56 protein-coding genes and 1 pseudogene (2 of these 57 cut by a window edge) are annotated in these 57347 nt (G+C 67.2%); 37 read left to right on the top strand and 20 right to left on the bottom strand.

The features are described 5' to 3' along the window. From VZC37_RS20730 to VZC37_RS20705, 6 genes are all read left to right on the top strand, one after another. Positions 1-422 carry the 3' portion of a hypothetical protein gene (locus VZC37_RS20730; protein WP_330435295.1) on the top strand. It extends 343 nt beyond the left edge of the window, so the window shows 422 of its 765 coding nt (coding positions 344-765); the start codon falls outside the window, past its left edge; the stop codon is at positions 420-422. 35 nt (positions 423-457) lie between these two features. Then, positions 458-871 (top strand): hypothetical protein, encoded by a 414-nt coding sequence (locus tag VZC37_RS20725; protein WP_330435294.1) that lies wholly within the window; start codon positions 458-460, stop codon positions 869-871. A 115-nt stretch (positions 872-986) separates the two neighbouring features. Continuing rightward, the gene (locus tag VZC37_RS20720) at positions 987-2213 is read left to right on the top strand and encodes a phosphorothioated DNA-binding restriction endonuclease family protein (protein WP_330435293.1); all 1227 of its coding nucleotides are present in this window, start codon (positions 987-989) and stop codon (positions 2211-2213) included. 69 nt (positions 2214-2282) lie between these two features. Next, on the top strand, positions 2283-2774 hold the full coding sequence (locus tag VZC37_RS20715) for a hypothetical protein (RefSeq protein ID WP_330435290.1): 492 nt from the start codon (positions 2283-2285) through the stop codon (positions 2772-2774). An 85-nt stretch (positions 2775-2859) separates the two neighbouring features. Next, a complete protein-coding gene (locus VZC37_RS20710) occupies positions 2860-3561 on the top strand; it encodes a hypothetical protein (RefSeq protein WP_330435288.1) in 702 nt (233 codons plus the stop codon). A gap of 65 nt (positions 3562-3626) precedes the next feature. Then, positions 3627-5126, top strand: a complete 1500-nt coding sequence (locus VZC37_RS20705; RefSeq protein ID WP_431309463.1) for an IS1634 family transposase — start codon at positions 3627-3629, stop codon at positions 5124-5126. A 978-nt stretch (positions 5127-6104) separates the two neighbouring features. Here the strand turns inward: VZC37_RS20705 and VZC37_RS20700 are convergent. After that, positions 6105-7193 carry an HNH endonuclease gene (locus VZC37_RS20700; RefSeq protein WP_330435286.1) on the bottom strand — a complete coding sequence of 363 codons (1089 nt, stop codon included), beginning with the start codon at positions 7191-7193 and terminating at the stop codon, positions 6105-6107. Between the two features lie 104 nt (positions 7194-7297). Between VZC37_RS20700 and VZC37_RS20695 the strand changes: the two genes are divergently transcribed. Then, positions 7298-8365 carry a hypothetical protein gene (locus VZC37_RS20695; RefSeq protein WP_330435284.1) on the top strand — a complete coding sequence of 356 codons (1068 nt, stop codon included), beginning with the start codon at positions 7298-7300 and terminating at the stop codon, positions 8363-8365. Between the two features lie 292 nt (positions 8366-8657). Here the strand turns inward: VZC37_RS20695 and VZC37_RS20690 are convergent, their stop codons facing one another. The 3 genes and pseudogenes from VZC37_RS20690 to VZC37_RS20680 form a co-directional block, all read right to left on the bottom strand. Continuing rightward, positions 8658-8804, bottom strand: a complete 147-nt coding sequence (locus tag VZC37_RS20690) for a hypothetical protein (protein WP_330435282.1) — start codon at positions 8802-8804, stop codon at positions 8658-8660. A 134-nt stretch (positions 8805-8938) separates the two neighbouring features. Beyond that, the gene (locus VZC37_RS20685) at positions 8939-10636 is read right to left on the bottom strand and encodes a recombinase family protein (protein WP_330435280.1); all 1698 of its coding nucleotides are present in this window, start codon (positions 10634-10636) and stop codon (positions 8939-8941) included. Between the two features lie 20 nt (positions 10637-10656). Next, positions 10657-10752, bottom strand: a pseudogene (locus VZC37_RS20680) (HhH-GPD-type base excision DNA repair protein); the annotation flags it as partial. 127 nt (positions 10753-10879) lie between these two features. Between VZC37_RS20680 and VZC37_RS20675 the strand changes: the two are divergent. Beyond that, positions 10880-11329 (top strand): hypothetical protein, encoded by a 450-nt coding sequence (locus VZC37_RS20675; protein ID WP_330435552.1) that lies wholly within the window; start codon positions 10880-10882, stop codon positions 11327-11329. 152 nt (positions 11330-11481) lie between these two features. Further along, a complete protein-coding gene (locus VZC37_RS20670; protein WP_330435278.1) occupies positions 11482-12999 on the top strand; it encodes a sugar porter family MFS transporter in 1518 nt (505 codons plus the stop codon). A gap of 28 nt (positions 13000-13027) precedes the next feature. On the opposite strand, the gene VZC37_RS20665 is transcribed toward VZC37_RS20670, so the two are convergent. The 4 genes from VZC37_RS20665 to VZC37_RS20650 all read right to left on the bottom strand — a co-directional run bounded on the left by VZC37_RS20665 (position 13028) and on the right by VZC37_RS20650 (position 16856). Beyond that, entirely contained in the window at positions 13028-13705 is a 678-nt protein-coding gene (locus tag VZC37_RS20665) for a lysoplasmalogenase (protein ID WP_330435550.1), read from the bottom strand. Positions 13706-13719: 14 nt separating this feature from the next. Continuing rightward, positions 13720-14910 (bottom strand): alpha/beta hydrolase family protein, encoded by a 1191-nt coding sequence (locus VZC37_RS20660; protein ID WP_330435276.1) that lies wholly within the window; start codon positions 14908-14910, stop codon positions 13720-13722. 27 nt (positions 14911-14937) lie between these two features. Further along, on the bottom strand, positions 14938-15774 hold the full coding sequence (locus VZC37_RS20655) for a hypothetical protein (protein ID WP_330435274.1): 837 nt from the start codon (positions 15772-15774) through the stop codon (positions 14938-14940). A 230-nt stretch (positions 15775-16004) separates the two neighbouring features. Then, positions 16005-16856, bottom strand: a complete 852-nt coding sequence (locus VZC37_RS20650) for an Rv1157c family protein (RefSeq protein WP_330435272.1) — start codon at positions 16854-16856, stop codon at positions 16005-16007. A 233-nt stretch (positions 16857-17089) separates the two neighbouring features. Here VZC37_RS20650 and VZC37_RS20645 point away from each other — a divergent pair, with 233 nt between their 5' ends. From VZC37_RS20645 to VZC37_RS20630, 4 genes are read left to right on the top strand one after another with little or no spacing between them, the layout of a single operon-like run. Further along, positions 17090-18166 carry a thiamine ABC transporter substrate-binding protein gene (locus VZC37_RS20645; RefSeq protein ID WP_431309462.1) on the top strand — a complete coding sequence of 359 codons (1077 nt, stop codon included), beginning with the start codon at positions 17090-17092 and terminating at the stop codon, positions 18164-18166. Continuing rightward, positions 18130-19767, top strand: coding sequence for an ABC transporter permease (locus VZC37_RS20640; protein ID WP_330435271.1), 1638 nt, complete (start codon positions 18130-18132; stop codon positions 19765-19767). Before VZC37_RS20645 ends, VZC37_RS20640 begins: the two co-directional genes overlap by 37 nt. A 47-nt stretch (positions 19768-19814) precedes the next feature. Further along, positions 19815-20828, top strand: a complete 1014-nt coding sequence (locus VZC37_RS20635; RefSeq protein ID WP_330435270.1) for an ABC transporter ATP-binding protein — start codon at positions 19815-19817, stop codon at positions 20826-20828. Then, positions 20825-21244 carry a (deoxy)nucleoside triphosphate pyrophosphohydrolase gene (locus VZC37_RS20630; protein ID WP_330435268.1) on the top strand — a complete coding sequence of 140 codons (420 nt, stop codon included), beginning with the start codon at positions 20825-20827 and terminating at the stop codon, positions 21242-21244. The genes VZC37_RS20635 and VZC37_RS20630 overlap by 4 nt, the downstream gene beginning before the upstream one ends. On the opposite strand, the gene VZC37_RS20625 is transcribed toward VZC37_RS20630, so the two are convergent. Beyond that, positions 21222-21398: a hypothetical protein gene (locus tag VZC37_RS20625; RefSeq protein ID WP_330435266.1), complete on the bottom strand. Its 177-nt coding sequence runs from the start codon at positions 21396-21398 to the stop codon at positions 21222-21224. The two genes, VZC37_RS20630 and VZC37_RS20625, sit on opposite strands and share 23 nt — an antisense overlap. 139 nt (positions 21399-21537) lie before the next feature. Between VZC37_RS20625 and typA the strand changes: the two genes are divergently transcribed. From typA to cofG, 7 genes are all read left to right on the top strand, one after another. Continuing rightward, complete coding sequence (gene typA, locus VZC37_RS20620; protein WP_330435265.1) at positions 21538-23448, top strand: translational GTPase TypA; 1911 nt, start codon at positions 21538-21540, stop codon at positions 23446-23448. Positions 23449-23636: 188 nt separating this feature from the next. Further along, positions 23637-25460, top strand: coding sequence for an ABC transporter family substrate-binding protein (locus tag VZC37_RS20615; protein WP_330435547.1), 1824 nt, complete (start codon positions 23637-23639; stop codon positions 25458-25460). Continuing rightward, entirely contained in the window at positions 25457-26347 is an 891-nt protein-coding gene (mshB, locus tag VZC37_RS20610; protein ID WP_330435264.1) for an N-acetyl-1-D-myo-inositol-2-amino-2-deoxy-alpha-D-glucopyranoside deacetylase, read from the top strand. The genes VZC37_RS20615 and mshB overlap by 4 nt, the downstream gene beginning before the upstream one ends. Then, positions 26347-26736, top strand: coding sequence for a facilitated glucose transporter (locus VZC37_RS20605; protein WP_330435262.1), 390 nt, complete (start codon positions 26347-26349; stop codon positions 26734-26736). The genes mshB and VZC37_RS20605 overlap by 1 nt, the downstream gene beginning before the upstream one ends. A gap of 209 nt (positions 26737-26945) precedes the next feature. Then, positions 26946-28070 carry an FO synthase gene (locus VZC37_RS20600; RefSeq protein WP_330435260.1) on the top strand — a complete coding sequence of 375 codons (1125 nt, stop codon included), beginning with the start codon at positions 26946-26948 and terminating at the stop codon, positions 28068-28070. Continuing rightward, entirely contained in the window at positions 28067-29572 is a 1506-nt protein-coding gene (locus VZC37_RS20595) for a flavin-containing monooxygenase (RefSeq protein WP_330435258.1), read from the top strand. The genes VZC37_RS20600 and VZC37_RS20595 overlap by 4 nt, the downstream gene beginning before the upstream one ends. A gap of 29 nt (positions 29573-29601) precedes the next feature. Further along, a complete protein-coding gene (gene cofG, locus VZC37_RS20590; protein ID WP_330435545.1) occupies positions 29602-30828 on the top strand; it encodes a 7,8-didemethyl-8-hydroxy-5-deazariboflavin synthase CofG in 1227 nt (408 codons plus the stop codon). A gap of 255 nt (positions 30829-31083) precedes the next feature. On the opposite strand, the gene VZC37_RS20585 is transcribed toward cofG, so the two are convergent. Both VZC37_RS20585 and VZC37_RS20580 read right to left on the bottom strand, forming a co-directional pair. After that, positions 31084-31452, bottom strand: coding sequence for a rhodanese-like domain-containing protein (locus VZC37_RS20585; RefSeq protein WP_330435257.1), 369 nt, complete (start codon positions 31450-31452; stop codon positions 31084-31086). A 5-nt stretch (positions 31453-31457) separates the two neighbouring features. Continuing rightward, the gene (locus VZC37_RS20580; RefSeq protein WP_431309461.1) at positions 31458-32051 is read right to left on the bottom strand and encodes a cupin domain-containing protein; all 594 of its coding nucleotides are present in this window, start codon (positions 32049-32051) and stop codon (positions 31458-31460) included. Positions 32052-32345: 294 nt separating this feature from the next. Between VZC37_RS20580 and fdxA the strand changes: the two genes are divergently transcribed. After that, the gene (gene fdxA / locus VZC37_RS20575; RefSeq protein WP_330435256.1) at positions 32346-32675 is read left to right on the top strand and encodes a ferredoxin; all 330 of its coding nucleotides are present in this window, start codon (positions 32346-32348) and stop codon (positions 32673-32675) included. 9 nt (positions 32676-32684) lie between these two features. After that, positions 32685-33806, top strand: a complete 1122-nt coding sequence (gene dapC / locus VZC37_RS20570; protein ID WP_330435254.1) for a succinyldiaminopimelate transaminase — start codon at positions 32685-32687, stop codon at positions 33804-33806. Positions 33807-33933: 127 nt separating this feature from the next. On the opposite strand, the gene dapD is transcribed toward dapC, so the two are convergent. Both dapD and VZC37_RS20560 read right to left on the bottom strand, forming a co-directional pair. Further along, positions 33934-34902: a 2,3,4,5-tetrahydropyridine-2,6-dicarboxylate N-succinyltransferase gene (gene dapD / locus VZC37_RS20565; RefSeq protein ID WP_330435253.1), complete on the bottom strand. Its 969-nt coding sequence runs from the start codon at positions 34900-34902 to the stop codon at positions 33934-33936. Positions 34903-34960: 58 nt separating this feature from the next. After that, entirely contained in the window at positions 34961-35383 is a 423-nt protein-coding gene (locus VZC37_RS20560; RefSeq protein ID WP_330435251.1) for a VOC family protein, read from the bottom strand. Positions 35384-35503: 120 nt separating this feature from the next. Between VZC37_RS20560 and dapE the strand changes: the two genes are divergently transcribed. From dapE to VZC37_RS20515, 9 genes are all read left to right on the top strand, one after another. Continuing rightward, positions 35504-36601, top strand: a complete 1098-nt coding sequence (gene dapE, locus VZC37_RS20555) for a succinyl-diaminopimelate desuccinylase (RefSeq protein ID WP_330435540.1) — start codon at positions 35504-35506, stop codon at positions 36599-36601. Positions 36602-36618: 17 nt separating this feature from the next. Beyond that, positions 36619-37443, top strand: coding sequence for an LOG family protein (locus VZC37_RS20550; protein WP_330435249.1), 825 nt, complete (start codon positions 36619-36621; stop codon positions 37441-37443). Then, positions 37440-37976: an LOG family protein gene (locus tag VZC37_RS20545; protein ID WP_330435247.1), complete on the top strand. Its 537-nt coding sequence runs from the start codon at positions 37440-37442 to the stop codon at positions 37974-37976. Before VZC37_RS20550 ends, VZC37_RS20545 begins: the two co-directional genes overlap by 4 nt. 81 nt (positions 37977-38057) lie before the next feature. Then, entirely contained in the window at positions 38058-39854 is a 1797-nt protein-coding gene (locus VZC37_RS20540; protein ID WP_330435245.1) for a long-chain-acyl-CoA synthetase, read from the top strand. A gap of 50 nt (positions 39855-39904) precedes the next feature. Further along, complete coding sequence (gene folP / locus VZC37_RS20535; protein WP_330435244.1) at positions 39905-40768, top strand: dihydropteroate synthase; 864 nt, start codon at positions 39905-39907, stop codon at positions 40766-40768. Then, a complete protein-coding gene (locus VZC37_RS20530; RefSeq protein WP_330435241.1) occupies positions 40765-41832 on the top strand; it encodes a glucosyl-3-phosphoglycerate synthase in 1068 nt (355 codons plus the stop codon). The genes folP and VZC37_RS20530 overlap by 4 nt, the downstream gene beginning before the upstream one ends. Before the next feature lie 106 nt (positions 41833-41938). Next, positions 41939-42274 carry a DivIVA domain-containing protein gene (locus VZC37_RS20525; RefSeq protein ID WP_330435240.1) on the top strand — a complete coding sequence of 112 codons (336 nt, stop codon included), beginning with the start codon at positions 41939-41941 and terminating at the stop codon, positions 42272-42274. Between the two features lie 148 nt (positions 42275-42422). Continuing rightward, the gene (locus VZC37_RS20520; protein ID WP_004019232.1) at positions 42423-42590 is read left to right on the top strand and encodes a DUF3117 domain-containing protein; all 168 of its coding nucleotides are present in this window, start codon (positions 42423-42425) and stop codon (positions 42588-42590) included. A gap of 47 nt (positions 42591-42637) precedes the next feature. Continuing rightward, a complete protein-coding gene (locus VZC37_RS20515; protein ID WP_431309470.1) occupies positions 42638-43540 on the top strand; it encodes a methyltransferase domain-containing protein in 903 nt (300 codons plus the stop codon). Here the strand turns inward: VZC37_RS20515 and glgA are convergent. Continuing rightward, positions 43527-44693: a glycogen synthase gene (glgA, locus tag VZC37_RS20510; RefSeq protein ID WP_330435201.1), complete on the bottom strand. Its 1167-nt coding sequence runs from the start codon at positions 44691-44693 to the stop codon at positions 43527-43529. The genes VZC37_RS20515 and glgA overlap by 14 nt on opposite strands. A 112-nt stretch (positions 44694-44805) precedes the next feature. On the opposite strand from glgA, the gene glgC reads away from it, so the two are divergent. Beyond that, entirely contained in the window at positions 44806-46020 is a 1215-nt protein-coding gene (gene glgC, locus VZC37_RS20505; protein WP_330435200.1) for a glucose-1-phosphate adenylyltransferase, read from the top strand. Between the two features lie 19 nt (positions 46021-46039). On the opposite strand, the gene VZC37_RS20500 is transcribed toward glgC, so the two are convergent. From VZC37_RS20500 to cofD, 3 genes are read right to left on the bottom strand one after another with little or no spacing between them, the layout of a single operon-like run. Beyond that, entirely contained in the window at positions 46040-46621 is a 582-nt protein-coding gene (locus VZC37_RS20500; RefSeq protein WP_330435199.1) for an NUDIX domain-containing protein, read from the bottom strand. After that, positions 46618-47970 (bottom strand): coenzyme F420-0:L-glutamate ligase, encoded by a 1353-nt coding sequence (locus VZC37_RS20495; protein WP_330435197.1) that lies wholly within the window; start codon positions 47968-47970, stop codon positions 46618-46620. Before VZC37_RS20495 ends, VZC37_RS20500 begins: the two co-directional genes overlap by 4 nt. Further along, a complete protein-coding gene (gene cofD / locus VZC37_RS20490) occupies positions 47967-49046 on the bottom strand; it encodes a 2-phospho-L-lactate transferase (RefSeq protein ID WP_330435196.1) in 1080 nt (359 codons plus the stop codon). Before cofD ends, VZC37_RS20495 begins: the two co-directional genes overlap by 4 nt. A gap of 637 nt (positions 49047-49683) precedes the next feature. Here cofD and VZC37_RS20485 point away from each other — a divergent pair. Beyond that, complete coding sequence (locus VZC37_RS20485; protein WP_330435534.1) at positions 49684-49998, top strand: WhiB family transcriptional regulator; 315 nt, start codon at positions 49684-49686, stop codon at positions 49996-49998. A gap of 15 nt (positions 49999-50013) precedes the next feature. On the opposite strand, the gene VZC37_RS20480 is transcribed toward VZC37_RS20485, so the two are convergent. Then, a complete protein-coding gene (locus VZC37_RS20480) occupies positions 50014-50601 on the bottom strand; it encodes a metallopeptidase family protein (RefSeq protein WP_330435194.1) in 588 nt (195 codons plus the stop codon). A 110-nt stretch (positions 50602-50711) separates the two neighbouring features. Here VZC37_RS20480 and VZC37_RS20475 point away from each other — a divergent pair, with 110 nt between their 5' ends. From VZC37_RS20475 to manA, 3 genes are all read left to right on the top strand, one after another. Next, complete coding sequence (locus tag VZC37_RS20475) at positions 50712-51188, top strand: DUF3499 domain-containing protein (RefSeq protein ID WP_330435192.1); 477 nt, start codon at positions 50712-50714, stop codon at positions 51186-51188. Between the two features lie 100 nt (positions 51189-51288). Further along, positions 51289-52404, top strand: a complete 1116-nt coding sequence (locus tag VZC37_RS20470) for a hypothetical protein (RefSeq protein WP_330435191.1) — start codon at positions 51289-51291, stop codon at positions 52402-52404. Between the two features lie 4 nt (positions 52405-52408). Then, the gene (gene manA / locus VZC37_RS20465) at positions 52409-53662 is read left to right on the top strand and encodes a mannose-6-phosphate isomerase, class I (protein ID WP_330435188.1); all 1254 of its coding nucleotides are present in this window, start codon (positions 52409-52411) and stop codon (positions 53660-53662) included. 25 nt (positions 53663-53687) lie between these two features. Here the strand turns inward: manA and eccE are convergent, their stop codons facing one another. Continuing rightward, positions 53688-55445 (bottom strand): type VII secretion protein EccE, encoded by a 1758-nt coding sequence (gene eccE, locus VZC37_RS20460; protein ID WP_330435187.1) that lies wholly within the window; start codon positions 55443-55445, stop codon positions 53688-53690. Positions 55446-55595: 150 nt separating this feature from the next. Here eccE and eccB point away from each other — a divergent pair, with 150 nt between their 5' ends. Then, positions 55596-57089, top strand: coding sequence for a type VII secretion protein EccB (gene eccB, locus VZC37_RS20455; protein WP_330435185.1), 1494 nt, complete (start codon positions 55596-55598; stop codon positions 57087-57089). Between the two features lie 9 nt (positions 57090-57098). Here the strand turns inward: eccB and hpxO are convergent, their stop codons facing one another. Then, positions 57099-57347, bottom strand: partial view of an FAD-dependent urate hydroxylase HpxO gene (hpxO, locus tag VZC37_RS20450; RefSeq protein ID WP_330435183.1) — the 3' portion only. Its footprint extends 912 nt past the window's final position; the window shows 249 of its 1161 coding nt (coding positions 913-1161); the start codon falls outside the window, past its right edge; it ends in the stop codon at positions 57099-57101.

The following is a 57347-nucleotide window of genomic DNA, read 5'->3' as shown; positions in this document are numbered from 1 at the left end:
AGTTCGACAAGCACGCAGCGGCGTACATCGACGCCGTGGCCGTCCTCCCGGACACCGTCAACGCCGAATCGCTCGTACAGGCGGGAGCCGAGGCGGTGACCGCGTATGCGACTGCACAAGCAGAGGCTGCCTGGCTTAATCAGGTCTCATCGTGGGTCGCAGGGACCAGAAGCCTCCCGGGCTTCGCCGGCCAAGATGTCGATGTGGCGCTTCGTATTCTGCGCCCAACGAATGCGCTGCAGCTCGAGAAGCTTGACGCCGCCCTGCACCCGAACGCAAATCAGACGCTGGGCGCGCTCAACAGAGTGTTCTACACCGCAGCACGGGAGGGGATCGAGTTCGGAATCAACTCCCTGCGCGAGTGCGCCGAGATTCGGCGGGATCTCGCGATCACGCCCCAGTCCGTCATCTTGGCTCGCTGAACAGCGAACCAGAACTCGACACAAGGAGAACAAGTTTGACAATCCGCAAGAAGCCAAGTGCCGCTGAAATGCTTCAACGACAGATCAAGTCGACGAGGCGTCAGCCTCCCACCCCCATCGAGGGCGACTTCGCGCAGGCGATCGGAGCCCGCCTCGAGGAGCGCGAGATCACGAAGGTTGCTGGCCTTCCTGCCACCGAGGAGCCGGAACCACGGTGGTACGACTTGGCGATCGAAGTCCAACGCCGCCACCAGGAGTTCGTCGGGGAACGTGAGGCTAAGCAACAGGCCGAACATCAGGCAGCACAGTCGACACCGGACTTGATTCGCTCAACGCTCGCTGGCACCGTCAAACCGTCTGCAGCGTCAGCGATGCCGCTCAACGGAAGCCGCGTTCTCCGAGCCGCACTCGCCGGTGGACAAGGAACGATCAACACTACGAGCCGCTGACATCGCGGCGACGGGGCTTGATGCCAAGTGGCGTCGAGGGGCTGGTTCTGATTCTGGGCCAGCCCCTCGGGTCATAAGCGGCGTGGCCTCGCCGAGCGCTCCCTAGAATGCAGAAATGGCGATTCCCGACATTGAGCCCGCGCATATCCTGAGCGCCATCGAACTCCTCGACGACCCCGATGAGGGCCCGCGACTCCTCAAGTCGCTGCATTTCAACGAAGCGCAGAGATTCAGACTGTTGTGTCGCGGAGTGTTCTACCCATCGAAGGCGGTCGTGGGTATCGCTCACCAGTTCGTCCCCGGTGGTGGCTACCTGGATAGCTCGCAAGTTATCGGTGGCGTCGGTAACCCGACCACCGCTGCATCCGTCCTCGAAGATCGAGGCTTCTTTGTCGATTACGGCGAACTGTGGGCATTGCAGGAACTGCAGGTGGACAGGACCCACGGACGCCCCGCCCCCTATCAGGAAGTTGTCCTGCTGTGGGCAATCTCGCGCGCTCGGGCTGGCAAACCACGGATAATGCCATTCAGCGCCGTTCGAACCGAACTGGCGCAGCTCCTGCGGCCTTTCGCGATCGGAAAGACACCGCCTGATCCAGTCATGCCCTGGATAGCGCTTAGGGGACCTCTGTGGGAGCTCGACGCCCGAGACGAGCCAGTCAGCGAATCGGCTGTTAGGAGTCGCGACATTTCCGCCGGCTTGACGGAGTCTGTGTACGGCAGGGTTCGGCAAGGAGACTGGAGCGACGAGTTCGTTGGTGGCGCCGTGGATGTGGTGACGAAGCGGATCGGAACCGAACCGGCATACCTTTCCCTGCTCGAACGGCTGGGGTTGGCTCGTTCTGGCTCCCTCGCAGGAGTCGGCGAACCGCCAGAAGTGGGCGACGCAATCGCAGCCGTCGAGGAGGTGAGCAACCCGCGACGGAAGGGCGGCCGCCGCTTCAGTGCGGCGGAGAACAAAGCAATCGAAGTTCACGCCGTCAACTTGACCCGGTCCTACTTCGAGGAGCAGTTAGGTTATGCGACAGAAGATGTCGGAGCTACCGAGTCGTACGATGTGCTTGCCACCAACGGGCAGGAGACCGTCAAGGTTGAGGTCAAGGGCACAACTACAGACGGTGCAGCGATCCTGCTAACGAAGAATGAAGTGGATCTCCATGTCAGTGGGCATCCAAGTAACGCGCTAGCCATAGTCCGGAACATTTTGCTCGACCGAAGCGGCGGGCAGCCGGTCGCGGCTGGCGGCACTCTTGAGTTGACCAAGCCCTGGAAGATCGACACCTCTAGGCTGCAACCCATCGCATATCGCTATCCCACGGGCGGTGAGTCGGATGGTATGTAGGCCGCGCGACAGTGCTTCGGTAAGGAATATCGACTGTGGGACATTGCAACACACCCACGCGAGGTCACAATGACGACCGGCTGGGTGGCTGTACTCGCGCCCCTGTTGGGTGTCGTCTTAGGTGTCGTGATCACGGCGTTGTTTACCAGTCGCCGCGAAGACAAGCGGTGGCACCGAGAACTGGACGCACGGAGGCGCGAGGAACTAAAGAGTGCGGTCTTCGAATACGTGCTGTCGGTGACGACGCTGCGGTTCGCTGAGTTCGATCGAGCCGCGAGGCGACTCAGCGGGAAGGAGACGAGCGAGGAGCGCGACGACGTCAGGCAAAACACCTATCGGCTGCGCGCGCAAAGCATAAGTAGGGCACATCTCCTCGCGCTACTGGCTGATCACAAAGACGACGAATTGCTGACATCCCGTCCGCCAGCAGTCATCGAACTGTGCCGACTAATATCGGCTGGAACCAACTCCCCTGGCGCAGTAGAAGCGCGCGACGAGGATGTCCAGGCCGCGTTGCAACTGTTGATCGATGACGCCCGCGAAAGGTTTGTACGGCGATGAGTCCGCCGCTTCCGCCAACTAATGCTCTTGACCCAGCTGGTGATCAAGCAGTCGCCACGCTCTCAGAGCGAACGGTAAACCCAAAGTGAGCGAACTTCCTATAGTCAATCAGATTTGTATCGGACTCGCCCAGGACACCGCAGGGCGACGTAGTGTGCGCCTGTATGGGGGCGGGCTTACTCAGCCTGCGTCCGACGCGCGATCGCTGGACGATCTCGTCAGTCAAGAGATCCCGGTGGGGTCTGCCAGCAAGAAGCGCCCAATCAAATTCGCAACGGGATCACCGCAGCTGAGGTCCGGGGTATGGCGGGTGTGGTCGCCGAAAGAGACGGGCGACGTATACGTCATGCCGCTTTCGACGGAGAGCTTCGCAAAGATCAGCTTGCACGAAACCGGCGACTGGCGGCTCCAAATTCTCTCCGAGCAATCCGATCATCCGCAGCTTCACTTTGTCAGCCGGCCTGACAGTACGAGCCGCATTCTCGACCAATGGCAGAGGCCACCGGAATTCGTAGACGGATGGACTGATGCGATGACAGTATTGATTCCAAACGAGGATGTCACAGCTGTGCCGCTCGACACCGTCCGACCGACGGATGTGCCGCGGTGGATGTCTAGGCCGCCGAGCCGGCACTGCTCGCGTTATCGCATATTCCTCGTGAAGGATGACGCCGCAACGCTGTGCGTCGATTGGTCTGACAATTGGTCCCGCTATCGCCTGACACTTATTGGCGCCTACCCTGACTTTTATCACCGCGAAGGCCTCGGGTGGACGTTGAGCTTGTGACCTGCGGCGATGGGTGGGTTCGGTGGTGGATTTGCGCACTAACTCGGGGTTCGTAGGCTGCTGATGTGGCGTATGTGCGGACGGTGAAGACGGCGTCGGGTGCTACGGCGGTGCAGATCGTGCACTCGTCGCGGCGGGGGTCGCGCGATATCGAGCATCTCGGGTCTGCACATGACTCCGCGGCGGTGGCTGCGTTGAAAGCCGTGGCCGCACAACGCATCGCCGGCGGGCAGGAAGAGCTCGACCTGGGTATGGGCGTGGCTGCTGGTTCTGGTCCGCTGCCGATCACGTCCTCGCGGATGAGTCATCTGTGCGACGCGGTGATCGGGGTCTACGACGAGTTGGGGTTCGCGACCGCGGCCGACGGTGATCAGGTGTTTCGCGATCTCGTCTTGGCCCGCATCATCGAACCGACCAGCAAACTCGACTCGCTGCGGGTGCTCGGCGAGGCCGGCATCGACCCGATGTCGTACCCGACGCTGAATCGGCGTCTACCGGTTTACGCCGAGCCCGACTGGCGTCGACGGCTGGCCGCGGCGTGTGCGGCCCATGCGCGGCTGGGACCGGCAAGCCTGCTGCTCTACGACGTGACCACCCTGTATTTCGAGACCGACAAGGCCGACGGGTTCCGCGAACCCGGCTTCTCCAAGGAACGTCGCCTGGAACCGCAGATCACCGTCGGCCTGCTCACCGACGCCTCCGGGTTTCCGCTGCAGATCGAGGCGTTCGAGGGAAACAAAGCCGAGACAGCGACGATGATGCCCACGCTGCGTGCCTTCATGGCCGCCCACCAGCTTGATGACATCACCGTGGTCGCTGATGCCGGGATGATCTCGGCAGCGAACAAACAGGCCATCGAAGCGGCCGGTCTGTCGTTCATCCTGGGCGAGAAGATCCCCACCGTGCCCTATCTGATTGACAAGTGGCACAACGACAATCCCGATCAGACCCCTCCGGATGGCCTGATCCTGACCCAGCCGTTTCCGGCGAATGCCAAGACCAGCTTCCGCCGCAGCCAGGTCGTCTACTACGCCTACAGTGCCGATCGCGCCCGCCGCAGCCTGCGTGGCATCAACGAGCAAGTCGCCAAAGCCGAGAAGGTCGTGGCCGGCACTCTGTCGGTCAAGCGCAACCGGTTTGTCACCCTCAAGGGTGCCGACAAGAGCGTCAACCGCGAACTCGAAGCCAAGGCGCGTCGGCTGGCCGGATGGAAGGCCTACGCCACCAATATCACTGCTCCGACACCGGAATTCGTGATCGGCTCCTACCACCAGCTGTGGCGGATCGAGAAAAGCTTCCGCATGTCGAAAAGCGATCTTGCCGCACGCCCGATCTTCCACCGCACCCGCGACTCCATCGACGCGCACCTGACCATCGTGTTCGCCGCGCTCGCGGTCACCCGGGTCATCGAAGAACGCTCAGGCTGGTCGATCAAGAAGTTCGTCACCACCGCCCGCCGCTACCGCACCATCGAAATCCAAGCCGGCGAGCACACCATCACCGCCGCCGACCCACTACCTGACGACCTGCACGAAGTCCTCACCGCAATCCGGGGACCGCACTAAATTGATAAAACTCAGGTCACAGCTGTGCCGCTCGACACCGTCCGACCGACGGATGTGCCGCGGTGGATGTCTAGGCCGCCGAGCCGGCACTGCTCGCGTTATCGCATATTCCTCGTGAAGGATGACGCCGCAACGCTGTGCGTCGATTGGTCTGACAATTGGTCCCGCTATCGCCTGACACTTATTGGCGCCTACCGAACCCTCGTGGGGGAGACGGTGATCGTAACCCATGATCACATGCGACTAAGCGATCAGAACTATGAGCGCCTCCGTCGGTACCGGCAGGACGCCGCCCTTAGTATCCCGGCAGACTTCGTCGTTGAGCCGCGCACAGGCCCCCGTCACATAGCCCGCTACACCGAGGGCCCCGATGAGCATCGGATCTTTATCGACCTAGCATCGGGTGTCGTTGTCCCACCTTTGATGCCATTCGACATTATCCCTTAGAGCTGGCAGGCGGCGTCGCATAGTTCGTGTTGTGCAAACAAGCTGCTCACTACGCATCCGGTAGCAGATCCCCTAGTATGCGCCCACTCCAAGAGTGCTGGCGCTCCCAGTAGCTCCGGGTATTCAGGAGCACATCCACGGGGTTGCTGTACGGATATGTGAGTATCTCACCAGACATCGGGAGCCAACGGTCACCGCCGAGTGTGAGCACAGACATCGGGGGAGGGAGTACTACGCCCTCGGGCGGTTCGACTGGCTCGAGAAGCGGCATCACCGGGGACCTCACAGCAGCCAGACCGAGCCGACGAGGACTGCGGCCAGAGCGAGAACGTCGGTCGTCATGACATATTAGACGCATCGAGGAGCTGTTCGGTTCCACAAGCGCGTCCCTACCCCAGGGGGGGAGCCCCTACGCCCCCCTCATTGACCGGGGTGTTATGCGGTTGAGGCATCGTGTACGGGTTTCCAAGTCGATCAGTTGCGAGCGGAAATCGCGAACTCGAGTACGCTCCCCACCCAGATAAGCGCAATCTAATCGGAGAGTTCATCGTCGGCCTCGTCGAGCTGGGTGAGAGCGAAGTAGGACTCCTCCTTCCAGCCGGGATCGTCGCACCAGGCGTCTTCATTTGAAACGACGATGTGAACACTGCCCGGGTCGACGCTGTCGTCGTCCGGCGCGAAGTACAGCGAAAATGTGCCTACAGCCTCGGCGTCAACCTGTACCCACGCCGTCCCCGAATCAGTATTGGCATGAATGGCGGCGTCCGAAGACCCGTCGGCCTCAAACCGCCCGCTGGCTCGGAATTCCTCTGCGGATTCGTACACCAATTCAGTGACTTCGACTGCAACCCGCCCACTCGGGTCTGCAATGTCGGGGGCGGTCTCGCCTCCATCGAAGAGATGTCGCGACATACTGGAAATGAGCCGAGCATTGATTGCAGCCACGATAGAACGGATAGGGTATCGGAGGGCCTCATCGAAATCGCAGCCGTAAACATCTTCGAGAATTACCCGTGCCCGGCGTCCCGTTTCGTCCAAAGTGACAACAATGCGTTGCAACTCGTCGCGATACGGATCACTGTATGGGTAATCCGAAGGCGTCTCTAAGATCTCGGGTGCGATAATTCGCAACCTGTTGACCATAAGGGCGCCAAACTCAGTCATCGTTTCCTTTGCCCTCGGATCGTTCAATTCGGCAACCGCTACGGTTGCGAGGGCCTTCGCGAGAGCGTGTCTGTCTTCGAAGGCGTGGAACAGCTTCGTAACTCTAGGCTCTAAGTCGCGGGCTGTTTGAAGAAGTCGGGTGAACCTCATGCTGCCCGCAAATGACCGGTCGCTCTTGTCGCTATTGCAACCTCGGCAAATGGGGGCAAGATTATGCGGAGCATCGATGTCGAAACCGAGCGCGACTAGCTCAGGGGGTAGGCATTCACCCAGTAACTCGTCTAATCGCTGGGAGTCAAACCGCAAATAGCGGGGGAGTAGGTGATCTATCTCCATCACTGCGACGTCGAACCATCGTCGGCAGAAGTAGCAACGGCGATCCCACGCGTCGAAAAGCGCGGCACGCAGTATCCCGTTCCTCGCAGTGTTCGAGCTGTAACGCGCCGGCGCCACCATCGTGCTAACGATACAGGGGCAAACGGATGAGGACCGTACGGGCGTGTGACTCCAGCAAGCGAGTTGTGTCCTAGTCTGTCGACGCTAGCTGCAATGATGGATGGGTGACAGACGAGACGGCGGACTTCGATCCGCGGAAGCAGTGGACCTTCGGATACGAGACGTTCGGCAACGATGATCTACCCGCCCACCTGCTCCGAGTGTCCACTCACCACGCGCATGCGGCCCTCAACAAGGCGGAGTCGAAAGAGCCGACCACCTGGCTGGAGTCGGCAATTCACGCGGGCGCTGCCGTCGAGCTGCTGGCAAAGTATCATCTCGCTGTAGTGAATCCAGTCCTTATCGTCGATATGAAAACCACGCAGAACCATGGGTTGTTGCATGTTCTCGGGGAGAGAATCGGAAAGCCGGCCGACCCTCAGGAACGGCGGCGAGTCAAGACCAGGGGGCCTGAGGACTGTCTCAATCTGGTGTCGTTGATCTCTGGAACACCGCTCCCGCGGAACGCTCTAAACGTAGTTCTCGATGCGAGAAACTCAGCAGTACACATGGGGCTACTCGATAAACTCGAGCTGCAGAGGTCGCTAACCGCGATGGTTCGCGTGGTAGATGCGCTAATCTCCGTTGCCAATGTTCCCCGCAGCAAGTACTGGGGATCTCAGCTTGCACTGATAAACAGGATCTCGAGTCGAGAGCAGCTTGCAAAGTCCCTAACGAAGAAGCTGGAGGATGCGCGAGTGCGCGCGAAGGCTCTTGTCGTATCGGACTCTGCGCTTGTGGCGGAAGACCTGATGCAGACCAGCGAGACACCGTCCCTATTCGATGTCGAGGAGTATCCCGAAGGCACATCATACTGGTATTCCGAAAAATGCCCGGTGTGCAAGCGTGCTGGCCGTGTGTTTTGCTCTCGTTGGGTCAATGGACCTGAAGAAACTCTCGACGGGGTTTCGTACGTCGAGGAGATGGCAAGTAGTGAGCTGTTCCGATGCGGCACATGCCGGTTGGAACTCGGAGATCGAGAGATGTTGGAGCTAGGGATCGGTGACACAAGGTCCATTGGATATCGCCAAGCGACCGAGGATGAGATCTCCTCGTACCAGGAACACCTTGAGGCACTCGCCTACCAGCATCAGGTGGATCTGACGCGGCAAAGAGCGGATTGGGGGCGTTAGGCTCGGGGCGCCCTCCCACCTGGTGTGGCTTGGCGGGAACGGCGCGGGTGGACCCTTCAGCGGCGTGCCGATCGGCAACTGCCGAGGTCTCTGATCGCCCGAACCGCTGCGGTTGCGTGAGGTTTCCTTGTAGTGACTTGCGGTCTGTGTGGCTCGTGGGCCTCGAGGGAACGGTTCGCTGTCGGTGGCGCGCCACCGGATAGGCGGCCGGTAGTAAATTTCGCTGCGCGGGCAAACCCTTTAGCACTAAGTGACTCGATCCCGGCCACTTTCGATTCCCGCCGGGCCCGGCCTATCTCAAACCCAGCGGCCTGCTGTCGTCGCGATACTGCTCGATCTTCTTGATCAGCTCGTCCGGCTTGTGCTTCCTCAGGTAGTGCCAGGCTTTGCGGCTCATCCATGGTGGCTTGTCTTGGAACTTGTACGGGAAGTCTGACATGGGCCCATCGTACTCCGCATCCGCTGCGAGCGGAAGCTAATCAATGGCCAAATGTGCACGCACACAACGACTTTAACTTGACATCCCCCGAAGGTCCGACGGATCGCCCCTCGCCTCGATACCGGTCTTGAGCGTCAGGTTGGCCTGACGAACCTCACCCGCACAGGCTCTTGACTGAGATCAGGCACCGGCAGATCCTCGAGCGCGAAGTCAGCAGGCAGCGTGCGGTCTGGAGCGATCATCATCGACATCGTCCGCAGCCCGTCCTCGCCTCGGTTGGGCTTGGGGGAGAGGACGAACCTCGCCCCGTGGTCAATCAGGAGCTGGCGACGATCAGCGGTCGCCCAGATCTCTCGATACGTCTGGTCGGTCTCCTCGGTGACCCACCCCGACGCACGCGACGGGGTCGCCGCGAGCTGGTCACGCTTGGCTGTCTGAGCCTCCAACCGAGCGAGCCACTGCGCCTCGTCCTCGGGTGTGGTCAACAGACCCGCGTCCGATTCCATCCGCAGACGCTTGATCGTCTGCTCCACCTGCTCCAGCTCGGCTGAGTGATCCTCGCCCTGTACGAACACCCGCCGGGTCACCTTGGTATCCCCGTACTTGTCGAGAAACATCCGCTCGAGCGTGGCGTCCGCGTCGTCGGCCTTGATCATGGTGCCGTTGCAGTTGAGCGGTGTACGTCCGCACCGGTAGAACCTGCCCTCGTAGACCGAGCCGTCTGCTCGGGTCTTGCGGGATCTCTGCTGAGCCAACGAGGCTCCGCACGGTCCCTCGCCGCACGCGGCACACCCTTGGCAACCGCAGATCCCAACACCGAGCATCGGATTCGTCGTCGTGCTCGGTGTCCGCTGACCGATCTTGCGGAGCTGAGCCGCATCCTGAATCTGCTTCCACGTGTCCGGGTCGAACGTTGGGGGAGCGAGTCGGATCGGCTCGCCCTCGTCGTCGAGGACCATCCTCGCCTGCTTGTTCCGACCGGTCATCTTGAACCCCTGCGTACGCGGGGAGGTCAGCCCATCGATCACGGTGTTGACCGTCCACGGTCGACCCGCCGCAGGCTTGCCCTTGGCCACCCGCGACCGGTCCATGTTCGTGAGAGCCGCAGTGTTACGGCACTCGCAGCCTGCGACATGCTTGCGCCCGCACCGGGGATCGTCAAAAGGATCGTTGAGCCACGCCGCGATCCGGATGAACGACCAGCCCTCGAGCAACCTCGAGGCCATCGACTGCAACAGCGCCTTACCGACCTCGTCGGTCGCCAGACCCTTGCCCTTGCCGCTGGGATGATCGACCACCTTGAAACCGAGCGGAGGCACACCCGACGCCCACCGATCCATCTGGCGCAGCGCCCGATGCGAGTCCTGCGCTCGGGTCTTGAACCGGTTCAGCTCGAGCTGAGCGAAGAACGAACCGAGGTAGACGAACAGCTCGGCCATCATCGCGTCGATGCCCTTGTCGACTCCGGGTCGGTAGTCGAGTGTCAGGCCGTCGTCGGCGAACGCCACGACCTTGCCTCGCTCCTCGGCCCACTGAGCGAAGTCGACACAGTGCCGAGTCGACCGAAACGCCCGGTCCATCTTCGACCAGACGATCACGTCCCACTTGGTGGCTCCCTCCTCGGTGAGCCACGGCCCGAGGTCCGGACGCTCGTCGGGACGCTTCTCAGCCGAGACCCCGAGATCCTCGAACGATCCGACGATCTCGTACCCCTTGGCCTCCGCCCATTTGGTAGCGGTCTCGATCTGTGCGAGATGCGAGACCTTCTGCGGGCCTTGAACTACGGAGACTCGAGCGCCCACCAGCGCCCGGAGCCGTTTTGGTGTTGTCATGGTTTACAGCGTATGTTCACTTGCTGGTCAAGCAACATCCCCGTGAGCAATGCGAAGGCGTCGCTGGACAACAGGGCATCGGCGGCCGGGTCCTGGGCAATCTGCAGATTCGCCATGGGCTCATAGTAGTGACCCCTAGACTCAGGGCCCATGGGGATCGAGCGACGGGGCAGTGGACGCAGGGGCAGTGGACGCCGGGGCCGTGCGACCCGATTCGGTGGCGCTGTCGTCGCCGCCGTGGCGATGGTCGCCGGCGGCCTGACCGCCGGCGCAGGCGTGACGTCGGCGATTCCGGAGTACACCGAACCCAACCTCGTGAAAACCCTGCGGTGCGACAGTGCCAACCCGTTGCCGGGACCGCGGATCCCGATCTGGGTCGACGTGTTCAACGAGATCCCCTTCCCGGCCGACGGGCTTCCGGGCCCGGCGATCTCCTTGATCGCCTCGAACCGCGCGCAACCGGGAATCCTGGACTACACCATCGAGACCCGGGTGAACTGGCGCAACCTGGCCACCGGACGGACCGGAACCGTGAACGTGCCCACCCGGGCGCGGACCGTGACCTGGCAGGTCGACCTGCACCCCGGACCGGGGCCCGTCGCCTTCACGATCCACCAGAAGATCGGCGTGATGGCGTTCGTCCCGATGGTCAACGCCAGGACATCGTCGTGCGGGGGCCGCGCGACCGCCTGACCGGACCGCCACCCGAGCGGGGCCGCACACCAGAACACTGTCGTTTCGATATCGAAAGCACGGGAATACCCGGTGCGACGCACAACGGCTAGTAGCGTGGCGCAACATACGCCCCAGCGGTACGGCGGAACACGACGGTGAGGACACGGCAGATGGCGCAGTCGCACAATCCCGAGGCAGCCGAGCAACACACAGCGAAGGTCATCGGTGTCACCGTGGCCGCCGCGGTCGGCGGGTTCCTCTTCGGTTTCGACAGTTCCGTCGTCAACGGTGCCGTCGAATCCATCGAGGACACTTTCGAACTGCAAGAGCTGATGACCGGGTTCGCCGTCGCGATCGCCCTCCTCGGGTGCGCCCTCGGCGCCTGGTTCGCCGGGCGTCTGGCCGACGTGTGGGGCCGTAAACGTGTGATGCTGCTCGGTTCGGCCCTGTTCATCATCAACTCGATCGGCACCGCATACACCCAGACGGTGCCGGATCTCCTGTTGTGGCGGGTGCTGGGCGGCATCGGCATCGGGATCGCATCGGTGATCGCCCCGGCCTACATCGCCGAGATCGCGCCCGCCCGGTATCGAGGTGCGCTGGGTTCGCTGCAGCAGTTGGCCATCACGATGGGCATCTTCTCCGCGCTGCTGTCGGACACACTCCTGCAGGACGCCGCCGGGGGACCGGAGAACGACCTGTGGTGGGGCCTGGAGGCATGGCGGTGGATGTTCCTGGTGGGCGTGGTACCGGCAGCGGTCTACGGGGTCCTGGCACTGCTGATCCCGGAGTCACCGCGCTATCTGGTCGGTCGCAACCGTGACGAAGAGGCGGCCCGGATCCTGCAGGACGTCACGGGCGAACCGAATCCGCTCGACCGGGTCAAAGAGATCCGGATCACGGTCAAGCGCGAGGCGCGCACCTCACTGAAGGACATCCGGGGGCCGTCGTTCGGTTTGCATCCCCTTGTGTGGGTGGGTATCTGGCTCGCCGTCTTCCAGCAGTTCGTCGGCATCAACGCCATCTTCTACTACTCGACGACGCTGTGGCAGTCGGTCGGCTTCAGCACCGATCAGGCGTTCGCGACCTCGGTCATCACCGCGGCGATCAACGTCGGGATGACGTTCGTGGCAATCCTTTTCGTCGATCGAATAGGACGCCGCAAACTCTTGCTGAGTGGTTCGATCGGGATGTTCGTCGGTCTGGTGATGGCGTGTGTCGCGTTCACGCAGTCGGCGTACCTGCAGTCCGGAATGGTCGGCGACGTGGAATGCACGCCGGGCAACACCACTGCAGATTGTCTGGCGTTGCCCGATCCCTGGGGTCCGATCGCCCTGGTGGGCGCCAATCTCTTCGTGATCTTCTTCGCCGCCACCTGGGGCCCGGTCATGTGGGTGATGCTGGGGGAGATGTTCCCCAACCGGATTCGCGGTGTCGCGCTCGGCGTGTGCACCGCCGCGAACTGGCTGGCCAACTTCACGATCTCGATGCTGTTCCCGGAGGCCAGTGAGACCCTCGGCCTGGGATGGGTCTACGGGTTCTTCGCGATATGCGCGGCCGCGTCGTTCTTCTTCGTGCGATCCAAGGTCGAAGAGACCAAGGGAATGGAACTCGAGGAGATGGATGCCGCCGCCGAGTCCCGCCTGACCCGGCTCGAGGCGATGCGCTCGGCAAAGGGCGAGCGGTGATCCGACGGTCGTGCTCGGATCTGGTGTCTCAGTCGTCCCCGAGGCCGGTGACCAGGAGCCACTGCGCAGCGAAATAGCTTGCCAGTACCCACGCCTCACCCGCGACGGCCAGGCGGCGGTCCCGGACGAGGTGGCGACGGTTGATGATGGCCAGATCGGACGTCAGAAAGAACAGACCGCCGGCGCGCATCTGCGGCTGGGGCCGGTCGATGCCACCGGCCGTGGCCGACATCAACGCCAGCGTGTTGCCGTAGCCGCCGAGGACGGGCAGCAGTCGCGGACGGTGCGCCGCCAACACCGTCGCAGATTCCGCGAGAACGGCTGTCCGCACCAGCATTCCGGCGGCAGAGGGCCGGGCACCACGTCGGAGCATCGCACCGGTCAGGCACAGCTGGGCGCCCGCGAAGAACGAGGCCCCGATCCGCAGGTGGCGATCGGACTTCTCCGGCTCCTCGGCGAACTCCTCGAGCAGCATCGCTCGATCGCCGGCGATCGAGAACACCACCGCGCCGGCCAGCAGCGCATTGTCGGCGACCGACCTCCGGCGGGCGCCGAGTACGGTACGAACCCCCAACAGCGCGAGGGGGAGTGGTTTGGTGATCGCGGCCAGGCGGCGCCGGTGCGCCGCTCCCGCGACCGTCGCCAACGCGGCCGATGCCGCATAGGCCACCGGGCCCGTGGCATGTCGTACCCACGAGTCGCGCATGAGGGTCTGCCGGTTCACCGGCCCGCCAGGCGGGAGACGAACCAGCGCATGTCGTTGTCGGACAGGGCCTCCGACTGCTGCTGGTTGATTGCGAGGTATGTGCGTGCGGTGACCTGGCGGTCGGCGTTCTGCGCGTCGTTGAGGTACCGCAGCGACAGGGGGACGACGACGTTCTGGTCGAACAGGCTCTGAGTCATCATCACCGGTCGGGTGAACCCCTTGATGGGAATCGTGTGGGTACGGGAGACGACGTCGAGGAGCTGACCGTTGCCCGACAGTGGCTGGCGGAAAAGCGATCCGAGGGTCGTACCACCGAACTCGCGGGTCAGGTCGTCGGCGCACACCTGGGTGGCGCGCTCGAGCCACCTGACGCCTGCATCGGTCAGGAACGGATCGAGATCCACCGTCGTGCGGGCGTTGCGAATGGCGCTGAGGGTGAACAGCACATCGGATTCGACGCCATCGGGCATCGCGCCGGTATCGGGTCCGAGGCCACCGATCAGCGTGTCGAACTCGACCGGGATCGACGAGACCGCCGACCCGCGGTAATCGAGCTTCGCTCCCTGCACGCGGGTACCGGTACGAGCGAGTTCGATTGCGGCCGTGGCTCCCTGGCCCTCACCGACCACGACCCACCGGCGACCGAGATCTTCGGCGACGTCGCGGCTTGCCCGCACGGCGTCGACGATGTTGCGGGTCGTCGTGTCGGTGTCGAAATACTCCGGCGTACCCTGCGTGCCCAAGCCCGCGTAGTCCGGCGTGACCACGGCATACCCGCGGTCGAGCCACCGGGCGATCTCGTCGCGATCGCCCTTCGTCGGTTCCGTGGACGGCGCACATCGGTCGGCGATGCCCCGGCTCCCGTGCGCCCAGACCAGGATCGGCCAGCCGCTCCTGGGGGCCTGCCCCGAGGGAACCTGGACCGCCGCGGTGGACAGGCGTGGCTCGCGATCGGTGCCCGAGCTCCAGTAGGTGAACGCCGCGCCGGAACCGGCCTTCGAGGTCAACCGGTTCGGTGGCAGGGCACGGTTGGCGAAGACCGAACCGGCCGGGCCCGCGGCGGGGGTGGAGCCGGGAGCGACGGGTGCGGCAGTCGCGACGGTGGTCGCCGTGCCGGTCATCAGCAGTACTGCTGCAGCCGCGGGGACCGCGGCTCGGAGGGCGAGACGGCGTGCCGGCATCCGGCGCGAATGGTGGCTGGACATCTTCTGTTCTCTTCGTCAGGAGGCTCGTCAGGCCTCGACCATGCCCACCGCGGGCAGGAAATAGCACATGCGGCCGTCATTGCGCGCCGTGCCGTATACCGCCGACAGGATGGTGCCGTCGCCGGTTTGCACCGGGGCGAGGCGCACGCCTGACAGCAGTGGCATGATCCGGAGCATCGGTGCGTCGCCGACCGGTTCGAGGTCGGCGAATCCGCCCTGCAGCGTGCCGACGTTGAACCATGCCACCTGCATCTCGCTGTCGGTGACCTCGCCGGTGGCGGCCGGCACAAAGGCGTAGGCGGTCTCGCCATCGTCGACGAGATTGAGCTTCGGTACCTCGATGCCGAGCAGTTCCTGCAGCGGCGCGAGCGGCTCGGACGCCAACGGCCACGGACCGGCGACCGCACCTGCACCCGCGGTCACCAGCCCGAGCGGATTGTCGGCGGTCGGCTCGGTACAGAACGGTGAGACTGCGGGAGTGAGGGGCTGGATGCCGAGAGCCCGCAGCAACGCCAGGGGATCGGTCTCAGCCACGGGCACCGATGCCTCATCCGCGGCCAGTTGTTCGGTCGAGAGCTGGCCCACGCTCGTCATGATCGCCGTGGCCGCATCGAGTGCCATGCGATCCACGCCGGCGTCCTTGAGCAGTCGTACCGCGGCCGCGAGCTCACTGTCGAACGGAATGGCCGGCAGTGTCAGCGTGTTCGGCTCCACGACCGGCGCGGCCGTGGCCGGTCCGACGGACAGCGGGGCACACACCCCGGCGGCCGCGGCGACGGCGACAGCCGCGGTACCGGCCCGAAGACCTTTTGAGCGACGGGGACGACGTGCCCGCGCGATGCCCAGCATGATCCTTTTCTCCATTCGACGACCGGCACCACCGACATGTCGGTGGTGTTGCTTCGCGGTGTTACTTCTGTGACAGATGGTGCTCAAGTTAAAAGAGAGCACGAGCGGTCACTGTCGTGCAAGTCGCGAGTCCGAGATGTGACATCGCCGCGATCCGCGAGCGACCGACGGTGTCGCGGACCGAGAACGACGACACCCCCGGGCGATTCGCCCGGGGGTGTCGTGAACGTTCGATCAGCCGGCTGTCACACGATGGCGAGGCCGATGGTCGGCACGATGGTGCAGCTGTTGACCCGACCGTCGCTCCTGGTGGTCACGTCACCGTAGATCGTCGAGACCACGCGTCCGCGTCCGGTTTTCGCGATCGTGGTGAATGTTCCCGGGCCGTCTGCGACGTTGATCTTGGGATTTCGCTTGAGCTGGTTCTGTCCGGTGCGGCCGTTGTCGATGTTCAGCCACGACACCCAGAGCTTGCGGTTCGGGTTGTTGATCGCCGGACCGGTGCCGAGGCTGGTGTAGACGTAGCCGGCCTCGCCGCGCTTCGGGCCCGGTGCCGGAGCGTCCTGCGGCCCCGCCGTCACCAATGCCCGCCCCAGCGAATTCCCGCCGTCGGGACTTCCGTTGCCCTCCATGCAGCCAAAACCGAGGGTGGGGTAGAGGAATTCCTGGATCTTCGGGGCGTTCGGGCCCTGGGGGATCTCCGGCTCGCCGGGCTCACGCTCGGCTGCGAGTCGACGTTCGGCCGCCACTCGTCCCGGTTCGCCGAGGAAGTCGATCACCTCGTCCCAGATCTTCTTCACCTCGGGCGGCAGCCCGGGCGCGGCCGAGAGGGTCCTGGCCTGATCGAGCAGCTGTGGGCTGATCTTTCCGTCCGGCCCCTTCGTCGCGACCGCGCCGATGATGGCCGGCGCGAACGCGCCCAGCGAGTCGAGGACACGCTGATCGACCTTCGGGTGCACGGCTGCCGGAGCGGCGTCGGCGACGGCGGGCATGGCCAGCGCGGTGGCCGCGGCGATGCTCACCGCAGCGATGGCCGCACGGCGCGCGGGGCGGCGGATGCGGCGGGAGCGCAGGCTCTGGAGTGCAGGCAAACGCACTGTTTCCGGTCCAATCGGTCGTCGGTGTGCGCCGGTGTCGCCGCACACGCGCGGTCACTGAGTCCGACGCCGGATGGCGTCGCGCGTCATTCTATGCACCCGCGCAACGCGAGCGCCGTCCAGGGAGCCTAACGCACTCCGTGTTACGGATGGGATTGTTGATGCAATTGTTACTGATGTGATTAGCAGGTCGACTGGTCGTGTAGTCGTGGCGTAACTGGTTAGATCGAGCCGTGGTGACACTCAGCGAGAGGAATGGCCGATACGTCCGGTTCCGTGCGCGTCGCCGACGCGCCGGCGGGAAAGCTGTTGCGCTGGTCGCACTGCTGGCCGGGACCACGGTGCTGGCGGGATGCGGGGACGACCCGGAGCCGGGCGCCGAGGTCACCTTGTTGACGCATGACTCGTTCACCCTCCCGGACTCGGTGTTCGACACCTTTCGCGAGGAGACGGGGTTGACGCTCGAGGTCGTCAGGTCCGGCGACGCCGGGCAGTTGGCGTCCACCGTGTCGTTGACGCCCGGTTCTCCCAAGGCCGACGCGGTTTTCGGCATCGACAACACCTTCGCCTCCCGGCCGATCGAGGCCGGCGCGCTCGAGCCCTATCAGTCTCCGCTCGCCGCGAACGGTGCGGCCGAGTACGCGCTGCCGGGGTCGAACAACGAGTTGACGGCCGTCGACCGCGGCGACGTCTGCCTCAATGTCGACGACGACTGGTACGCCTCCCGGGGGGAGGAGCCGCCGACGAGCCTGCGGGATCTCCGCGATCCGAAATACGCATCGCAGACCGCTTTGCTCGACCCGGGGACCTCGTCTCCCGGTTTGGCGTTTCTGCTGACCACCATCGGGGTGTTCGACCAGGGGTGGCAGGACTATTGGAGAACCGTGATCGACGGCGGTGCCACCGTCGTTTCGGGCTGGGAGATCGCCTACAACCAGCTGTTCTCGGCCGGAGAGGGTCGCGGGGACAAGCCGATCGTGTTGTCGTATGCCTCCTCACCCGCCGCGACACCGGGGACATCGGCTCTGCTCGACAGCTGTTGGCGCCAGGTCGAATACGTCGGGATCCTCAAGGGCACCGACAATCTCACCGGCGCCCGCAGGCTCGTCGACTTCATGCTCTCGCCGACGGTGCAGGCCGCGTTGCCATCGTCGATGTATGTGTATCCGGTACAGCAGGGCACGCCGCTACCCGACGGGTGGCAACAGCGGGCACCGGTGCCGGCCTGGACGGTGAGCCTGCCACCGGATTTCGTCGCCGAGAACCGTGAGGCGTGGCTGCAAGAGTGGCGCGACGCGGTCGGACGGTGATCGCCGGGCGCCTCGGCGCGCTGGCCTTGCGGGTGATCCCCGCCGCGTTCATCCTCGTCTTCTTCCTGTGGCCGCTCGGCGCGCTGCTCCGGAGGGCGGTCGAGGTCCGTTCCGATGAGGGCATCGGTGAACTGCTGCGGCGCACGAACGCGCTGGACCTGCTGGGCTTCACCGTCTTCCAGGCGGCGGTGTCGACGCTGCTGGCGATGCTGGTGGCGGCGCCGATGGTCTGGTTGATCGCGCGCGTGGACATCCCGGGGTCGTTGCTGCTGACCGTGATCGTCACGGTGCCGTTCGTGTTGCCGACCGTCGTGGTCGGGGTCGCCTTCCGCGCGTTGCTGGACGGGCCGTTGTCGATGTTGGGCAACGCATCCGGGCTGTGGCCGATTCTGCTCGCACACGCGTTTCTCAACGTGGCGGTCATCGCCAGGGTGGTCGGCGCCGCCTGGCGCTCGCTGGATCCGCGCCTCGCCGAGGCCGCCCAGACCCTCGGCGCCGGTCGGATACGCGCCTTCGTCGACATCACGGTGCCCCGGCTCCTACCCGCCGTCGGTGCGGCGGCGGCGCTGGTGTTCCTGTTCTGCTCCACCAGTTTCGGGGTCATCATCATCCTCGGCAACGGAGAGATCCGGACGCTGGAGACCGAGATCTACACACAGGCGATCGGCTACTTCCGGATACCGGAGGCGGTTGCGCTTTCGGTGCTGCAGATCGTCGTGGTGGTCGCGGCATTGTTGCTGACCCGCCTGTTCTCCGACCCCGGCGAGTCCGCGGCACCCTCGGCCGTCGACACGAGATTCCGGCCGCACGGACGGCAATGGTTGCCGGTGTCCGCAGCCCTCGCATGGGTGGCTGCAGTCTTGGTCGGTCCGATCGCGGTGCTGGTCCTGCGGTCGGTTCGGCCGGGCGCCGACGGTGAGTGGACGCTCGACGGATACCGATCACTGGGCGAGTCCGTGAACGGCGTGACCCCGCTGGAGTCGTTGCGCTACTCCCTGGGCACCGCCGCCCTCGCGATGGCGATCGCACTGGTCATCGGTCTCCTGGCGGCGGTCGCCATGCACCGTGCGACCGGTTTCTGGGCTGCCGCGGGCAATGTCGTCACCACGATTCCGCTCGGGATCAGCGCGGTGACACTCGGATTCGGCTACCTCATCGTGTTGTCCACGCTGCCGCCGCAACTCGCCACCTCGTCGCTGGTCATTCCGTGCGTCCAGGCACTGATCGCGATCCCGGTCGTCGTGCGGATCGCAGTTCCGGCGCTCACGTCCGTATCGGCACGACTCCGGCAGGCGGCCGCGACGCTGGGGGCGGGACCGATGCGTGTGTTCCTCACGATAGATCTGCCGCTCATCGGGCGGACTCTATGCGCTGCAGGAGGCTTCGCGTTCGTGATGGCGTTGGGCGAATTCGGTGCGACCAGCTTCCTGGCGCGCGCCGACACCACGACGCTGCCGGTCCTGATCGGTTCCGCACTGAACCGCCCCGGGGCCGAGAACCTGGCGACCGCGATGGCCGCGTCCGTGGTGCTGGTCGCCGTGACCACACTCGCCGTCGCGGTGGTCGAGGTCTTCCGTCCACGTACGGGAGCGCTGATCTGAGATGGCCACGACCGCAACGACGCTCACCGCGACACCGAGGCGCTGACATGTTGGAGATCGATGGACTCGGCGTCCGCTACGGGGCGACATCGGTGATCGAGGACCTCACCTGGACGGTCGGGACGTCCGGGTCGGTGCTGACCGCACTGTTGGGCCCGTCCGGGTGCGGGAAGTCGACACTGATCCGCGCGGTCGCCGGACTGGAGCCGATCAGCGGAGGCCGAATCCGTTTCGACGGCACCGACCTGGCCGGTGTGCCCGCGCACCGCCGCGACTTCGGTGTCGTATTCCAGGACGGCCAGCTGTTCGGGGGCCGCACCGTGTCGTCGAACATCGCCTACGGGCTGAAGATGCGCCGCTGGTCCCGGCCCGCCATCCGTGAACGGGTCGACGAGATGCTCGAACTGGTCCGACTTCCCGGATACGCGGAGCGGCGTGTGGAGGAGTTGTCCGGCGGCGAGGCGCAACGCGTGGCGTTGGCGCGGGCGCTGGCCCCGCGGCCCCGGCTGCTGTTGCTCGACGAACCCCTCGCAGCGCTCGATCGGCTCCTGCGTGAACGTCTGGCCTTCGAGATCACCGAGATCGTCCGGGCGGCCGACACCCCGACGATCATGGTGACCCACGACCACACGGAGGCGGCCCTGATGGCCGACACCATCTCGGTGATGCGGGCGGGGGCGCTGGTGCAAACCGAAGCGCCCGAACTACTCTGGCTGTGCCCGGCCGATGAATGGACCGCCCGGTTCCTCGGCGTCACGACGGTCCTCGATGCCGAGGTGGCCGACGGCCGAGCGGTCACCACGCTGGGTGAGACCACCGTCGAGGCGCCCGACGGCCACGTCCGGCTCGGATTGCGCCCCGAATCGGTGCGGGCGACGCGGGCAGGTGACCAGTCGTCCGATGGGGTGGTGGTGGGCGTCGCGGATCTGCCCGCCGGCCGACGCGTGCGGGTGACCGCGGACGTCGGCGACGTCGAGGCCGTCACGTCGGACGCCGTCGCGATGGGTGAGCACGTCTTGCTGAACCTGGTACCCGAGCGGGTGGCGGTGATCGGCCGATGACCGCCCGCCGTGTCGTGGTGGCAGGCGCGATCGTGGCGGATCGGCGGCTTCTGCTGGCGCAGCGCAGTTACCCTCCCGAGGTCGCCGGCATGTGGGAACTGCCGGGTGGAAAGGCGGAGCCGGGGGAGAGCCGGGAGTCGGCCCTGCGGCGCGAGTTGCGCGAGGAACTCGGTGTGGAGGTCACGGTGGGTGCCGCGCTCAAAGAATCCGTGGCGCTGCGTCACGACCTCGTGTTGGTCGCGCTGCGGGCGCACATCGAGGACGGCACGCCCCGGGCTGTGGAACATCGCGCAGTGCGCTGGGTGGACGCCGACGAACTGCGCCGCCTCCACGCCGAAGGATCACTGGTCCCCGCCGACACCGCCTGGGTGCCGGAGCTGCTCGCCGATCTCGCTAAGCGGCCCGGGCCTTCTTGAGTGCCTTGGACAGCTGCTTCTTGGACATCTGATCTCCGTCGAGTTTGCGCATCCGATGGATCACCACCGGGCACCGAACACAACGGGTGGATTTCCGGCAGCACTTCTTCTTCGGCTTCAGATCAGCGACCGTCGCCGGTTCGACCTTCCCCATGTCGCGAACATTAGCATTACCTAACTTTCGGCCGTCCTGGGTGATGTGATCGCGATCTCAGCCTGTCGCCCGATACCCTGTACGCGTTGACTTGTCCACCGGTGATCGACCGGTACCCATCGCAGTGAAAGAGAGCTCAGTGAGCGCTGTCCACAACTTCCGCAACGTCGCGATCGTCGCGCACGTCGACCACGGCAAGACCACGCTGGTCGACGCGATGCTGCGCCAGTCGGGGGTCTTCGGCGAGCGTGCCGAGCTCGTCGACCGCGTGATGGACTCCGGCGACCTCGAACGCGAGAAGGGCATCACCATTCTCGCGAAGAACACCGCTGTCCATCGTCGCCAGCCCGACGGCACCGAGGTCGTCATCAACGTGATCGACACGCCCGGCCACGCCGACTTCGGTGGTGAGGTCGAGCGCGGCCTGTCCATGGTCGACGGCGTCGTGCTGCTCGTCGACGCGTCCGAGGGGCCCCTTCCGCAGACCCGATTCGTGATGCGCAAGGCCCTCGCGGCATCGCTGCCGGTGATCCTGGTCGTGAACAAGACCGACCGACCGGACGCGCGTATCCAGGAGGTCGTCGACGAGAGCCAGGATCTGCTGCTCGACCTCGCCTCCGACCTCGACGACGAGGCTGCGGCCGCGGCCGAACTCGCCCTCGAGCTCCCGGTGCTCTACGCGTCGGGTCGAGCCGGCGTCGCCAGCACCGAGAAGCCCGCCGACGGCGAGGTGCCGTCGGGGGAGAACCTCGACCCGTTCTTCGACGTGCTCCTCGAGCACGTCCCCGCGCCCAAGGGCGACCCTGATGCGCCGTTGCAGGCCCATGTGACAAACCTCGACGCCTCGGCCTTCCTCGGCCGCCTGGCGCTCGTCCGCATCCACAACGGCACGCTCCGCAAAGGCCAGCAGATCTCCTGGTGCCGGGAAGTGGACGGGGAGCCGGTCGTCGAGAAGGCGAAGATCACGGAGCTGCTCGCGACGGTCGGTGTCGATCGGGCGCCGGCCGAGTCCGCGGCCGCGGGTGACATCGTCGCGGTGGCCGGTATGCCGGAGATCATGATCGGCGACACCCTCGCCGACCTCGACAACCCGACACCGCTGCCGCGGATCACCGTCGACGAGCCGGCGATCTCGGTGACCATCGGGACCAATTCGTCGCCGCTCGCCGGACGGGTGTCGGGCCACAAACTGACCGCCCGGATGGTCAAGTCGCGACTCGACTCCGAACTCGTCGGCAACGTGTCCCTGCGCGTACTCGACATCGGGCGCCCCGACGCCTGGGAGGTCCAGGGCCGTGGTGAGCTCGCACTGGCCATCCTGGTCGAGCAGATGCGACGCGAGGGCTTCGAACTCACCGTCGGAAAACCTCAGGTGGTGACCCGCAAGGTCGACGGCAAGGTGCAGGAGCCGTTCGAGCACCTGACCGTCGACGTCCCCGAGGAGTACCTCGGTGCGGTCACCCAGCTGCTCGCCGCCCGCAAGGGCCGCATGGAACACATGAACAACCACGGCACCGGCTGGGTCCGGATGGAGTTCATCGTGCCCTCGCGTGGCCTGATCGGATTCCGCACCGACTTCCTCACCGAGACCCGGGGAACCGGCATCGCCAACGCCGTGTTCGACGGGTACGACGCGTGGGCCGGCGAGATCCGCGCACGCCACACCGGATCGCTGGTCAGTGACCGCACCGGCAGCGTCACCCCGTTCGCGATGATCCAGCTCGCCGACCGCGGCACCTTCTTTGTCGAGCCCGGTGCCGACACCTACGAGGGCATGGTCGTCGGGATCAACCCGCGTGCCGAGGATCTCGACATCAACGTCACGCGCGAGAAGAAGCTGACCAACATGCGCCAGTCCTCCGCCGACGTGATGGAGACCCTGGCCAAGCCGATGCAACTCGACCTCGAGGGAGCGATGGAGTTCTGCGCCGCCGACGAGTGCGTCGAGGTCACGCCGGAGGTCGTGCGGGTGCGTAAGGTTCATCTCGATGCGACGACCCGCGCGCGGGAACGGTCGCGGGCGAAGTCGCGCGATCAGGCGGTCGGATAGCCGCGCGGATGCGCCCGGCACGGGCCGGGTGCGGGAGTGACGCGCGTGAGGAGTTTGTGGGGGCAATGCAGGTGAGGCGATGGCAGCCGCTGACGGCCGCGACCCGAGTCGCGTCGCCGGCGCTCGGGGGTCGACGTGCCCGACTCCTCGCACTCGTCGGCGCCGTCATCCTGCTGGCGTCGGCCTGCATGTCGAATCCGCCGCCGCCGGTGCGGGAGACCGCGCCGCCGCCGACGCCGACCGAGTACCCGACGGAGAAGACGATCTACGTCGCCACCGACTCCGTCGGTGGCGGCTTCAACCCGCACGTCGGCGCCGACCAGGGCACGGTCACCACCGCGGTGGCCGCGATGACGTTGCCCAGCGCCTTCCGGCCGGTCGAGACCCCGGAAGGCGTCGTCTGGCAGCGCCAGGAGGCGCTGATCACCTCGGCCGAGGTCACCTCGCGCGATCCCTTCACCGTCACCTACCAGATCCACACCGATGCCCAATGGTCCGACGGGCTCCCGGTGACCGGCGACGACTTCTCCTACCTGTGGCAACAGATGTCACGTCAGCCGAATGTCGTCGCACCGGCGGGCTACCGGCTGATCGACTCCGTTCAGTCGGGCGCCGGCGGCAAGGAGGTCCAGGTGACCTTCGCCCGGCCCTACCCGGCGTGGCGTCAACTCTTCACCGGCCTGTTGCCCAGCCACGTGCTGCGGGGCGCGCCGGCCGGATTCCAGACCGGGATGGACAGCGGGAAGCCGGTGTCGGCCGGGCCGTTCTCGATCGTCTCCATCGACCAGACGCGCGACGAGGTCCGGCTGGTGCGCAATGATCGCTACTGGATGGAACCGCCGACTCTCGATCAGGTGGTGTTGCGTCGGGCCGGAACGGCCTCGCAGATGGTGGAGTCCGTCCGCACCGGGGACTCGGCGATCGCCGCGGTGAGCTCCGGTCCCGCCACCACCGCCGAACTCTCTGCGGTCCCCGGGTTGGCGACGCGGCGCAATCCGACGTCGCGTGCACTGGCGATCAGTGTCAATGCACGCACCGAGACGATGCGGTCGTTGCCGATGCGGCGTGCTGTCCTCGGCATGATCGACCCGAACCTCGTCACCCTCGCAGGTGCCGGCGATGACATCGTCACGCCGTTCGGCAACACCGTCTTCGCGCCGACCGACCGCGGGTATTACCCCGTGGATCGAGGTCGTCCGTCGGAGGCCCAGATCGCCGATCTGCTCGCCGGCGAGGGCTATGTGCGCGCCCCGGTCGACGACTCCGCGACACCACCGGTCGGCGACGTGCCGAGCGTCCCGTCGTCGTCCTCCGCCACACCGAGCACGTCGGAACCCGGTTCGGATGCCGAGTCGGAGCAGGCCGAAGCGGCCGAGTCCACCGACGGCGCGGAGGTGGAACCGCTGCCGGCCGGGATCGCGCCGTATCGCAGCGGCGACGACGACCTGACGGTTCGGGTCGGCGCCGTCAGCGGTGACCCCAGGTCCACCTCGGCCGCCTCCAACATCGTCGACCAGTTGCGTGGACAGGGTGTTCGGGCCGCGGTCGTGGCGCTGCCCAACAGCGAGCTCTACGGGGTCGCACTCACCAACGCGCGTGTCGATCTCGTCGTCGGCTGGCAGGGTCTCGGCGTGCCCCCGGCCGCGTCGCTCGCCTCCCAGGTCGACTGCGATCAACCGAAGCCGGTCACGGCACCGTCATTGTCGACGCCACCCACCCCGGCCAGTGTGGCGCCCGGACAGGCCGGCGCCGCCGACGACAGCTACGCCAGCAATGTCTCCGGTATCTGCGATCCCCGACTGATCGAGCTGGCCCGGGAGGCGTTGTCGGCTCGCGATCCCGTTCCCCAGCTGACCGAGGCCGAGCCGCTGCTGGCCGAGCAGGCCATCTACCAGCCGCTCTATCAGGACAGCATGTTCGTCGGCCTCACCGACCAGGTGGTGGGGGTGCCGCTGTCCGGGCCGATCCAGGTGGCCATCTTCGGTGACACCGTCGCGTGGGAGCAGCGATGAGCGAGGCGGCCCCGCGTCGACTCCTGTTGTTGCATGCGCATCCCGACGACGAGACGATCATGACCGGCGGCACGATCGCCCGCTATCTCGCCGAGGGCGTCGACGTACGCGTGCTGACGTTCACCCTCGGCGAGGAGGGCGAGGTCATCGGCGACGAGTGGGCGCAACTGGTGGCCGACGGTGGCGCCGACCAGCTGGGCGGCTACCGCATCGCCGAGCTGACGCGCGCGCTCGCGGCGTTGAGCCCATCCGGCAGTGCCCCGCTACGCCCGCGGTTCCTCGGCGGCGCGGGCCATTGGCGGGACTCCGGGATGGCCGGGGCCCCGTCCGCCGAGCACCCGCGAGCGCTGGTGCAGGCCGGATTCGACGACGTCGTGGCCACTCTCGTCGAGGAGATCGTGGCGTTCGGCCCGGACGTCGTCATCACCTACGACAATGCCGGGACCTACGGTCACCCCGACCACAAACTCGTCCACGAGACGACCGTCGCGGCCATGCCCCGGGTACGTGACCGGCTCGCGACCGGGTCGTCGAGGCCTCCCAAGGTCTATGAATCGGTCTCCGAACGTTCCGCGCTCGAATCGGGACTCGCTGCTGCGGCCGGGCGGGTGCCCGACGGTTGGACACTGCCCGTAGCGGACGATCTGCCGAGTCACGCGGACTCGTCGATCACCACCGAGATCGACGTCCGGGATTTCGTCGAGGCCAAGGCGGCCGCGCTGCGCGCACACGCCACCCAGGTGACCGTCGCGTCGTCGGGCACCGAATACGCACTGTCGAACAACATCCTGCAGCCGATCTTCGATCGCGAACATTTCATTCTCACCTCGCCGGGTCGGCGAGAGTCGGGCGGCCGTGAGACCGACCTCTTCGCGGCGGACGACTGATGCGGCCCATCGACCGCCTCATGCTGGGGATGCTCGCCGTCGACGGCTTCGTGGTCGGGGTGATGTCGGTTGCGTTCGCGTACCTGCGTTTCGGTGGTACGGCCATCCCGGTCGCCGCCACGATCGCGGGACTCGTCAACTGCGTGCTGCTCTGGCTGGCGGCCGGGGCCACCGCCGGCCCGGGACGTTTCCTACCGTTGCTGGCATGGGCGCTGGCCCTGGTCATCGGCGGGTTCCCGGGACCGGGCGGGGACGTCGCGCTGCAGCCCGACGGCAGTCTGTTGCTCCCCACCCTCGGCCTTCTCGCGATCGGTGCGGGCCTGCCCGCCGCGCTGGTCTGGTCCGGTCGGCTGCCGGTGCCCCACGACGTGCGTCGCCCCATCCCCTGAGGAGGGTGCGACGAAGGAGCGTGCGTCACGAAGGGTCCCGCCCCTTCGTGACGCTCGTCGCTAGCGCTCCTCGCTCCTCAGGGAGCGGGATGTCGGATGGACGCTCCTCAGGGAGCGGGATGCTGGACGGACGCTCCGCTGGGAGCGGAGTGGGCTCGCAGGGATCGGGGGCCCATCAGGGCATCCGCGGGTGCGGTTAGAGTGAGGGAATGGTCCTGCGGGAGTGGGCTCGGGACGCGCACGCCGCGGTGGAGGCAGCCCGGGAAGCACTACGTCACGTCGCCGACGATCCGGCGTCGCTCACGGACGACGAGTGGGTGGCGCTGCTGGGTGCGTCCGGCGCAGAACTCGACGAACTCTGCGCACTCGCCGACGCCGCGCGACGTGCGGTCACCCCGGCCGACACCCTGACGTTCGTGGTCAACCGCAATCTCGACACCGCCGTCGTCGCCGGCGGCCGGACCGACGTCCCCACGGTGACCGAACTGGTCGACGAGGCGTGGCGTCTCGGCGCCACCGAGATCTGTCTACAAGGCCCGCTTCCGGCGGACGCCCCCGCCGACGGGTACCTGCGACTGATCGAGGAGATCCACGCGGCTGCGCCCACGATGCATCTGCATGGGTTCCGCCCGCCCGAGGTCCGCGACGCCGCCGCTCGGATGGGTGTCTCCGTCGCCGACTTCCTCCGCAGCGCACACTCGGCGGGGCTGGGCTCCGTGCCCGGGACCGCAGCGCAGATCCTCGACGACGACGTCCGGGCGCACCTGTCCGGCGGTGACGTCCTCGGCGTCGCGGACTGGGTGTCGACGATCGAGACGGCTCACCACGTCGGCTTGTTCTCGACCGCGACGATGCTCTACGGCCATGTCGAGACGCCGCGTCATCAGGTCGCCCATCTGCGGATTCTTGCCGAGATCCAGAGTCGGACAGGCGGTTTAACCGAACTCATCCTCATGCCGCTCTTGCCCGAGAATGTCCCACCGCACCGCAGGGGCGAGGCCGCGCGCACCGTGTCGCAACGCGAGACCCGAGCCGTTCATGCCGTCGCGCGGTTGCTACTGCACGGGAGCATCGACCACCTGCAGGTCGCATGGACAAAGCACGACCCGCAGACCACGGGAGTCCTCCTCGACGGCGGTGTCGACGATCTCGGTGGTCTGCTCATCGACGGAGACCTGATGCCCGAGGCGGGGCAGGAGGCCGGCCGTGTGCTGCAGGTCGACGAGCTGGTCGACATCGCGGACCGAGCCGGACGCACCCCGCGTCAACGGACCACCGGGTATTCCGACCCGCCTGCCGACCGCATCCTGGCGATCCCGCAGGTACGCCGGTGACCGCCGGTCGCGACGCCTCCGTGACCGACATCGATGTCGCGATCGTCGGCGCCGGATTCGCGGGAATCGGCATGGCCACCCAGCTCGCCCGGCGCGGGCGGGAGTCCTTCGTCGTCCTCGAGCGGTCCGGCGGTGTCGGTGGGACCTGGCGCGACAACACCTATCCGGGGATCGCCTGCGACATCCCGGCTCACCTATACTCGTTCTCCTTTCGGCCGCCGTGGGATTGGGAGACCCTCTACCCGCGTGGCGCCGAGATCCGCCGTTACCTCGAGCAGACGGTGGTCGACGAGGGTCTGACGCCGCACGTCCGGCTGAATTGTGAACTCCGCGAAGCGCGCTGGGATCAGGCCGGGGCCCGATGGGAGTTGAACACCGCGGCGGGACGGGTGCGCGCCCGAGTGCTGGTGATGGCCGTCGGGCGCCTGTCCGAACCGTACGTCCCGGACATCGAGGGTCTCGAATCATTCACCGGCACCGTGGTTCACACCGCGCAGTGGCGCGACGACCTGTTGTCCGGTGGGGAACTGATCGGTGTCGTCGGCACCGGCGCGTCGGCGGTCCAGGTCATCCCGCACCTCGCCGAGGAAGCCGAAGAACTCGTCGTGTTCTCCCGGACGCCGCCGTATGTGGTGCCGCGTGAGGACCGGAGGTTCACCGCCAAGGAGCGGGCCGAACTCAGCGTCCCCGATCATGCTCGAGCCGTACGTGAAGATCTCCTCGTCGACGCCGACCGCGCGTTTCGCCAACGCCTCGGCCTGCACCCCGACATCGACGTCATCCGGGATCGCGCACTCGGCCACCTGAACCGTCAGGTCGACCGGCCCGCACTGCGCGAGGCGCTCACCCCCGAATACGAGATCGGTTGCAAGCGAATCCTGCTCAGCGACGACTTCTACCCGGCGCTGCAACGGCACAATGTGGTCTTCGAGCCGAGCGCGCTCGAGTCCGTCACCGAATGCAAGGCACGCGCCGTCAGCGGTCACACCTACGATCTCGACGTGCTCGTCATGGCCACCGGCTTCGAGGCGACCCGGCCGCCGGCCGCGACCCGTGTCCGGGGTCGCGACGGGATCGTGCTCGCGGACCACTGGTCTGCCGGGATGGTCTCCTACGCATCCACCGCCGTGCACGGATTCCCGAACATGTTCGTGCTCGACGGCCCGAACGCGGCCCTCGGCCACAATTCGGCGATCTACATGATCGAAACACAACTCGACTACGTGCTGGGTGCATTGGATCACCTGGCGCACAACGAGATCCGGTCGCTGGAGGTCAGCGCGGCGGCCGAGGACGGCTACACCCGCGAAATCGATCGGCGGAGCGCATCGACCGTCTGGCTGACGGGCTGCGAGAGTTGGTACGTGGACTCACGCAGTGGGCGGCTCACATTGCTGTGGCCGGGGACCGCTGCATCGTTTCGCGAACGCAACGGCACCTTCGATCCCGAGCCGTATCTGGTGGAACCCACACACGTCGACGAGGGAGGTCAGTACCGATGACCGACATCGAGAACCTGCGGCCGACGCAGATGGAGAACGCGCTCTCCGCTGCCGCGAATGCCGAGCCGGACATCCGCCAGCTGGTGACACTGCTCGGCGCCACCGGCGACGACCTCGTCGCGTTGCAGCGTATCGCCTCGACGGTCCGCGACGCGGGGTTGTCCGCGGTCGGCCGCCCGCGTCAGATCACGTACTCCCGCAAGGTGTTCATCCCGCTGACCCGGTTGTGTCGGGACCGCTGCCACTACTGCACGTTCGTCACCGTCCCCGGAAAGCTGACCCGTGATGGCCAGGGCATGTATCTCGAGATCGACGAGGTCCTCGAGATCGCCCGCAAAGGCGCATCTCTCGGCTGCAAGGAAGCGCTGTTCACCCTGGGGGACCGGCCGGAGGCGCGATGGTCGCAGGCCGGCGAATGGCTCGCCGCCCGCGGCTACAACTCGACCCTCGAGTACGTGCGCGCGGCTGCGGTCGCCGTTCTCGAGGAGACCGGTCTGCTGCCGCATCTGAATCCGGGTGTGATGAGTGCCGAGGAGATGGCCGAACTCCGGCCGGTGGCACCGTCGATGGGCATGATGCTCGAGACGACGTCGCGCCGTCTATTCACCGAGAAGGGCCAGCCGCACTACGGCAGCCCGGACAAGGACCCGACCGTCCGGCTGCAGGTGCTGAATGACGCAGGCGCCGAACGTATCCCGTTCACAACCGGAATCCTCGTCGGGATCGGGGAGTCGCTGACCGAGCGGGCCGAGTCGATTCTCGCGCTCCGCGATGTGCACCGACGCCACGGTCACATCCAAGAGGTCATCGTGCAGAACTTCCGCGCCAAGCCGGACACGGCGATGCGCGGCACTCCCGATGCCGAGATGAGCGAGTTCCTCGCCGCCGTCGCGGTGGCACGGATCGTGCTCGGTCCGCACATGCGTGTGCAGGCGCCGCCGAACCTGGTGTCCGGCGAGGAGTGTGCCGCGTTGATCGCGTCCGGGATCGACGACTGGGGCGGTGTGTCGCCACTGACCCCCGATCATGTCAATCCGGAACGTCCGTGGCCCAATCTGGACGTGCTCGCCGAGATCACCGCGGCGTCAGGATACGTCCTCACCGAACGCATCACGGCGCAGCCGCCCTACGTGCTCGCCGGGTCCGAGTGGATCGATCCGTCGCTGGCGGCCCATGTCGGCGCCGTCGCCGATCCCGCCACCGGCCTCGCCGCCGAGGTCATCCCGCACGGCCGACCCTGGCCCGCCGTCGCCTGAGATCCATCGCCCACAGAACCCCGAATCGCGCCCACAGAACCCCAAATCGCGCCGACAGAACCCCAGATCGCGCCGACGGAACCCCCGATCGCGCCGACAGAACCCCAGATCTCGCCGACAGAACCCAATATCCCGCCGAGCGAATCGGAACAGTGCGACGATTCCGCTCCGAGGGCAGATCGCGGAGCAGTCGGGGTTCTGTCGGCGGACTTCTGGGTTCTGTCGGCGTTTACGAGGGTTCTGTCGGCGGGGTGGTCAGTCGTCGTCGAGCGCACGGAGCGCCTGGTACCCGCCGATCACGTCGGTGGCGCGGTGCAGCCCCAGTTGCTGCAACGACGCGGCCGCCAGGCTCGACGTATAGCCCTGCGAACACAGGACGATCCAGCGGACGTCGTGATCGACGGCCTCGGCGACACGCGCGTCGCTCGCCGGATCACATCGCCACTCCAACACATTGCGCTCGATGATCAGCGCCTCGGCCACCTCACCTTCGTGCGTGCGCTGGGCGGCCGGCCGGATGTCGACCAGAACAGCGCCGGCGGCCACCTCGGCGGCGACCTCGGATGCCGCGAGGCGCTGGAGGCCGTCGCGAGCGGTGAGCAGGATGTCGTCGATGGTCGGCATGTGGGTCACTCCGGTCGGTCGGTCAGTTCGGTGCGGGTGCGCCGCAGCGTGTGGTGGTCGGTGACGGCGTAGAACGACATCGCGGTCAGCGGCGGCGAATACGCGTGCACACTGAGCGTCGGGGACGTCGCCGTGGGCGGTTCGATGCCGTCGGACCGGGCGGCCGGCGGGTCGTGCCGCTGGACGTCGTGTACCCAGCCGAGCGGAAACGACGCCTGGTCCCCGGCCCGCAGTACGCGCAGCGACAGATCGCCACCGGTCCACCGGTACTCGCGGAGGGATCCGGTGACCACTGTCAGCGCGCCGAGTGACCCCGCGTGGTCGTGTAGTTCGGTCGATCGGTCGGGTGTCCAGCTGATCAGCCACACGTCGAGTTCGTCGTCGTTCACCAGTCTCGTCGCCCATCGCTCGACCGGGTCCCATCGTGGTGGGAGCAGGTGGTCGTAAACGCCGTCGAGTACGTCGGCGACCCCCTGATCGGTGATGCGCATCAGATCCGCCGGGCGCAGGCGGGTGGGCAGTGTCGTCGAGCGTGAATGGAGGTCCGCTCGGTGTCGATCGTCACCCGAGGGGGTACGCGCGTGGAGGACGGTGGTCACATGCCCAGGCTTCCGGTGGCTCCCGTCGACGTCGAGGTTTCGACCCCGACTGATCGGAATGTGCGCGCGCCCGATGTGATCCGCGTTACTCCTCGTCGGAGGCTACGGGGGCGGGTGTCGATGACCCCGGGCCGCGACCGATACTCTTGGATACGGACCCATGTGTACGCGGCCCGGTGCTCGGGGGTCGCCGCGTGGTCCGAGATCAGGCGCGTCCAGCCCACGCGCCGACCCCGGCGACGACACCGCGACGCGATCGTCGTCGGACCGCGAGAGTTTGCAGTGAAGGAGAGTGTGGTGACGTACATCATCGCGGAGCCTTGCGTTGACGTCTTGGACAAGGCCTGCGTCGAGGAATGCCCGGTGGACTGCATCTACGAGGGTGGTCGGATGCTCTACATCCAACCCGACGAGTGCGTCGACTGCGGTGCCTGTGAGCCGGTCTGCCCGGTCGAGGCGATCTTCTACGAGGATGATGTGCCCGACGAGTGGGAGCCCTACGTCAGCGCCAACGCGGACTTCTTCGATGACCTCGGTTCGCCGGGCGGCGCGAGCAAGGTCGGCAAGACCGACGCCGACCCCGCGTTCATCAAGGGCCTGCCGCCCATGAACGAAGAGGAATGACCTGACGTCGTGAACACGCCTGGTTTCGCCACGCGACGTCGGGTCAGCACGGTGCTCCCGGATTTTCCCTGGGACACCATCGGTGCCGCCCGGGCGCGTGCCGCCGCACACCCGGACGGGATCGTCGACCTCTCGGTGGGGACGCCGGTCGATCCCGTCGACCCGGTGATCCGCGAGGCCCTCGCGGCATCGTCGGAGTTCCCCGGCTATCCGACGACGATCGGCACCCCCGCGCTGCGCTCCTCGGCGGTGGCGGCGTTGGCGCGGCGGTTCGGGACGACCGGACTCGACGACTCCGGGATCCTGCCCGTCATCGGCACCAAAGAAGCCATCGCCGGCATGGTGTCGATGCTCGGCATCGGCACCGGTGATGTGGTTGTGATTCCTGAGGTCGCTTATCCCACTTACGAAGTGGGTGCTCTGCTGGCCGGCGCGACGGCGGTCCGGGCGGACTCGACGTTCCAACTGGGGCCCACCTCGCCGGCACTGATCTTCCTCAATTCGCCGTCCAATCCGACGGGCAAGGTGCTGGGGATCGATCACCTGCGCAAGGTCGTCGGCTGGGCGCGTGAACGCGGCGCGATCGTCGTCTCCGATGAGTGCTACCTGGGCCTCACGTGGGAAGGGGAGGCGTACTCGATCCTCGACCCGCGGGTCTGCGACGGTGACCACACCGGACTCCTCGCGGTGCACTCACTGTCGAAGGTGTCGAACATGGCGTCCTACCGGGCGGGATTCCTCGCCGGCGACCGCGAGCTGATCGGCGAACTGCTCGCCGTCCGCAAACACGCCGGCATGATCGTGCCGTTTCCGATCCAGGGTGCGATGGTCGCCGCCCTCGACGACGACGAGCATGTCCGTGCCCAGCACGGTCGCTACCGTGCCCGTCGGGGGATTCTGCTCGAGGCGGTTCGGGCCGCCGGCTTCCGCGTCGACCACTCGGAGGCGGGGCTGTACCTGTGGGCGACCCGCGACGAGAACTCCCGCGCCACCCTGGACTGGCTCGCCGACCGTGGCATCCTCGCGGCCCCGGGTGACTTCTACGGCCCCGCCGGCGCGCAGCACGTGCGGATCGCGCTCACCGCGACCGATGAGCGGATTGCGGCGGCCGCCGAGCGACTGCGACGGTGAGGCGCCCTTCGTGACGGACCTCCGCTAGCGCTCCGGTCCTCCTCAGGGACCGATGGCCGGCTCGGGTCCTCGTCAGGGACCGATGGCCGGCTCGGGTCCTCGTCAGAGACCGATGGCTGGGGCCGGCTCAGTTGTTCTTGTGCAGCGCCTCGTTCAGCGCGATGCCGTCGCCCTTCCACGGGACCACCTCGACGGCGCCGGTGAGGCTGTTGCGCCGGAACAGCAGATTGGACTGACCGGCCAGTTCGCGGGCCTTGACGGCGGTGCCGTCGGGCCCGGTGACCTTGGTGCCGGCCGTCACGTACAGGCCGGCCTCGATCACGCAGTCGTCGCCCAGCGGGATGCCGCAGCCGGCATTGGCGCCGAGCAGGCAGCGCTTGCCCAGCGAGATGATCTCCTTGCCGCCGCCGGACAGGGTGCCCATCGTGGAGGCGCCGCCCCCGATGTCGGAGCCGTCGCCGACCACGACACCGGCCGAGATGCGTCCCTCCACCATCGACGACCCCAGCGTGCCGGCGTTGTAGTTGATGAAACCCTCGTGCATCACGGTGGTGCCCGGAGCGAGGTGCGCACCGAGACGGACACGATCGGCGTCGCCGATCCGCACCCCGCCGGGCAGCACGTAGTCGACCATCCGGGGGAACTTGTCGATGCTGTACACCGTGACCGGGCCGCGGGTGCGCAGCCGGCCCCGCGTCGCCTCGAATCCGTCGATGGGGCAGGGGCCGTGATTGGTCCAGACGACATTGGTCAGAAGTCCGAAGATGCCCTCGAGGTTGGCGCCGTGCGGGGCGACGAGTCGGTGGCTGAGCAGGTGCAGGCGCAGGTAGACGTCGTAGGCGTCGACCGGGGCGGACGAGAGGTCGCTGATCGACGTACGGACCGCGACGGTCTTGACGCCGCGCGCGGCGTCGACACCCACGAGTTCACGGAATTCGTTCGGAACCTCGGCGCCGTCGAGGGTGACCGTCTCGCTCGCGCTGGGGCTGTCGAGCTCGGGTTCGGGGAACCAGACGTCGAGGACCAGGCCGGGGTCGGCGGACCCGCCGTTGGTCACCGTGGCAATGCCGGTTGCGAAAGCGCCATTAGTCGTCACGGGTGAAGAGACTACCGGTTGCGGTGGTGCGCTCCCGGCCGTACCGGCCCCCGACCGCTCAGGCGAGCGCGCAGTAGAAGTCGACGGGATTGCCGTCGGGATCGCGGACCACCGCGTATCGCTGGCCCCAGAACGCGTCGAACGGTTCATGGGCGGACTGGTGACCCGCTGCGATGAGCCGGGCGTGCTGGGCGTCGACGTCGGCCGGGGTCGGGCACTCGAAGGCGAGGGCCATCCGGTGCCCGCCCGATGGCACGCTCCAATCGGGTGTGAAGCCCTGCACCACATCTCGGGTGTCGAACATGATGCGGAAGCCGCCGGCCACCGCGTCGGCGTGCGGCGCCGTGTCGGCGTCGTCGGGGAACTCGAGCCCGCACAGCCGGTAGAAGGCGAGTGCGGCGGCCATGTCGCGGGTGACGATCGACAGGGCATTGGGTATCAGGGCGCGGGGTGCGGGTGACGAGGAGTCGGTGGAGGTCATGGATTCACGCTAGCGCCGGGGTCCGACAGTGCCGTCGTAACAGCTCGACGCGGATGCAACGGCTCGAACGGCACTCCGGACTGGGGCTACGGTGATCTGGTGACCCCTGCCGACCCAGATCTGACCGCGGACCTCGATCTGACCGCCGACCCCGTCGACCTGACCGCCGCGCTCGTCGACATCGAGAGCGTATCCCGCAACGAGGCGGCGATCGCCGATGCCGTCGAGCGTGCATTACGTTCGCAGACCGAGGGTTTCGAGGTGCGCAGGCACGGCAACCGCGTACTCGCCCGAACCGATCGGGGATGCGCGAGCCGGGTGATCCTCGCCGGGCATCTGGACACGGTCCCGGTGGCCGGGAATCTGCCGCACCGGCGTACCGACGACGACGAGGGTGCGGTGTTGCACGGATGCGGCACGGTCGACATGAAGTCCGGGGACGCGGTCTTCCTGCATCTCGCCGCCACCATGGCCGCGCCGGCGCACGACCTGACATTGATCTTCTACGACTGCGAGGAGATCGCCGCCGAATACAACGGCCTCGGGGCGATCGAGCGTGAACTGCCCGAGTGGTTGCGCGGCGACGTCGCGATTCTCGGTGAGCCGACCGGCGGCCTGATCGAGGCCGGCTGTCAGGGCACCTTGCGGGCCCGCTTCACCGCGCGCGGCGTACGAGCCCATTCGGCTCGATCATGGATGGGCGACAACGCGATCCACAAACTCGGCGGCGTGATGGCGACGCTGGCCGCCTACCGGCCGCGCACCGTGGACATCGACGGGTGTGAATACCGTGAGGGTCTGCAGGCGGTAGGCGTCGGCGGGGGTGTTGCGGGCAACGTCGTTCCCGACGAGGCCCACGTCGACGTCAACTTCCGCTTCGCGCCGGACCGCTCCGTCGACGCGGCGATCGAGCATGTCCGCGAGACCTTCGCAGCCGCGCTGGCCGACGCCGAACTCGAGTTCGAGATCACCGACTCCGCGGCGGGAGCCCTTCCCGGCCTGACCGATCCGGCGGCCGCAGCGCTGGTCGAAGCCGCGAACGGTCGGTTCCGCGCCAAGTTCGGCTGGACGGACGTCTCCCGGTTCTCGGCACTGGGCATCCCGGCGGTGAATCTGGGACCGGGCGATCCGAGCCTGGCGCACCGTCGAGACGAACGGGTGCCCGTCGCTCAGATCGGTGAGGTGGCGGATCTGCTGCGTGCGTTCCTGTCCGGCTGACGGTTAGCGTGAACGCCATGTCCTCCGCGAATCCTGACTCCGACGCCGAACCCGGCCGTCACCGTGCCGGCGGCCCGTCGGCAGATCTCGAGACCTGCTACGTCGGTCCGATGCGGGTGCGGCGCGACGCGGGCGAAGCGTCGCAGACCACCGATCGGCGCCTGCTGGAATGGGTCGACCCGCGGGACAAGGATCTCCGCGCCGACCGCACCATCCGTGACTCGTGGCGGGTCCTGCGCATCCAATCGGAGTTCGTGGCGGGATTCGACGCGCTGAGCGAGGTCGCCGAAGCGGTCACGGTGTTCGGGTCCGCCCGCCTCACGCCGGGCAGCGCCGACTACGACCTCGCGATCAGGCTCGGACAGGCGTTGGGGGAGGCCGGCTATGCGGTCATCACCGGCGGCGGCCCGGGCGCGATGGAGGCCGCCAATCAGGGCGCGTGGACCGCCGGGGCGCAGAGCATCGGACTCAACATCGAGTTGCCGTTCGAGCAGCATCTGAACGAGTGGGTCGACGTCGGTATGAACTTCCGCTACTTCTTCGTGCGCAAGACGATGTTCGTGAAGTACGCCCAGGCGTTCGTCTGTCTGCCCGGCGGATTCGGCACCCTCGACGAGATGTTCGAGGCGCTGACGCTGGTCCAGACCAAGAAGGTGGTGCGATTCCCGATCGTGTTGATCGGGCGCGATCACTGGGGTGGTCTCGTCGAGTGGATGCGCGAGACGCTGCTCGCCAAGAACATGATCTCGGCCGACGACCTGGATCTGCTCTACCTCGTCGACGAGCCCGGCGAGGCCGTCGACGTCATCGCCGCTGCCGCGGCCGGGCGCGGTGGCCGATGAGCGCGATTTGTGTCTACTGCGCGTCCGGCCCGGTCGCGCAGGACTACCTGGATCTCGCCGCGGAGGTCGGCACCGCCCTGGCGACGGCCGGCCACACGGTTGTGTCCGGGGGCGGCAACATCTCCATGATGGGCGCCTTGGCGGAGGCCGCGCGCGCAGCCGGTGGCTCCACCGTCGGCATCATCCCGCGCGCCTTGATGGAACGAGAGGTCGCCGACCTCGGGTCCGATGAACTCGTCGTCACCGAGACGATGCGTGAGCGCAAACGGCTGATGGACGAGCGTGCGGACGGTTTCATCACCCTGCCCGGCGGGATCGGCACGCTGGAGGAGCTGTTCGAGACGTGGACCGGGGGCTATCTGGGGATGCACTCGAAACCCGTGGTGTTGCTCGACCACCTCGACTTCTACGCCCCGCTGTTGGGTTGGCTCGACGACCTTGCGGCGCGGGGATTCGTGTCGCGGCGTTCGCTGGACCGGCTCCTCGTCGCCGATTCCGTACCGAAGGCCATCGAATTTGCTACTGCTCGGTAAGGTAGGGCAACGGTCCGTCGGCCACATCGTGCCCGGGGGCCTGCGACCAGTGCGAACACGAGGATGTGGAGTACAGATCTGATGCCGAGCAGTGACACCCACAGTGAGACTTCCGCAGCCAAGGGTGTCGGTCTGACCGACCTGATCCGCGGCGTGGTCAAGATGGCGCCGCACGCGCCCGGAATGATCAAGCATGCGCCGGGATTGATCCACCGCCCACCGCACGCGAAGCGGACGATCGGCTCGATCTTCCAGAAGCATGCCGCGGCCCATCCGGATCGCCCGTTCATCCGTTTCGAGGGCAGATCGCTCACCTACGGCGAGGTCAACCGGCGCGTGAACCGTTACGCCGCGGTCCTCGCCGACAAAGGGGTGGGCACCGGCGACACGGTCGCCATCCTCTCCAAGAACAATCCGACGGATCTGATGGTCGTGCTCGCCACCGTGAAGCTCGGCGCGGTGGCCGGCATGCTCAACTACAACCAGCGCGACAAGGTGCTGTCGCACAGCGTTTCGCTGCTCGACGCCACGGTGCTCGTCCACGACCCCGATTGCGCAGAGGCGTTCGAGTCGATCCCGTCCGACGCGCTGCCCCCGCATGTGTTCGACTTCGCCGCGTTCGACGAGGCGTCGGCGGGACGCAGCGAGGACAACCCGGCGGTCACGGCGACCCTGCCCGCCTCCACCAAGGCCTTCTACATCTTCACCTCCGGCACCACCGGAATGCCGAAAGCCAGTGTCATGAGCCACAATCGGTGGTTCGCCAACCTCTCGGGCATCGGTGGTCTGGCGGTCCGGCTGCGGCACAGCGACACCATGTACGTGCCGCTGCCGCTCTACCACAACAACGCGTTGTCGGTATCGCTCGGATCGGTGCTCGCCGCCGGCGCGTGCATCGCGATCGGCCGGTCCTTCTCGGCGTCGAAGTTCTGGGACGACGTGATCCTGAACCGGGCGACCTCGTTCTGCTACATCGGCGAACTGTGCCGCTACCTGCTCGCGCAGCCGGAGAAGCCCACCGACCGTCAGCACGCGGTGAAGGTGATCATCGGCAACGGTATGCGCCCGGAGATCTGGGACGAGTTCGCGGAGCGGTTCGGCATCGAGCGCATCGTCGAGTTCTACGGCGCCAGTGAGCTGAACCTCGCCTTCGTCAACGCCTTCAGCGTTAAGCGCACCGCCGGATTCTGTCCGTTGCCGTACAAGATCGTCGAGTACGACGAGCACGGCGACCCGAAGCGTGACGGCGACGGACGCCTGACCGAGGTCGGCAAAGGCGGTACGGGTCTGCTGATCGCCGAGATCAGTGAGCGCGTGCCGCTCGACGGGTACACCGATGCCGAGGCGACCGAGAAGAAGGTCATCCGCGACGCCTTCAAGAGCGGCGACGCGTATTTCAACTCCGGCGACCTCGTGCGCGACCAGGGATGGGCGCACATCGCCTTCGTCGACCGGCTCGGCGACACCTTCCGATGGAAGGGCGAGAACGTCGCGACCACAGAGGTCGAGGGCGCGCTCGACTCGTACGCCGCGATCGCCCAGTCCGTCGTCTACGGCGTGGACGTGGAGAAGACCGACGGCAAGCCGGGCATGGCGGCGGTCAAGCTGCGCGAGGGCTCCGACCTCGAACCCCAGAAGCTCGCCGACCACCTGTACGGGCATCTGCCCGCCTACGCGGTCCCGTTGTTCATCCGGGTGGTCGACGACTTCGAACAGACGTCGACGTTCAAGAACCGCAAGGTCGAACTCCGCGACGAAGGCTACTCGGACACCGGCGACGACCCGGTGTACGTCCTGGCCGGCCGCGACCGCGGATACGTCGACTTCTACGAGGATTATCCGGCGGACGTCACCAACGCCAAGGCGCCGAAAGGCTGAGCCGCAGTTCCCGAGGAGCCGTATCGAGACCCCTCGTTACCCTGGCAGGCATGCTCCCCACGCTGTGCGGCAAGCCCGTGGCGACCGACCGTGCCCTCGTCATGGCCATCGTCAACCGGACACCCGACTCGTTCTACGACAAGGGCGCGAGCTTCACCGACACCGCCGCCCAGACCCGCATCGAGCAGGTCGTCGCCGAGGGCGCCGACATCATCGACATCGGCGGCGTCAAGGCCGGCCCCGGTGACGAGGTGGACGTCGACACCGAGACCGCCCGCGTGGTCCCGATGATCGCCTGGATCCGTGAGCGGTACCCCGACGTCCTCATCAGTGTGGACACCTGGCGCCACGAGGTGGCCGACGAGGCCTGCCGGGCGGGCGCCGACCTGATCAACGACACCTGGGCGGGCGTCGACCCGGGTCTGGTGAAGATCGCGGCCGCACATCGTGCGGGCATCGTGTGCTCGCATACCGGTGGTGCCACGGTGCGGACCCGGCCGCATCGCGTCGCGTACGACGATGTGGTCGCCGAAGTTGTGGCAGACGTCACCTCGGCGGCGCGTAGAGCCGCGGATGCGGGCGTCGCACGTGACTCGATCGTGATCGATCCGACACATGATTTTGGCAAGAACACCCACCACGGGCTCGCCTTGTTACGCCACGTGAACGTTCTTGTTAAGACCGGCTGGCCAGTGCTTATGGCACTGAGCAACAAGGACTTTGTAGGGGAGACTCTGGGTGTGGATCTCGAAGAACGGCTGGAGGGAACCCTGGCCGCGACCGCTCTGAGTGCCGCTGCCGGCGCCCGGATCTTTCGCGTCCACGAGGTTGCCGCCACTCGTCGCGTGGTCGACATGGTCGCTGCCATCGCGGGGACACGACCTCCCGCCCGAACAGTCAGGGGACTCGCATGACCAAACAGGTACGTCGAACCCAGCCGCAGCGTCGACCGGCCCGCCCCGCCGGCCGCACGGCGACCGTCGCCAACAATCGGAACAAGACCACCATGTGGCCGACTCCGGCCGACACCATGGGTGCCAAACAACGGTGGTCCGCAACCAACACGTGGGAACAGCCCGAATGGACCATCGATGAACTGGTGGCCGCCAAGGCCGGGCGCACCGTCTCGGTGGTGCTGCCGGCACTGAACGAAGAAGAGACCGTCGCCGACGTCATCGCCTCGATCCGGCCGCTGTACGGCACGCTGGTCGATGAGTTGATCGTCTTGGACTCCGGGTCCACCGACGCCACCGCCGATCGCGCCCGCGAAGCCGGGGCAACGGTGGTGAGCCGTGAGCAGGCCGTGCCCGGGCTCGAGCCCGTCAAGGGCAAGGGTGAGGTGCTCTGGCGCTCCATCGCCGTCGCGACCGGCGACATCATCGCGTTCGTCGATTCCGACCTCATCGATCCGGACCCGATGTTCGTGCCGAAGATGCTCGGCCCGCTGCTCATCGATCCGAAGATCCAACTCGTCAAGGGCTACTACCGGCGTCCCCTGCGCACGGGCGGACAGCAGGACGCCAACGGCGGCGGGCGGGTCACCGAACTCGTGGCGCGGCCCCTGCTGGCGTCGCAGCGGCCGGACCTCACCGGCGTCCTGCAGCCGCTGGGCGGCGAGTACGCCGGCACCCGCGAACTGCTTTCCTCGGTCCCGTTCGCGCCGGGCTACGGCGTCGAGATCGGCCTGCTCATCGACACGTTCGACCGTTACGGACTCGAGGGCATCGGGCAGGTGAATCTCGGTGTCCGCACGCATCGCAACCGGCCGTTGATCGAACTGGGTGTGATGAGCCGGCAGATCGTCGGCACGCTGATGCGCCGGTGCGGCATCGAGGATTCCGGGATCGGCCTCACCCAGTTCACCGCCGAACCCGACGGGTCCTTCACACCGCACACCACCGAGGTCTACCTGGAGGACCGGCCGCCCATGCGGTCGATCGTCGCCGATCAGTCCGACGACACGGAGATGGCGTCCTGACCGACCAGTGAGTCGACCGGCGGCCGCCTCGGTCGTGCGGCTGCCGGTCGGCCTCGGTCGTCGATCTGCCCTGTCCTCGATTCGTCGATCTGCAACGATGGGTGTCATGCAGACGATGCTGCTGTATCTGCTGATCATGGCCGTCGTGGTGGCGGCGGTCTTCGCACTGGTGTGGTTCGTGTTCGGGCGCGGAGAGGATCTCCCGCCCGTGGAGCGCGGAACCACTCTGACGCGATTGCCGCGGGCCGGGATCACCGGTGACCACGTCCGGCAACTCGTGTTCTCCCAGTCCCTTCGCGGGTACTCGGCCGCCGAGGTGGACTGGGCCATGGAGAAACTCGCGCGTGAACTCGACGAACTGCGTGGTGTCGTGCTCGACCTCCAGGCCCGTGACGAGACAGATCATCCGCACGTCGCGGACGGCGACCCCGCGGAGCGCTGACCGGCGCTCACCCAACACGGCACCGCATGTGCGCACCGGGTATCACGAGTCCACCACGTATCATTGTCCTGGCACCTCCGGCCTGTCCGACCGATACGCCGGGTGTCGTTCCACACCGTGTGGCGGAAGCTCTGAAGGGAGTTCGAGAATGGCGGCGATGAAGCCACGTACTGGGGACGGCCCCCTCGAAGCGGCCAAGGAAGGACGTGGAATCGTTGTCCGGATTCCGATCGAGGGTGGTGGACGCCTGGTCGTCGAGCTGACCGCCGACGAGGCCGCTGCGCTCGGTGAGGAACTGCGTGGGGTCACCGGCTGAACCGAGCCCACGATCCCAGACGCCCGCTGCGCGAGGTCGAATCCGCGCTGCGATGCCCGGCATGTTCCGCAGACCCGAGTAGTGGCGCCGAACTCGTCGTCACCGACGACGGCAGCTCGCTCATCTGCGCATCGTCACATCGATTCGACGTAGCCCGACAAGGGTATGTATCGCTTCTCGACGGCCGCGCCACTCCGCATCGATCGGACACCGCGGCCATGGTCGCCGCCCGACGCAGAGTCCATGAGTCCGGTCTCTTCGACCCGGTGGCCCGCCTCGTCGCGGACGGGGTGACGGCCGGACCCGTCCCGTCATCGGATCGGTCCGACATCACCACCGGGCGACCCGACCTCGTCCTCGACGCGGGAGCGGGTACGGGACACTATCTGTCGGCCACTCTCGACGCGGCCGACGAACTGCACGGCATCGGACTCGATCTGTCCAAGTACTGCGCCCGGGCGGTGGCGCGCTCACATCCGCGAGCGGCGGCTGTCGTGGCCGACGTCTGGCGGCCACTGCCGATCCGATCGGGGGTGATCGGTGCGGTGCTGTCGGTGTTCTCGCCCCGCAACGTCGCCGAATTCGCCCGGGTCCTGCACCCGGATGGCGTTCTGATCGTGGTGACACCCGACGATGACCATCTCACCGAGATCATCGGCCCGATGGGGATGCTGTCCGTCGCCGACGACAAGGCGCAACGATTGCGCTCGTCGCTCGGCGGCCTGTTCGAGGTCACCGACGAGCGGCCGGCTCGGTACCGGTACGACGCCGACACGGCGCTGCTCGCCGACCTGGTGGCCATGGGGCCCTCGGCGTTTCACCTCTCCGACGACGAGATCGCGCGGGCCGCGCAGGCGATGACCCGGACGACCGGGCGGGTGCCGGTGACGGTGTCGGTCACCGCGGCGATCTGTCGGCCCCGCATCGGCGCGGCGGTCACCGAAGGGTGAGTCGGTACACGTCCAGGGTCTGCTCCGCGATCGTCGCCCACGAGAACTCCGACTCGGCACGGTCGCGACCCGCCGTGCCCATCGACTCCGCCGCGGCCGGGTCCCTGACGACAGCGTTCACGGCGTCGGCCAGGCCGACCTCGAACGACCGCGGGTCGACCGGGTCGTAGGGCACCAGGCGGCCGCTGACACCGTCGCGGACCACCTCGGGGATGCCGCCCACCTCCGAGGCGACGACCGCGGTGCCGCACGCCATCGCCTCGAGATTCACGATGCCCAGCGGTTCGTAGATCGACGGACATACGAAAACTGTTGCCGCGGTGAGAATCTCCCGGATTCTGGGCTGGGGGAGCATATCCCGTACCCAGAACACACCGTCGCGCTGCTCCGCGAGCTCGGCGACCGCCGCCTCGATCTCCGCACCGATCTCCGGGGTGTCGGGTGCGCCGGCGCACAGCACGAGCTGGATCTCGGGATCGAAATGATGCGCGGCCGCGACGAGATGCGCCACGCCCTTCTGCCGCGTGATGCGCCCGACGAACGCCACGATCGGCCGATCGGGGTCGACACCGAGACCGGCAGGCGCCGACTCCGGACCGAACGGCTCCTCCACCGGATACCAGGTCGAGGTGTCGATGCCGTTGCGTACCACGTGAACCCGCTCCGGATCGACGCGCGGATAGGTGTTGCAGACGTCCGTGCGCATCCCCGAGCTGACCGCGATCACCGCGTCCGCGTACTCGATCGAGTTCCGTTCCACCCAGCTCGAGACGCGATACCCGCCGCCGAGTTGCTCGGCCTTCCAGGGCCGCATCGGCTCGAGGGAATGAGCGGTCAGCACGTGGGGGACGCCGTAGAGCTGGGCCGCCAGGTGACCCGCCAGGCCCGAATACCAGGTATGGGAATGGGCGAGATCGGCGCCCTCGGCGCCCACCGCCATCCGGAGATCGGTCGACAGGGTGGTGATGGCGGCATTGGCGCCGGTGAGTCCCGGATCGGGCTGATACACCGCGGCGGTCTCGCGTTCGGCACCCATGCAGTGCACGTCGACGGTGGTGAGGGCGCGCAGATATCGGACGAGTTCTGTGACATGCACTCCGGCACCGCCGTACACCTCGGGTGGATACTCCCGGGTCATCATCGCCACCCTCATGTGCTCGACGCTAACCGCATCGTGAGGACTTCGCCATCGCTGCTGGAAACTCGGTGTGAGGAGAGTGTCATTCGCCTAGCCGCGACGATCGATGCCCGTTAAGTTGGAGGGCGTGAGATCACATCCGCACGTGCTCGGAATCGTTCTCGCAGGCGGCGAGGGGAAACGCCTGTACCCCCTGACGATGGACCGTGCGAAACCTGCGGTGCCGTTCGGCGGTTCGTACCGCCTCATCGACTTCGTGCTCTCCAACCTCGTCAACGCCGGCTACGAACGCATCTGCGTTCTCACGCAGTACAAGTCCCATTCACTGGACCGTCACATCTCCCAGACGTGGTTCTCGTCGGGCTTCCACGGCGAGTACATCACCCCGGTACCGGCACAGCAGCGGCTCGGGCCGCGCTGGTACACCGGCAGCGCCGACGCGATCTTCCAGTCCATGAACCTGATCAGCGACGAACGGCCCGAGTACATCGTGGTCTTCGGCGCCGATCACGTGTATCGCATGGATCCGTCCCAGATGGTGGAGGCGCACATCGCGTCCGGCGCCGACGTCACCGTCGCCGGTATCCGAGTACCCCGGCAGGAGGCAACCGCCTTCGGCTGCATCGATTCCGATGCGTCCGGCCGGATCACGAGATTCCTCGAGAAGCCCGCCGACCCACCGGGCACGCCCGACGATCCCGACGTCAGTTTCGCCTCGATGGGCAACTACGTCTTCACCACCGACGCTCTCGTCGAGGCGATCCGCGCCGATGCGGCCGACTCCGACTCCGACCACGACATGGGTGGCGACATCATCCCGGCATTCGTGCGGCGGGACCGCGCCTTCGTCTACGACTTCAAGGACAACCAGGTCCCCGGCGAGACCGAACGCGACAAGGGGTACTGGCGCGACGTCGGTACGCTCGACGCCTTCTACGACGCCCACATGGACCTGGTGTCGGTGCACCCCGTCTTCAATCTCTACAACCAGCGGTGGCCGATCCGGGGCGAGACGGTCAATCTCCCGCCCGCCAAGTTCGTCCAGGGCGGCACCGCACACGATTCGGTGGTCGGTGCGGGCTGCATCGTGTCGGCCGGAACCGTCAGCGATTCGGTGTTGTCGGCGAACGTGGTCATCGAGGACGGCGCGGTGGTCGAGGGCAGCGTCCTGATGCCGGGCGTGCGGATCGGCAAGGGGGCCGTGGTGCGCCACGCGATTCTCGACAAGAACGTGACGGTCGGGGAGGGTGTGCAACTCGGCGTGGACTCCGAGTCCGACCGCGAGCGGTTCTCGGTCAGCAACGGCGGTGTCGTCACCGTCGGCAAGGGCTTCCGCGTCTGACGGCTCGTCGGACCGTACCTCAGGCCGGGCGGCCGGGACGACGCAGGACCTCGAGTCCGCGCTCGACGAGGATCTCCATGTCCGAGTCGTCGTCGGGTAGACCGTGCACCGGCCACCACGCCAGGTCCGTCGATTCGTCGCTGCGCACCACCTCCGGCGGAGATCCGGTGTCGGTGGGTGCGGCGACGGCTGCGTAGCGGATGTCGAGATGGCGGGTGGGAATCCCGAGCGAGCAGGTGATCGGATGGGTGTGCAGGTGTACCGGTTCGGACGACAGCCGCAGCGTGTCGAGGCCCGACTCCTCGCGCGCCTCCCGGGCCGCCGCATCCGCGAGGGCGGTGTCGGCGGGCTCGCAATGGCCGCCGAGCTGAATCCACCGGCCCACTCGTGGGTGCAGCGTCAGCAGCACGTGGCGCAGTTCGGCGTCGAAGACGATCGCCGACGCGGTGATATGGCCGGGCTCGTTGGCTCGCAGACAGGCGTCCGGGCTCGCGTCGAGAAAGGCCAGATAGGTGTGCCGCAGCGAGTCCTGTTCGGGATCAGGGGCCGTCCACGACCGCAGCGCGTGGCTCGTCGATTCGCGCAACGACGCCGCGCTCATCTCTCGATCACCAGGCCGGCGGTGTCCGCCGGCGGACGTGGGCGGGCTGCGGACAGCGGTCGACCGACCGCGATGGCACCCAGCGGTTCCCAGCGGTCGTCGAGTTCCAGCACCCGGCGGACGACGTCCGGGGCGAAGATGGTCGACCCGATCCAGCAACTGCCGACCTCCCGCACCGACAGTGCCACCAGCAGTGCGGACACCGCGCCGCCGGCCGCGACCGTGAACATGGTGTGCTCGGCCGCGTTGCGACGGGCGTCCGGGTAGTCGTGGGCGCCCTCGGGCACCAGGAACGGGATGACCAACTCCGGTGCGTCGTACAGGATCTGGCCGCGGCGCAGCCGCTTGGACACGGACTCCGGCGACTTCGCGTCGCCTTCGAGGTCGGTGCGCCACGCCTGAGCCATCTCGTCGAGGAGCTGCAGGCGTCGCTGCGGCGACCGGACCCAGACGAACCGCACCGGGTGGGTGTGGTGGGGTGCGGGGGCGGTCAGCGCGTCGGCGAACGCCGCGTGCATCACCTCTGCCTCGATCGCTCCGGGCGCGAACGTGCGGACCGATCGACGTGTCAGCAGCGCTTCCCGACGGCCCTGCTCGATCGCCTCGGCGGTCCCGAGCCGGAACAGGTCGTCGTCGGCGGGCCGCACCAGATCTGCCGCACGCGATCCGTCGTCGACGGGATGCAGACCGCGGATGACCGCGACGGGGACCCCGCCGAGCTTGCCCTTGACCAGATCACCGGCTGCGGCGATCTCGTCGGCAACCGCGATGTCGGTGACCACGAGGGGATTTCCGTGGGCATCCGTCGAACCGTCGTAGGGATGCGACACCCGCAGGCCGGCCGAGCCGATCGCGACATCGGTCTGACCGTTGCGCCATGCGCGGCCCATCGTGTCGGTGATGACGACGGCGACACGCACGCCGGCGATCTCCTCGATCCGGCTGCGAAGTCGGGCGGCGCTGGCGTCGGGATCCTCCGGCAGCAGCGCAAGCTCGTCCGCGGCGACATTCGATCCGTCGACACCCGCGGCCGCCTGGATGAGTCCGTTGCGGTTCTCGGTGATCAGCGTCCGGTTCCGCCGGGCCAGCACCCGCACCGATTCCTGCTCGACGAGCTTGCGCCGCAACGCATCCCGCTCGTCGGGATCAGTGGGGGCGGCCACCATCCGGTTCTCGACCTTGGAGAAGATCTTGCTGGTCGCGACCACGACGTCGCCGTCGGCGAGCCAGGGGGCCGCTCTGCGCAGCTCGGTGGCGATGTCGATGCCCGGGCCGAACTCACCGAGCCCGAGGACGGGGCGGATCGAAAGCTCCCCACCGGCGGCGTGATCGGTGACCGCGCGTGTCATGGCCGACCTCCGCCTGCGCCCGCGTCGGTGTCCGGGGTGGCGACACCGACCAGCGCGCATGCGTCGCGCACCATCTGGGCGGTGGTTGCCGGGTCGCTCATCAGCAGCGGGGCGGTGCCGGTGGCGACGCCGTCGACGACCGCATGATCGCCGTCGGCGATGAGCCAACCGTCGAGAATGCCGTTCGCGCTGCGCGCACCGTAGTGATTGCCGATCGCCTCGGCCGAGGTCTCGACACCGATCACCGAGAGGCACTCGTCGGCCATGCCGCGTAGCGGCCGGTTGTCGATCACGGGGGAGATGCCGACCACCGGAGCCGACGTGGTGCGCAGTGCGCCGCGGATTCCGGGCACGCTCACGACGGCGCCGACACTCACCACCGGGTTGCTCGGCGCGATCAGCACGACGTCGGCCTCGGTGATCGCCTCGATGACTCCCGGTGCGGCTTTCGTGTCGTCGGAGCCCACCTGCGCGAAGCCGAAAGTGGGGATCTGCGCGCGATGGCGCACCCACCACTCCTGGAAGTGGATCGCCACCTGCTCGCCCTCCTCGCCGCCCGGCTTGGACACCACGACATGGGTCTCATGTCGGTCGTCGGTCGCGGGCAGGAGTCGCACGCCCGGCTGCCACCGTCGGCACAGCGCCGCGGTGACGTCGGACAGCCGGTAGCCGGCGTCGAGCATCTGGGTGCGGATCAGGTGGGTGGCGAGATCGCGGTCGCCGAGTCCGAACCAATCCGGGTCCGCGCCGTAGGCGGCCAACTCCTCCTTGGCATGCCAGGTCTCGCCGACGCGGCCCCAGCCACGCTCGCGGTCGATGCCGCCGCCCAATGTGTACATGCACGTGTCGAGGTCCGGACAGATCCGGACGCCGTGCATCCACGCGTCGTCCCCGACGTTGACGATCGCGGTGACCGAATGTCGTTGTCGATCATCGGGATGACCCGGGGCTGCGCCGCCGCCCCTGTTGCCGTCATCATCGACAGGGTCGGGAAAGGGTGTGGGCCCGAGCAGTTCCCGGACACCGGACAACAGGCGTGCGCCGCCGACGCCGCCGACGAGGACCGTCATTCTCACCTCGTTCACTCTAGTGATGTCCGGCGCGGGGTACTCGACCGCGGTGACGCCGACCGAAAGCGGTGGTCAGGTGGTCGGCGGAGTTCGGCATGGGGGTGAGCGGCGATCCGTTCGCTACCATGGGTGCCGCTTCCGGGGGGAGGAGATCGACGATCTGTGACTTTGCTGATGTGTCGCGAATCGGATACGTGTCGAACCGGGAGTTGTCGATGACAGGTGGTATGAAGGAATCTTTCGCTTTAACTTGACCGCGGTACCCAATCCCGTGTGTAATCACATCAGTGTCATTCCTGGTTCGAGATCGAGAATCGATGGAGCACAAGGTATTCGATCGTTTGTTCGAATACCCGGTGGGGTGGCCGCCCTGACACGCGGTGAAGATCGACGGTGTGGGCAGACGCGGCGGAGCGGCAGGGTGGCCGCTACTCCCGTAGATGGAACTGACAGACTCTCGAGCTAGGAGGCGCCGACGATGGCTTTCGAGAACCCGATCGGCAATCCCCTTGGAACAGGTAACTTTTCCGATCAACACAGCACCGCCGCACCGATCAATCGGTCCGACGAGCTGGCCGGCGCCGAGATCGGCGCCAATCCGGTTGGGCTGACCGGTAATTCATTTGTCTCGTCGGCCAACGGCATGGATTCGCCTGAGCCGAACGAAAATTCGCCATGGCCGCAACGTCGTCATCTCTCGTTGGTCCCCGACGAGTTCGACGATCTCTTCGAAGCGGTCGAGGAGCAGTGGCAGGACCGCGCGCTGTGTGCGCAGACCGACCCCGAGGCGTTCTTCCCCGAGAAGGGCGGATCGACCCGGGAGGCCAAGCGGATCTGCCAGGGCTGCGAGGTGAAGTCCGAATGCCTCGAGTACGCACTGCACAACGACGAACGGTTCGGCATCTGGGGCGGACTCTCCGAGCGGGAGCGTCGTCGTCTCAAGCGCGGGATCGTCTGACGGGTTCGGTCCCGGTCACTGCGGGCCGCGGTCGACGGTGTCCTCGTCGACGCCGAGGTGGGTCGCCACCTGCTGCACGAGCACCTCATGGACGAGTTCGAGCAGATCCGCGCCGCGTTTGGCGCGGATCTCGAGGGGCCTGCGGAACAGGATGATCTGAGCACGCGTCGGTTGGCCGTGCACGTCGACGCCCGCCGGGATCAGCCGCGCGAGCGGAACGGCCCCGTCGGCGGTCACCTCGTCGGGCCACTGGATGGACTCCGGGTCCCTCGGCAGCATCCGCGGGATGTCGTCGACCGCGATGTCGAGCCCGACGAGCTGCTCGTGCCAGCGTCCGTCGATCTCGGCGAAGGCCTCCAGCGCCACCACATCGAACGAGTCGGCGCGGCTGGTGAACGCCGGCACCGATTGGGGGAGCAGGGGCGATCGCAGACCGCGCCCCCGTCGATCGCGTGTGCGGGTCGGGTGGACCGGTCGTCGCGAGGCACTCGGCCGCGGATCGGAGCCCTTCACCCGCCCGTCGCCGGTCCGACCACGCGCATCCCGACGTCCACGAGGGTCGTCGGCGCGACCGCGGGACGGACGAGGCGGATCGAAGCGCATGACGAGAGTGTAGGTATTCGTCACGTCACTGTCTCGTGTGAGCCCCGTTTCACCGCGTGCGCGCGTGTCGCCGCCGACGCGGGGGCCCACGCGGCGCTAACCTCATCTGCGTGAAGCTTCCCCGCCAGTGCTGCCGACCCGGCTGCGTCCGTTCGGCGGTTGCGACGCTGACCTTCGTCTATGCCGAGTCGACGGCGGTGATCGGGCCGCTGGCCAGCAGCCCCGAGCCGCACTCGTGGGATCTCTGCGACGACCACGCGCGCCGGATCACCGTGCCGCGGGGCTGGGAGATGCTGCGCAGCGAGCGTGGGTTCTCCGCGCCGATCGCCGAGGACTACGAGCTCACCGCGCTGGCCGAGGCGGTCCGCGAGGTCGGCGGTTCCGACCGCATCGATGTCCCGTCGGGTATCCCGGATCTGTTCGATCCCGTGGACGACTCGGCCGCAGGTCGTCACCGCCGGGGTCGGGGCGGGCCGGTGCCGGAGGCGCCCGCGTCCGAGGACTCCGCCCGCCGGCCGTCGCACTCGTCGCGGCCCCGTCCGGGACGTCGCGGTCACCTGCGCGTGCTGCCCGATCCCATCGACTGAACGCGACTCGCTGTGCCGCCACGTCGTGGGTGCGCGGTCGACAGGTGCGGCGCCACGGTCGTGTGCACGATCGACGGGCTGCGTCGCTAGGGTAGATGTCATGCGAACCGGTGCCCCCGACCTCGACGACGTCGAGGAGCTGATCGCGGCAGACGTGGACGGATTCCTCCAGTCGGTGGCGCTTGCCGGGGCGCAGGTTCGCGCGGTCGCCGAGGCGCAGCGCGAAGGCCTCCTCGAGCCGCTGACCGAGCTGCGTCCGAGGAGTGTGGTGATCGTGTGTGCCGGCTCCGGCGCCGCCGCGCCGGCCGCCGCGTTGGTGATCGCGGCCGTGAGTGCCCGGGTCGACGTCCCGATCGTCTGCGCGCCGGCTCTGCCGGGATGGATCGGTCCGCTCGATGTCGTGGTGATCGCCGGTGACGATGCCGGCGACGTCGTACTCGCGGATGCCGCCGCGCGGTCACTCCGTCGACGTGCCGAGGTCGTGGTCGCTGCCCCGATCGAAGGGCCCCTCCGGGAAGCCCTGGGCGGCAACGGAATCGATCTTTCCCCCCGGATCGGAGTGGACCCCAGGTTCCGTCTGCCGGGTTTCGTGGCCGCCTTGTTGACGGTGTTCGTGTCACTCGCGCAGGTCCGTTTCACCGGCCGGGTACCCGAGGTGGCCGAACTCGCCGATGCGCTCGATGGCGAGGCGGGCGCGAATCACCCGCGCAACGAGAGTTTCCACAATCGAGCGAAAGCGCTCGCCGCCCGGCTCGACGGCCGGCCGGTCCTGTGGGTCGGGGACACCCCCGCAACCGCGGTGATCGCAGCCCACGCGGCGCGGATGCTGGTGTCGGTCGCCGGGGTCATCGGGGCGGTGGCCGAGATCGGCGATGCCGTCCGGGTCGTCCGCGAATGGTCCGAACGGACCGGTGCGGCACCCGACGACGTGATCTTCTACGACCCGGAGCTCGACGGCCCCGCGCCGGACGGTCCGCCGCGGGTGATGGCGGCGACGACCGTGTCCCGGGAGTGGTACCTACGTCGTCGGCTCGACGGCATCGGAGACCTCGATGTGTTGACCGGCGACGGTTCGGACACCACCGAACAGGCCGCGGTGTCGGCGATGTCGCACGACGACGCACCCGGGGACGCGCCGGGCGATCTGCTGTCGCTGCTGCTGCTGACGCTCCGGATCGAGATGGCTGCCGTCTATCTCCGGCTGATCAGGAATTGAGGCGATGAAACCACTGGAGGGCGTGGTCCGTCCCTATGCTTGGGGCTCGCGCACCGCGATCGCGTCGATGAGGGGAAAGACGGTACCGTCGCAGCATCCCGAGGCCGAGCTGTGGTTCGGTGCCCACCCGGCGGGTCCGGCGGCGTGCCTGGGGGCCGACGGGCGGATCGAGACGGACCTGCTGACGGCCATCGACGCCGACCCCGCCGGAATGCTCGGTGAACGGGCCATCTCCGCCTTCGGCAGTCGGTTGCCGTTTCTGATGAAGGTGCTCGCCGCCGAGGAGCCGCTCTCGCTGCAGGCGCATCCCAGCGCAGACCAGGCGCAGGAGGGTTTCGAGCGGGAGAACGCCCGTGGCATCGCCCTCGACGCCACCAACCGCAATTATCGCGACCCGTGGCACAAGCCGGAGCTCATCGTGGCGCTCACCGAGTTCGAGGCGCTCGCGGGTTTCCGTGATCCCCACGCCACCGTCGAGTTGCTGCGCGAACTCCAGGTGTCCGAGCTCGATCCCTACCTCGGAATGCTTGCGGGTCAACCCGATTCCGAGGGATTGCGGGCGCTGTTCACGACCTGGTTGACCCTTCCCGACGCGTCCATCGCGACCTTGGTCCCGGCGGTGCTGAACGCAGCGGTCGAGGTGCTCGGCGGCAGTGGGCGGGCGCGCTTCGCCGCGGAACTGAAGACCGTGCTCGAACTCGGCGAGATGTATCCGCGGGATCCCGGTGTCCTCGCGTCGTTGCTGTTGAACCGGATCGACCTCGAGCCGGGTGAGGGCCTCTACCTGCCCGCCGGAAATCTGCACGCGTATCTGCGCGGCACCGGGGTGGAGATCATGGCGAACTCGGACAACGTGCTGCGCGGTGGGCTCACTCCCAAACACATCGACGTCCCGGAACTCCTCCGGGTCCTGGACTTCACCCCCGCCGACGTCGGCGACCTCATGCCGGCCGTTCGGACCGTCGGGGCGGAGCGGATCTATCTCACCGCCGCGCCCGAGTTCCGTCTGTCCCGAGTCGAACTCGACGGCACCGGCCTGCGATACGCATCGTCGATCTGCTTCGACATGCCGGGTCCGCAGATCCTGTCGGTGCTCACCGGGTCGATCGACGTCCGTCCGATGGGTGGGCAGCCGGTGACCATTCCGGCGGGCCAGGCAGTCTGGATCGGTGATGCCGAACCCGACGTGGTGGTGCATGCCGCCTCGTCGCGGGCGGTGTTCTTCCGCGCGCTGGTGCCACCCCGCGCGACCGCCTGACCCCGCGCCGCGCGACGGACTCGGATCAGCGCCCGAGCATCTTCCATTCCTCGGGGGTGGCGACCATCGTGACGGCCACTCGCTCGCCGGCGGTGGTCACCGAGATGTCCTGCGGTGCACGCGAATCCTGGCGGATGATGACCGCGGCGTCCGGGACCAGGTCGGATACGCGCGGGTCGCCGGGCGCGAGCACGGTGATGTGGGTGGTGTGTGGCTCCGCGGGCGGCGGCGTGAGGCCGTCGAAGACCACCACCCGATGGCCGCTCGGCGACTGGACCCGGTCGGAGCTCAGCGCGAGGCGCCGCAGATCACCGACCTGCGCGATCAGGTTCTGCCAGTGTGCCGGACGGATCGTGTGGACGGTCACCGCCGCACCGATCGCGATCGCCCGCAGGATCACCTGCCCGACGACCTGGGGTCCCGCGCAGAGCGCTACCGACCGGACATCCGGACCGAGCAATGGGATGGCGACGGCACGTCCGCCGTGATCGGCGCCGACCAACTGTCCGCAGCCGCCGGCCGGCAGGCGGAGTGAGCGCAGCAGGAGATCGGCGTCCTCGCCGCGGGCGGCGACGAGCCGTCGATCCAGCCGGCCGGGCACCGCGATCGGCAGGGTGGCCGCGAGGGCGTCGAACTGGTGTCCGTCGAGCACCGTGAGCCCGGCCGGGAGGGGGTCGACGGCGCGTCCCGCGGTCGGCAGTTCGGCGAAGCGGACCATCCCGCTCACCTCGAGAACGCCGTCGGCGTCGTTGCGCAGCCGCAGGGTCGTCGTCGTGGACAGTGCGGTGTTCACCCAGATGCTGGACATGACCGACGCGATCGCGTCCGGGTCGATGACCGCACTGCGGAACCGCAGGTCGCCGGCGCTGATCGAGTCCCATTCCTCGCCCATGTCATCGATCGCCGCGCCCTCGGACAGCTGATTGGTCACCGTGGTGATCTCCGCTGCGTTCAGGATCGAAACCCGTAACCCGCTCTCGGAGAGTCGGTTCGCCACCCGACGCGTGGTGATGGTGGCCGTGCGCAGCGCGCCGACGGCTCCACCGCCGCGACGGGCGACCGCATCGGCGCAATCGAGCGGATTGAGCCGCAGCACCACCAGGACCGACCGGTGAGCGGTGGCCGCCAGGGGACCCAGGGTGCGGTGGTAGGTCTGCGCGATGGGACCGCCACCCCAGCTCCGGACACCGTGGCTGATCACCTCGATCGAATCGAGGCGGATGTCGAAGGGATTGATGCATTCCGCGAGGGCGTCGAGGGGGATGGTCTGCCCGGCGGGATCACCGACCGATGCACCGCCCGGGGTGAGGTAGGTCGCCACCGGCGCCGACGGCGACACGCGGAGGACGGTGATGAGGGTGTCGCCGACCCAGCGGGCCCCGATCGTGTCGGCGGCCGACGTCGGGGTCCGGACGGGTAGCCGTCCGGTCTGCGGCCCGACGGGGATGTCGAAGGACGCGGGGACGAGGTCGGCCGAACTGCGCCGCGCCCGCGCCCACCGGAAGCCCACGCGTTGTGTCCAGGCGCTGATCAGTGACCGGCGTCCCCGCAGGGGTGTCAGGGTGAGCGATGCGAGTCCACAGACGAGCAACGCGATCCACCCGATGCGGCTGCCACTGACGGCCCACAGGACGAGGCCGAGACCGAGGACCGTCTCGATGACGACGAGGGTCCTCAGCGGAAGCCCACGCCGGTCGTGCCGAGGTCTCCGGCCGCTGACCGCGCCGGTACCCGGCGACACCGGGGTCGGCCCGGCCGCCGACAGCGTCGGTGCGCCCCTCATCCCCATGGAACTCCCCCCTCAGTTCTGCGGGTGACAGGCGCGACACCCGCGGAAACGTATCGGCTACGCTACTACGCGGCGAATCGTCGGCGACCATCTGATACTCGGTCGAGGGCGATCCGGCCACTGCCAGCAGTCGAAGGGGGGACGATGGCCCGGCAGCTCACCACCAAAGCACAGGTGAACGGTTATCGATTCCTGTTGCGCCGTCTCGAACACGCATTGGTCCGTCGTGATGTCCGGATGCTGCACGACCCGATGCGATCGCAGGTCCAGGCGCTCCTGGTCGGGACCGTCCTCGGCCTGCTGGTCCTCGGCGGTTGCGGGGTGTGGGGGCTCGTCCGGCCACAGGGCTCGGTCGGTGACGCGAAGATCGTCGTGAGCAAGGACGGCGGCGGGAACTATGTGGTGGTCGACGAGACCCTGCACCCCGTGCTCAATCTCGCCTCGGCCCGGTTGATCACCGGAAGCAGCGAGTCGCCGACCTCGGTCAGCGACGGAAAGCTGGCGCCCTATCCGCGTGGACCGCTGCTCGGAATCCCGGGTGCGCCTGCGGCGCTGCATTCGTCGGCCCACGATGGTGCGTCGTACTGGACCGTCTGTGACGAGGCCGAGGTCTCGCCGAGCATCTCCGGTGAATCGATCACACTGTCCGTGCTCGGCGACCGCCCGCAACTCGGCGGTGGGATCGATGCGGCCGGACCCGACGACGCGGTGCTGGCCACCCGTGACGGCACGACCTTCCTCGTCTACACCGTCGATCGAGACGGGCAACCGACCACGGTACGTGCCGAGGTGGACACCGACAGCGTGGCGGTGATGCGAGCACTCGGCCTCGAGGGCGCGCCCACACGTGAGATCAGTGCCGGCCTGCTCAACACCTTCCCCGAGGTCGATCCGATCGAGGTGCCCGACATCGAGGGACAGGGCCGGCCGGCCCGGGCGCCCATCGACGACGTCGAGGTGGGGGCGGTGGTCAGGTCGGTCGGCATCGACGACGAGACGACCTACTACGTGGTGCTGCGCGACGGGGTCCAGGAGATCAGCGAGGCCACCGCGCAGATCCTGCGCCTCGCCGACCGCGACGGGTCCGCGCCGGTTCCGACGGTCGCGCCCGGTCAGATCGCCGCCGGCCCGATGTCCTCGCGCCTGCCCGTCGACGACTTCCCGGAGCGGGCCCCGAACCTGGTCGACGTGGAGACCGCGGGCACCCTGTGCCAGGCGTGGTCGCGCGGGATCGATGGTCCGACGGCGTCGACCCGGTTCCTGATCGGCCGAGCGCTGCCGCTGGCAGCCGACGCCGAGCCGGTGGGAGTCACATCGGCCGATGGTCCCGGTCCCGGGGTCGATCAGGTCTACATCCGGCCGGGTTCGGGCGAGTTCATCCAGGTGACCGGCGCCGAGCCGGACAGTGAACGTGCCGAGTCCCTGTACTACGTCAGCGATTTCGGTATCAAGTTCGGGGTCGCCGACGCCGCGACCGGTCAGGTCCTTGGTCTGGGCGAGCGCCCGACGAGGGCACCGTGGTCGATGATCTCCCTGTTGTCGAGCGGGCCGTCGCTATCGCGGACGGCCGCGCTCGTGGCGCACGACGGAATCGCACCCGACCCGGAGGGGCAGGCGATCCCGCAGCCGGGCAACTGAACCCGCCGATCAGGACGTCAGTGGGCCCCCGACGATGTTGGACACGATGCCCCGGATGATCCGGGTGCCGTCCTCGGAGCGCAGCTCGTCATACCAGGCGGCGGTCGCCTCCGGATCCTTGGCGTGTGTCACGTCGCAGCGTTTGCGCGCTCGGAGAACGAGATCGCCGGCGCGTTCGGTGCGTGCGGACTCGTAGGCGGCGAGTGCGGCGTGGACGTCGTCGGGATGATCGGCGAAGGCGAACTGCATCGCCACGGC

It is taken from the genome of Gordonia sesuvii (assembly GCF_036350415.1).
Taxonomy (GTDB): Bacteria; Actinomycetota; Actinomycetes; order Mycobacteriales; family Mycobacteriaceae; genus Gordonia; species Gordonia sesuvii.
The sequence above is the reverse complement of the archived record's forward strand: the minus strand, read 5'-3'. Positions and strand labels throughout refer to the sequence as shown.

Bases quoted from the DNA above. Each gene is read 5' to 3' on its own strand.
- VZC37_RS20720 (WP_330435293.1), top strand. From the start codon at position 987: ATGGCGATTCCCGACATTGAGCCCGCGCATATCCTGAGCGCCATCGAA.
- VZC37_RS20715 (WP_330435290.1), top strand. From the start codon at position 2,283: ATGACGACCGGCTGGGTGGCTGTACTCGCGCCCCTGTTGGGTGTCGTC.
- VZC37_RS20700 (WP_330435286.1), bottom strand. From the start codon at position 7,193: ATGGTGGCGCCGGCGCGTTACAGCTCGAACACTGCGAGGAACGGGATA.
- VZC37_RS20690 (WP_330435282.1), bottom strand. From the start codon at position 8,804: ATGTCAGACTTCCCGTACAAGTTCCAAGACAAGCCACCATGGATGAGC.
- VZC37_RS20685 (WP_330435280.1), bottom strand. From the start codon at position 10,636: ATGACAACACCAAAACGGCTCCGGGCGCTGGTGGGCGCTCGAGTCTCC.
- VZC37_RS20675 (WP_330435552.1), top strand. From the start codon at position 10,880: ATGGTCGCCGGCGGCCTGACCGCCGGCGCAGGCGTGACGTCGGCGATT.
- VZC37_RS20670 (WP_330435278.1), top strand. From the start codon at position 11,482: ATGGCGCAGTCGCACAATCCCGAGGCAGCCGAGCAACACACAGCGAAG.
- VZC37_RS20665 (WP_330435550.1), bottom strand. From the start codon at position 13,705: ATGCGCGACTCGTGGGTACGACATGCCACGGGCCCGGTGGCCTATGCG.
- VZC37_RS20660 (WP_330435276.1), bottom strand. From the start codon at position 14,910: ATGTCCAGCCACCATTCGCGCCGGATGCCGGCACGCCGTCTCGCCCTC.
- VZC37_RS20655 (WP_330435274.1), bottom strand. From the start codon at position 15,774: ATGGAGAAAAGGATCATGCTGGGCATCGCGCGGGCACGTCGTCCCCGT.
- VZC37_RS20635 (WP_330435270.1), top strand. From the start codon at position 19,815: ATGTTGGAGATCGATGGACTCGGCGTCCGCTACGGGGCGACATCGGTG.
- VZC37_RS20630 (WP_330435268.1), top strand. From the start codon at position 20,825: ATGACCGCCCGCCGTGTCGTGGTGGCAGGCGCGATCGTGGCGGATCGG.
- VZC37_RS20625 (WP_330435266.1), bottom strand. From the start codon at position 21,398: ATGGGGAAGGTCGAACCGGCGACGGTCGCTGATCTGAAGCCGAAGAAG.
- VZC37_RS20615 (WP_330435547.1), top strand. From the start codon at position 23,637: ATGTCGAATCCGCCGCCGCCGGTGCGGGAGACCGCGCCGCCGCCGACG.
- mshB (WP_330435264.1), top strand. From the start codon at position 25,457: ATGAGCGAGGCGGCCCCGCGTCGACTCCTGTTGTTGCATGCGCATCCC.
- VZC37_RS20605 (WP_330435262.1), top strand. From the start codon at position 26,347: ATGCGGCCCATCGACCGCCTCATGCTGGGGATGCTCGCCGTCGACGGC.
- VZC37_RS20600 (WP_330435260.1), top strand. From the start codon at position 26,946: ATGGTCCTGCGGGAGTGGGCTCGGGACGCGCACGCCGCGGTGGAGGCA.
- cofG (WP_330435545.1), top strand. From the start codon at position 29,602: ATGGAGAACGCGCTCTCCGCTGCCGCGAATGCCGAGCCGGACATCCGC.
- VZC37_RS20585 (WP_330435257.1), bottom strand. From the start codon at position 31,452: ATGCCGACCATCGACGACATCCTGCTCACCGCTCGCGACGGCCTCCAG.
- VZC37_RS20560 (WP_330435251.1), bottom strand. From the start codon at position 35,383: ATGACCTCCACCGACTCCTCGTCACCCGCACCCCGCGCCCTGATACCC.
- VZC37_RS20550 (WP_330435249.1), top strand. From the start codon at position 36,619: ATGTCCTCCGCGAATCCTGACTCCGACGCCGAACCCGGCCGTCACCGT.
- VZC37_RS20545 (WP_330435247.1), top strand. From the start codon at position 37,440: ATGAGCGCGATTTGTGTCTACTGCGCGTCCGGCCCGGTCGCGCAGGAC.
- VZC37_RS20540 (WP_330435245.1), top strand. From the start codon at position 38,058: ATGCCGAGCAGTGACACCCACAGTGAGACTTCCGCAGCCAAGGGTGTC.
- folP (WP_330435244.1), top strand. From the start codon at position 39,905: ATGCTCCCCACGCTGTGCGGCAAGCCCGTGGCGACCGACCGTGCCCTC.
- VZC37_RS20530 (WP_330435241.1), top strand. From the start codon at position 40,765: ATGACCAAACAGGTACGTCGAACCCAGCCGCAGCGTCGACCGGCCCGC.
- VZC37_RS20525 (WP_330435240.1), top strand. From the start codon at position 41,939: ATGCAGACGATGCTGCTGTATCTGCTGATCATGGCCGTCGTGGTGGCG.
- VZC37_RS20520 (WP_004019232.1), top strand. From the start codon at position 42,423: ATGGCGGCGATGAAGCCACGTACTGGGGACGGCCCCCTCGAAGCGGCC.
- glgA (WP_330435201.1), bottom strand. From the start codon at position 44,693: ATGAGGGTGGCGATGATGACCCGGGAGTATCCACCCGAGGTGTACGGC.
- VZC37_RS20500 (WP_330435199.1), bottom strand. From the start codon at position 46,621: ATGAGCGCGGCGTCGTTGCGCGAATCGACGAGCCACGCGCTGCGGTCG.
- VZC37_RS20495 (WP_330435197.1), bottom strand. From the start codon at position 47,970: ATGACACGCGCGGTCACCGATCACGCCGCCGGTGGGGAGCTTTCGATC.
- VZC37_RS20485 (WP_330435534.1), top strand. From the start codon at position 49,684: ATGGATTCGCCTGAGCCGAACGAAAATTCGCCATGGCCGCAACGTCGT.
- VZC37_RS20480 (WP_330435194.1), bottom strand. From the start codon at position 50,601: ATGCGCTTCGATCCGCCTCGTCCGTCCCGCGGTCGCGCCGACGACCCT.
- VZC37_RS20470 (WP_330435191.1), top strand. From the start codon at position 51,289: ATGCGAACCGGTGCCCCCGACCTCGACGACGTCGAGGAGCTGATCGCG.
- manA (WP_330435188.1), top strand. From the start codon at position 52,409: ATGAAACCACTGGAGGGCGTGGTCCGTCCCTATGCTTGGGGCTCGCGC.
- eccE (WP_330435187.1), bottom strand. From the start codon at position 55,445: ATGAGGGGCGCACCGACGCTGTCGGCGGCCGGGCCGACCCCGGTGTCG.
- eccB (WP_330435185.1), top strand. From the start codon at position 55,596: ATGGCCCGGCAGCTCACCACCAAAGCACAGGTGAACGGTTATCGATTC.